54 protein-coding genes and 3 tRNA genes (1 of these 57 only partly in view) are annotated in these 56,817 nt (G+C 65.4%); 39 read left to right on the forward strand and 18 right to left on the reverse strand.

All coding sequences use genetic code 11. The features are described 5' to 3' along the window. Positions 1-163: 163 nt before the first annotated feature. Positions 164-691: a VOC family protein gene (locus ACYVF5_RS00005; protein WP_460942022.1), complete on the reverse strand. Its 528-nt coding sequence runs from the start codon at positions 689-691 to the stop codon at positions 164-166. 49 nt (positions 692-740) lie between these two features. On the opposite strand from ACYVF5_RS00005, the gene ACYVF5_RS00010 reads away from it, so the two are divergent. The 3 genes from ACYVF5_RS00010 to ACYVF5_RS00020 all read left to right on the forward strand — a co-directional run bounded on the left by ACYVF5_RS00010 (position 741) and on the right by ACYVF5_RS00020 (position 4,406). Next, entirely contained in the window at positions 741-1,637 is an 897-nt protein-coding gene (locus tag ACYVF5_RS00010; RefSeq protein ID WP_460942024.1) for an AraC family transcriptional regulator, read from the forward strand. Between the two features lie 39 nt (positions 1,638-1,676). Continuing rightward, positions 1,677-1,880, forward strand: a complete 204-nt coding sequence (locus ACYVF5_RS00015; protein ID WP_460942026.1) for a hypothetical protein — start codon at positions 1,677-1,679, stop codon at positions 1,878-1,880. A gap of 483 nt (positions 1,881-2,363) precedes the next feature. Further along, complete coding sequence (locus ACYVF5_RS00020) at positions 2,364-4,406, forward strand: HNH endonuclease signature motif containing protein (RefSeq protein ID WP_460942028.1); 2,043 nt, start codon at positions 2,364-2,366, stop codon at positions 4,404-4,406. 326 nt (positions 4,407-4,732) lie between these two features. Here ACYVF5_RS00020 and ACYVF5_RS00025 read toward each other — a convergent pair whose 3' ends face one another. The 6 genes from ACYVF5_RS00025 to ACYVF5_RS00050 form a co-directional block, all read right to left on the reverse strand. Beyond that, a complete protein-coding gene (locus tag ACYVF5_RS00025) occupies positions 4,733-5,272 on the reverse strand; it encodes an RNA polymerase sigma factor (RefSeq protein ID WP_460942030.1) in 540 nt (179 codons plus the stop codon). Between the two features lie 8 nt (positions 5,273-5,280). Then, positions 5,281-5,847, reverse strand: coding sequence for a hypothetical protein (locus ACYVF5_RS00030; RefSeq protein ID WP_460942032.1), 567 nt, complete (start codon positions 5,845-5,847; stop codon positions 5,281-5,283). Between the two features lie 120 nt (positions 5,848-5,967). Continuing rightward, positions 5,968-7,074, reverse strand: a complete 1,107-nt coding sequence (locus tag ACYVF5_RS00035; protein ID WP_460942034.1) for an Rv2578c family radical SAM protein — start codon at positions 7,072-7,074, stop codon at positions 5,968-5,970. Positions 7,075-7,277: 203 nt separating this feature from the next. Then, entirely contained in the window at positions 7,278-8,111 is an 834-nt protein-coding gene (locus tag ACYVF5_RS00040; RefSeq protein ID WP_460942036.1) for an energy-coupling factor transporter transmembrane component T family protein, read from the reverse strand. Then, positions 8,108-9,871: an ABC transporter ATP-binding protein gene (locus tag ACYVF5_RS00045; RefSeq protein WP_460942038.1), complete on the reverse strand. Its 1,764-nt coding sequence runs from the start codon at positions 9,869-9,871 to the stop codon at positions 8,108-8,110. Before ACYVF5_RS00045 ends, ACYVF5_RS00040 begins: the two co-directional genes overlap by 4 nt. A gap of 13 nt (positions 9,872-9,884) precedes the next feature. Next, positions 9,885-10,487, reverse strand: a complete 603-nt coding sequence (locus ACYVF5_RS00050) for an ECF transporter S component (protein WP_460942040.1) — start codon at positions 10,485-10,487, stop codon at positions 9,885-9,887. Positions 10,488-10,625: 138 nt separating this feature from the next. On the opposite strand from ACYVF5_RS00050, the gene ACYVF5_RS00055 reads away from it, so the two are divergent. From ACYVF5_RS00055 to ACYVF5_RS00085, 7 genes are all read left to right on the forward strand, one after another. Then, entirely contained in the window at positions 10,626-11,312 is a 687-nt protein-coding gene (locus ACYVF5_RS00055) for a hypothetical protein (protein WP_460942042.1), read from the forward strand. Positions 11,313-11,421: 109 nt separating this feature from the next. After that, the gene (locus tag ACYVF5_RS00060; RefSeq protein ID WP_460942044.1) at positions 11,422-12,171 is read left to right on the forward strand and encodes a YcnI family copper-binding membrane protein; all 750 of its coding nucleotides are present in this window, start codon (positions 11,422-11,424) and stop codon (positions 12,169-12,171) included. Positions 12,172-12,173: 2 nt separating this feature from the next. Then, positions 12,174-12,917: a copper resistance CopC family protein gene (locus ACYVF5_RS00065; protein WP_460942046.1), complete on the forward strand. Its 744-nt coding sequence runs from the start codon at positions 12,174-12,176 to the stop codon at positions 12,915-12,917. A 145-nt stretch (positions 12,918-13,062) separates the two neighbouring features. Then, positions 13,063-13,389, forward strand: a complete 327-nt coding sequence (locus tag ACYVF5_RS00070) for a hypothetical protein (RefSeq protein ID WP_460942048.1) — start codon at positions 13,063-13,065, stop codon at positions 13,387-13,389. Between the two features lie 11 nt (positions 13,390-13,400). Continuing rightward, complete coding sequence (gene recQ / locus ACYVF5_RS00075; RefSeq protein WP_460942134.1) at positions 13,401-15,296, forward strand: DNA helicase RecQ; 1,896 nt, start codon at positions 13,401-13,403, stop codon at positions 15,294-15,296. A gap of 146 nt (positions 15,297-15,442) precedes the next feature. Next, positions 15,443-17,632, forward strand: a complete 2,190-nt coding sequence (locus tag ACYVF5_RS00080; protein ID WP_460942050.1) for an acyl-CoA dehydrogenase family protein — start codon at positions 15,443-15,445, stop codon at positions 17,630-17,632. Between the two features lie 269 nt (positions 17,633-17,901). Beyond that, positions 17,902-18,357 carry a hypothetical protein gene (locus ACYVF5_RS00085; RefSeq protein ID WP_460942052.1) on the forward strand — a complete coding sequence of 152 codons (456 nt, stop codon included), beginning with the start codon at positions 17,902-17,904 and terminating at the stop codon, positions 18,355-18,357. 40 nt (positions 18,358-18,397) lie between these two features. On the opposite strand, the gene ACYVF5_RS00090 is transcribed toward ACYVF5_RS00085, so the two are convergent. Further along, on the reverse strand, positions 18,398-18,928 hold the full coding sequence (locus ACYVF5_RS00090) for a hypothetical protein (protein WP_460942054.1): 531 nt from the start codon (positions 18,926-18,928) through the stop codon (positions 18,398-18,400). Positions 18,929-19,031: 103 nt separating this feature from the next. Between ACYVF5_RS00090 and ACYVF5_RS00095 the strand changes: the two genes are divergently transcribed. Genes ACYVF5_RS00095 through ACYVF5_RS00110 form a run of 4 tightly spaced genes read left to right on the forward strand, consistent with a single transcriptional unit; the run spans position 19,032 to position 22,709 of the window. Further along, positions 19,032-19,970 (forward strand): ABC transporter ATP-binding protein, encoded by a 939-nt coding sequence (locus ACYVF5_RS00095; protein WP_460942056.1) that lies wholly within the window; start codon positions 19,032-19,034, stop codon positions 19,968-19,970. After that, the gene (locus tag ACYVF5_RS00100; RefSeq protein WP_460942058.1) at positions 19,967-20,800 is read left to right on the forward strand and encodes an ABC transporter permease subunit; all 834 of its coding nucleotides are present in this window, start codon (positions 19,967-19,969) and stop codon (positions 20,798-20,800) included. Before ACYVF5_RS00095 ends, ACYVF5_RS00100 begins: the two co-directional genes overlap by 4 nt. 2 nt (positions 20,801-20,802) lie before the next feature. Continuing rightward, positions 20,803-22,056: a sensor histidine kinase gene (locus ACYVF5_RS00105; protein WP_460942060.1), complete on the forward strand. Its 1,254-nt coding sequence runs from the start codon at positions 20,803-20,805 to the stop codon at positions 22,054-22,056. A gap of 14 nt (positions 22,057-22,070) precedes the next feature. Beyond that, positions 22,071-22,709, forward strand: coding sequence for a response regulator (locus ACYVF5_RS00110; protein WP_460942136.1), 639 nt, complete (start codon positions 22,071-22,073; stop codon positions 22,707-22,709). A 34-nt stretch (positions 22,710-22,743) separates the two neighbouring features. On the opposite strand, the gene ACYVF5_RS00115 is transcribed toward ACYVF5_RS00110, so the two are convergent. Continuing rightward, positions 22,744-23,382: a TetR/AcrR family transcriptional regulator gene (locus tag ACYVF5_RS00115; RefSeq protein WP_460942062.1), complete on the reverse strand. Its 639-nt coding sequence runs from the start codon at positions 23,380-23,382 to the stop codon at positions 22,744-22,746. Between the two features lie 166 nt (positions 23,383-23,548). Here ACYVF5_RS00115 and ACYVF5_RS00120 point away from each other — a divergent pair, with 166 nt between their 5' ends. Beyond that, positions 23,549-24,682: an AI-2E family transporter gene (locus ACYVF5_RS00120; protein ID WP_460942064.1), complete on the forward strand. Its 1,134-nt coding sequence runs from the start codon at positions 23,549-23,551 to the stop codon at positions 24,680-24,682. Positions 24,683-24,738: 56 nt separating this feature from the next. On the opposite strand, the gene ACYVF5_RS00125 is transcribed toward ACYVF5_RS00120, so the two are convergent. The 3 genes from ACYVF5_RS00125 to ACYVF5_RS00135 form a co-directional block, all read right to left on the reverse strand. After that, a complete protein-coding gene (locus ACYVF5_RS00125) occupies positions 24,739-25,335 on the reverse strand; it encodes a hypothetical protein (RefSeq protein WP_460942066.1) in 597 nt (198 codons plus the stop codon). Positions 25,336-25,437: 102 nt separating this feature from the next. Continuing rightward, entirely contained in the window at positions 25,438-26,139 is a 702-nt protein-coding gene (locus ACYVF5_RS00130; protein WP_460942068.1) for an AAA family ATPase, read from the reverse strand. 42 nt (positions 26,140-26,181) lie between these two features. Further along, positions 26,182-27,540 carry an aminomethyl transferase family protein gene (locus tag ACYVF5_RS00135; RefSeq protein ID WP_460942070.1) on the reverse strand — a complete coding sequence of 453 codons (1,359 nt, stop codon included), beginning with the start codon at positions 27,538-27,540 and terminating at the stop codon, positions 26,182-26,184. A gap of 131 nt (positions 27,541-27,671) precedes the next feature. Between ACYVF5_RS00135 and ACYVF5_RS00140 the strand changes: the two genes are divergently transcribed. Beyond that, positions 27,672-28,532, forward strand: a complete 861-nt coding sequence (locus ACYVF5_RS00140; protein WP_460942072.1) for an IclR family transcriptional regulator — start codon at positions 27,672-27,674, stop codon at positions 28,530-28,532. A 128-nt stretch (positions 28,533-28,660) separates the two neighbouring features. Then, positions 28,661-29,068 carry a four-helix bundle copper-binding protein gene (locus ACYVF5_RS00145; protein WP_460942074.1) on the forward strand — a complete coding sequence of 136 codons (408 nt, stop codon included), beginning with the start codon at positions 28,661-28,663 and terminating at the stop codon, positions 29,066-29,068. A 375-nt stretch (positions 29,069-29,443) separates the two neighbouring features. On the opposite strand, the gene ACYVF5_RS00150 is transcribed toward ACYVF5_RS00145, so the two are convergent. The 4 genes from ACYVF5_RS00150 to ppa form a co-directional block, all read right to left on the reverse strand. Continuing rightward, a tRNA-Phe gene (locus ACYVF5_RS00150) sits at positions 29,444-29,516 on the reverse strand. A 58-nt stretch (positions 29,517-29,574) separates the two neighbouring features. Then, positions 29,575-29,651, reverse strand: a tRNA-Asp gene (locus ACYVF5_RS00155). Positions 29,652-29,683: 32 nt separating this feature from the next. Continuing rightward, positions 29,684-29,756, reverse strand: a tRNA-Glu gene (locus ACYVF5_RS00160). A gap of 225 nt (positions 29,757-29,981) precedes the next feature. Beyond that, complete coding sequence (gene ppa, locus ACYVF5_RS00165) at positions 29,982-30,479, reverse strand: inorganic diphosphatase (protein WP_460942076.1); 498 nt, start codon at positions 30,477-30,479, stop codon at positions 29,982-29,984. A 49-nt stretch (positions 30,480-30,528) separates the two neighbouring features. Between ppa and tilS the strand changes: the two genes are divergently transcribed. From tilS to ACYVF5_RS00255, 18 genes are all read left to right on the forward strand, one after another. Further along, positions 30,529-31,551 (forward strand): tRNA lysidine(34) synthetase TilS, encoded by a 1,023-nt coding sequence (gene tilS, locus ACYVF5_RS00170; RefSeq protein ID WP_460942078.1) that lies wholly within the window; start codon positions 30,529-30,531, stop codon positions 31,549-31,551. Positions 31,552-31,635: 84 nt separating this feature from the next. Beyond that, the gene (gene hpt / locus ACYVF5_RS00175) at positions 31,636-32,187 is read left to right on the forward strand and encodes a hypoxanthine phosphoribosyltransferase (RefSeq protein WP_460942080.1); all 552 of its coding nucleotides are present in this window, start codon (positions 31,636-31,638) and stop codon (positions 32,185-32,187) included. A 273-nt stretch (positions 32,188-32,460) separates the two neighbouring features. Then, positions 32,461-34,464: an ATP-dependent zinc metalloprotease FtsH gene (ftsH, locus tag ACYVF5_RS00180; RefSeq protein ID WP_460942082.1), complete on the forward strand. Its 2,004-nt coding sequence runs from the start codon at positions 32,461-32,463 to the stop codon at positions 34,462-34,464. Positions 34,465-34,469: 5 nt separating this feature from the next. Beyond that, complete coding sequence (folE, locus tag ACYVF5_RS00185; protein WP_460942084.1) at positions 34,470-35,045, forward strand: GTP cyclohydrolase I FolE; 576 nt, start codon at positions 34,470-34,472, stop codon at positions 35,043-35,045. Next, entirely contained in the window at positions 35,038-35,889 is an 852-nt protein-coding gene (folP, locus tag ACYVF5_RS00190) for a dihydropteroate synthase (RefSeq protein WP_460942086.1), read from the forward strand. Before folE ends, folP begins: the two co-directional genes overlap by 8 nt. 145 nt (positions 35,890-36,034) lie before the next feature. After that, positions 36,035-36,658 carry a biotin transporter BioY gene (locus ACYVF5_RS00195; protein WP_460942088.1) on the forward strand — a complete coding sequence of 208 codons (624 nt, stop codon included), beginning with the start codon at positions 36,035-36,037 and terminating at the stop codon, positions 36,656-36,658. Between the two features lie 67 nt (positions 36,659-36,725). Further along, positions 36,726-37,121 (forward strand): dihydroneopterin aldolase, encoded by a 396-nt coding sequence (gene folB / locus ACYVF5_RS00200; protein ID WP_460942090.1) that lies wholly within the window; start codon positions 36,726-36,728, stop codon positions 37,119-37,121. Then, complete coding sequence (folK, locus tag ACYVF5_RS00205; RefSeq protein ID WP_460942092.1) at positions 37,118-37,669, forward strand: 2-amino-4-hydroxy-6-hydroxymethyldihydropteridine diphosphokinase; 552 nt, start codon at positions 37,118-37,120, stop codon at positions 37,667-37,669. The genes folB and folK overlap by 4 nt, the downstream gene beginning before the upstream one ends. Then, positions 37,666-38,145 (forward strand): DUF3180 domain-containing protein, encoded by a 480-nt coding sequence (locus tag ACYVF5_RS00210; protein WP_460942094.1) that lies wholly within the window; start codon positions 37,666-37,668, stop codon positions 38,143-38,145. The genes folK and ACYVF5_RS00210 overlap by 4 nt, the downstream gene beginning before the upstream one ends. Continuing rightward, a complete protein-coding gene (locus ACYVF5_RS00215) occupies positions 38,099-38,665 on the forward strand; it encodes a PH domain-containing protein (RefSeq protein WP_460942096.1) in 567 nt (188 codons plus the stop codon). Before ACYVF5_RS00210 ends, ACYVF5_RS00215 begins: the two co-directional genes overlap by 47 nt. Then, the gene (locus ACYVF5_RS00220; protein WP_460942098.1) at positions 38,662-40,467 is read left to right on the forward strand and encodes a PH domain-containing protein; all 1,806 of its coding nucleotides are present in this window, start codon (positions 38,662-38,664) and stop codon (positions 40,465-40,467) included. The genes ACYVF5_RS00215 and ACYVF5_RS00220 overlap by 4 nt, the downstream gene beginning before the upstream one ends. Further along, a complete protein-coding gene (locus ACYVF5_RS00225) occupies positions 40,464-41,198 on the forward strand; it encodes a Rossmann-like and DUF2520 domain-containing protein (protein ID WP_460942100.1) in 735 nt (244 codons plus the stop codon). The genes ACYVF5_RS00220 and ACYVF5_RS00225 overlap by 4 nt, the downstream gene beginning before the upstream one ends. Before the next feature lie 96 nt (positions 41,199-41,294). Beyond that, entirely contained in the window at positions 41,295-42,851 is a 1,557-nt protein-coding gene (gene lysS / locus ACYVF5_RS00230) for a lysine--tRNA ligase (RefSeq protein ID WP_460942102.1), read from the forward strand. Between the two features lie 18 nt (positions 42,852-42,869). Continuing rightward, positions 42,870-43,013 (forward strand): hypothetical protein, encoded by a 144-nt coding sequence (locus ACYVF5_RS00235; RefSeq protein WP_460942104.1) that lies wholly within the window; start codon positions 42,870-42,872, stop codon positions 43,011-43,013. Positions 43,014-43,069: 56 nt separating this feature from the next. After that, positions 43,070-43,264: a hypothetical protein gene (locus ACYVF5_RS00240; RefSeq protein WP_460942106.1), complete on the forward strand. Its 195-nt coding sequence runs from the start codon at positions 43,070-43,072 to the stop codon at positions 43,262-43,264. Positions 43,265-43,366: 102 nt separating this feature from the next. Continuing rightward, positions 43,367-44,827: a cardiolipin synthase gene (gene cls, locus ACYVF5_RS00245; protein WP_460942108.1), complete on the forward strand. Its 1,461-nt coding sequence runs from the start codon at positions 43,367-43,369 to the stop codon at positions 44,825-44,827. A gap of 251 nt (positions 44,828-45,078) precedes the next feature. Further along, on the forward strand, positions 45,079-45,552 hold the full coding sequence (locus ACYVF5_RS00250) for an SRPBCC family protein (RefSeq protein ID WP_460942110.1): 474 nt from the start codon (positions 45,079-45,081) through the stop codon (positions 45,550-45,552). Between the two features lie 312 nt (positions 45,553-45,864). Then, the gene (locus ACYVF5_RS00255; RefSeq protein ID WP_460942112.1) at positions 45,865-48,393 is read left to right on the forward strand and encodes an ATP-dependent Clp protease ATP-binding subunit; all 2,529 of its coding nucleotides are present in this window, start codon (positions 45,865-45,867) and stop codon (positions 48,391-48,393) included. 83 nt (positions 48,394-48,476) lie between these two features. On the opposite strand, the gene ACYVF5_RS00260 is transcribed toward ACYVF5_RS00255, so the two are convergent. Continuing rightward, positions 48,477-49,403 carry a Ppx/GppA family phosphatase gene (locus tag ACYVF5_RS00260; protein WP_460942114.1) on the reverse strand — a complete coding sequence of 309 codons (927 nt, stop codon included), beginning with the start codon at positions 49,401-49,403 and terminating at the stop codon, positions 48,477-48,479. A 141-nt stretch (positions 49,404-49,544) separates the two neighbouring features. Here ACYVF5_RS00260 and ACYVF5_RS00265 point away from each other — a divergent pair, with 141 nt between their 5' ends. The 4 genes from ACYVF5_RS00265 to ACYVF5_RS00280 all read left to right on the forward strand — a co-directional run bounded on the left by ACYVF5_RS00265 (position 49,545) and on the right by ACYVF5_RS00280 (position 56,116). Next, on the forward strand, positions 49,545-50,051 hold the full coding sequence (locus ACYVF5_RS00265; protein WP_460942116.1) for an amino-acid N-acetyltransferase: 507 nt from the start codon (positions 49,545-49,547) through the stop codon (positions 50,049-50,051). 354 nt (positions 50,052-50,405) lie between these two features. Then, complete coding sequence (locus ACYVF5_RS00270) at positions 50,406-54,923, forward strand: ExeM/NucH family extracellular endonuclease (protein WP_460942118.1); 4,518 nt, start codon at positions 50,406-50,408, stop codon at positions 54,921-54,923. 88 nt (positions 54,924-55,011) lie between these two features. Further along, positions 55,012-55,674 carry a hypothetical protein gene (locus ACYVF5_RS00275; protein ID WP_460942120.1) on the forward strand — a complete coding sequence of 221 codons (663 nt, stop codon included), beginning with the start codon at positions 55,012-55,014 and terminating at the stop codon, positions 55,672-55,674. 52 nt (positions 55,675-55,726) lie between these two features. Beyond that, positions 55,727-56,116, forward strand: coding sequence for an SseB family protein (locus ACYVF5_RS00280; protein WP_460942122.1), 390 nt, complete (start codon positions 55,727-55,729; stop codon positions 56,114-56,116). A gap of 22 nt (positions 56,117-56,138) precedes the next feature. Here the strand turns inward: ACYVF5_RS00280 and radA are convergent, their stop codons facing one another. Then, positions 56,139-56,817: the 3' portion of a DNA repair protein RadA gene (gene radA / locus ACYVF5_RS00285; protein ID WP_460942124.1), read on the reverse strand. Its footprint extends 680 nt past the window's final position; only the last 679 of its 1,359 coding nucleotides appear in the window; its start codon lies off the right edge, out of view — the gene reads right to left on this strand; its stop codon occupies positions 56,139-56,141.

Raw genomic sequence — 56,817 nt, forward strand, 5'->3', positions numbered from 1 at the left:
CTCCGCGACGGCACCCTCTATCAAGCTCCGATCCCGATCGCCGCTTGACGAGAACCATAGGGACACCCCCCCCCAGGAGGCCCGTTCCGGCACTGGCCCTTTTACGCAGGTCAGGGGCATCCGGTTATGCAGGTCAGGGGCATCCGGCCCTCGGCACCGTTGGTCAGCCGTGCGTCGCAGCCCATTCGGCGACGCGTCGCGCGCTCTCGTCGGGCGAGATGTCTTCGACGCGCGTCATGATCGACCAGCGCACTCCGAACGGATCGATGATCGAGCTGAAACGGTCGCCGGTGACGAACGTCGACGCGGGCTCACGGATCGTTGCCCCGTTCGCCTCAGCTGCCCGTGTCACCTCGTCGATGTTCGGAACATACAGGGCGAGCGAATAGGTCACACCCTGCCGGGGGTTCGGCGCCGCCAGTCCATAGGACTCGATCGGGTCGCTGATGGTCATCATCCCGCTGCCGAAGTCGAGAACGGCGTGTGCGATCGCGTCACCGAATCGTGTCACGTCGAGAATCCGCGCCCCGAGCACGCGGCTGTAGAAGTCAAGCGCATCCGCTGCCCGGCTGACGACGATGTGGGGAGTGATCGATGTGCTGCCGTGCGGCATTCCGCGGGTCGTGTGTTCTCCGGTGGCCGGTTCTGTGAGCTCGGTCGTGCTGTCGTCTGTGGTGGTTTCTGCATCCATGCCTTCACACTATGGATGGCGGGTCGGCGGCGTCTTGTACTTTTGCGACATGGCTAACGAAGAGCCGCGGTCACGCGGTCACCTGAATCCCGGATCGCCAGGAGTGCGGTTCGATCGGTTCGACCTCGGCCCCGGGTTGTCAGACCTCGTCCGCCATGTCTGGGTCGTCAGGTGGTCGATCGAGGCCGGAGCCCGCACGCAGCGCGTGCTGAGCTATCCGGCCGTCAACGTGGTCTTCGAGGCTGGGCACGCCGGTCTGTACGGGCCGGATCCTCGTGTTGACCTACGGGCGCTCGAGGGGGAGTCGTGGGCCGTCGGCGTTCTCTTCCGCCCGGCAGCGGGGCGTCTTCTGACGTCGACGGAGCCTGCGCGGCTCGTCGGGCGCCGAGAGCAGTGCGCAGATGCTCCTGTGGCGGATGTCGAGCGTGCGATGGGGGAACCGTCAGATTCTGCTCGCGGCCTTCTGGTCGGCATCCTTCATTCGTGGCTGTCGCCTGTCGCGGCGCGGATGGACGATCAGGGTCTTCTGCTGAACGAGATCTGTCGTCTTGCAGAAGAAGAACGGGGAATCACCAGGGCGGCCGAGCTCGCCGAACGTGTCGGTGTGAGTCTGAGGACGCTCGAGAGGCTCGTCAAAGAGGGCATCGGTGTGACACCGAAATGGTTGATCGAGTGCCGGCGGTTGCAGGATGCCGCACGCACGCTGTTCACGGAGCCGCGTGCGGATCTCAGTGCACTCGCCGCTGAACTCGGGTACACGGATTACGCGCACTTCTCGCGGCGTTACAAGCGGGTGCTCGATGAGACCCCGGATGAGACTCGGCGTGAGGGGCGTGAGGGGCGTGAGGGGCGTGAGGGGCGTGGGGGGCGTGAGGGGCGTGAGGCCGCTGCCACTGCCGCGCGTGGGCCAGGTGCGCGCACCGGCGCCGGTGGGAATGCCGTGTGAAACCGGAGGGGTCGGTTTACGTGGGACTACGCTGTTTTTATGAGCACTCGTTCAACACCTGAGGGTCCACCAGCCCGGGTGTGGGTCGCGGCTGTCGCATACACCGTTGCGATCCTGAGCTTGGGAGTCTGGGTGAGTGCCGCGACAGGGCAATGGTTCGCGCTCGTACTGGCGGTCGGCCTCTCTGCGCCGATCGACGTGTTGCTGGTCCGACGTCATCAGCGTCGTATCGCGAGCCGATAACGCACTCGAGGGTCGCAGTCCTCTCCGAGCGTTCGATCGGCCGTCGACGACTGCGGGCGCTGCCGATCCGAAAGAGCCGAGCGCGTTGTGAGTGAGAACCGCGCACGACGCTGGCAGGCGCGCACGACGCTGGCAAAGTCGAGGCAGCCGATCATGCAGCGGTGACGGATCTCTGCACCGAGCGCGAGACCGTGGTCGCCCACAGTACTAGAACATATCTTCGAATGTGTGGTAGGATCGAGCATGGAAAATGATCCGGACGACCACGGCGAAGGCGGCGAGCCGCGCTCTGCCGCTGGTGGTGCGTCTGGTGGTGCTGAGGCTGCCGACGCGAGGTCTGCCGGTGGTGTTCCGGGCGCTGCAGGGTCTACTCGTTCGGTGTCTACTCGTTCGGTGTCTTCTTCCGGTGAGTCTGCTGCTGCTGCTGGTGGGGATGCTGCCGATGCTGGGGTTCCTGGTGGGTTCGAGGTTCAGGGAGCTGCGGTGCCGTGTGAATCTGCGTCGTCTGGATCCGCGTCGTCTGGATCCGCGGTTGGCGGCTCGCGTGCTGATGAGGTGTCTGCGGCGATCGATGCGGTGGCTGAGGCGCATCGCGCTGTTGCCCGGGCGGAGTCTGAGCGTGCTGTCGCGATCGATCGGGCGAGGCGGCTGGCGGAGTCGACGAGGCATCAGGTGGTTGCTGACTCGCATCTGCTGTCGGGTTCGCGGGTGGATGAGCTGGCGTATCGGTCGTTCGTCGCGGAGTTGTCCGCGAGTATTCGGGTGCCGGAGTCGTCGACGCGGGTTCTGATCGAGGAGTCGCGGACGCTGGGCGAGGTGTTGCCCGGCACGGCTGCGGCGTTGGCGGCGGGTGAGATCTCGTATCGGCATGCGAAGCTGATCGTGGATCAGTCCTGGTCGCTGCCCGAGGATGCTGTGGGAGTGTTCGAGGAGCAGTTGCTCCCGGCGGCGCGGGTGATGACCGCGGCCCGGCTGTCGAAGAAGGCGCGGGCGCTGCGTGAGCGGGTGCATCCGGAATCGATCATGGCGCGGCGGGTGAAGGCGGAGCGGGATCGTGGTGTTGACTTGATGCCGGAGCCGGACGGGATGGCGTGGATCGGGTTGCGGCATTCCGCCGATGTGGTGACGGCGTTGTACGACTCGACGATGAGTGTGGCGCGTTCCCTGGCCGGGGCCGATGAGGTGCGGACTGTGCAGCAGATTGCGGCTGATGTGCTCGCCGATGCGATGGTGGCCGGGTTCGTGCTCGGCGGGGCCGACGGCCCCCTCGCCGTAACGGGTGACATCGCAGAAGACACGGCATCGCAGGCGATCGCATCGCAGGCCAGAACCTCGCCGACTGCGAGGGCGGGCGCCGCCCAGGCTCCGGCACGAGGGCAAGGCACGGAAGCCGTGTGCGGCCGGTTCGCCGCCCGCACACGGCTCACGAACTGCATGACCGATCGCACCAGAACGCAGGCTCAGGCGAGTGCGCAGGCTCGGGCGAGTGCGCAGGCTCGGGCGAGTGCGCAGGCTCGGGCGAGTGCGCAGGTTCAGGCGGGCTCGCTGTTATGGATGACCGGTCTCGCGCCGTTGTGGACTCGTCCAGCAACAGCAACAGCCTCGGTGCATGAGGTCTCAGCCCGAGCGTTTCTCACACGGAAGAGATCCCGCCGGCGGGCGAGTGATCTGTTCGCCGATGACGTGCCGGTGAGGGCCGACAGCCGGCGCGAGTTCTCGATCGTTTTCAACGGGTCCCACCACCGCGTGCCCGGCACCCCTCGACGCACGACCCCTCCACCCACTCGGTCACGACCGCCCGTATCGCGCCCTCCCGCGCCAGCGTCGTCACCGGTGTCGTCGATGGTGTCGTCGATGGTGTCGGCGTCGCGGTCCCCATCTTCGCGCGGGTCTGCATCGCCGCCCGGTGCACGCGCAGGTGCACCGGGTGAGGGGTTGTCGCGGTTCCGTCCGGTGCTCGGCGTGGGCGATCGCCGGTTGTCGATTCGTCCGACGGTGCTGGTCACCGTGCCGGCACTGACGCTGCTCGATCACGACGAGAGCCCGGCGACACTCGACGGTTACGGGCCGATCGATCCCGGGACCGCGAAACAGCTCGCGGCGAACGCTCCCTCATTCACGAGACTGCTCACCCACCCCGAGACCGGGGCGGTGCTCTCGGTCGGGCGCGATTCCTACACGGTGCCGGCCGGTCTGAAACGCGCGCTCCGGGTGCGCGACCGAACCTGCCGGTTCCCGGGGTGCAACCGCGGGGCCGAAGGCTGCGATCTCGATCACACAGAAGCCTGGCAGTACGGCGGCGAGACGGCGCTGAACAACCTCGCGCACCTCTGCCGCAAACATCACACGCTGAAACATCAGACCGGATGGGCCGTCGTCCAGCACTCGAACGGCACGATGACCTGGACCTCGCCCCACGGCGCGACCCACACGACACATCCAGAAGAAACAGTGACCTTAGCGGGCTGCCAACGGCCCCGCCGAGAACCCGTCGCGAGCGAAACGGCCGACACCCCGCCCTTCTGAACGGACAGCTCTGAACGGAGAGCTCTGAACTGAACGGACAGTGCTGAACTGAACGGACAGTGCTGAACTGAACGGGACAGCTCTGAACGGGGACAGCTCTGAACGGGGACGGTGCGGGAGTGGGACGGACAGTGCTGAACGGGACAGTTCTGAGCGGACAGTCGGGAACTCCCCTTCGGGACGGATACGTGTCAAGAGCCTGTGCAAACAGACGTGGGCAGCGGCCGCGGGAACAGCATCCGTGCGCGCATGTGAGCCAGCGCCGGACGCCGCAACGAGGACAACGAGACCGAGAGTCACTGAAGCGACGACAAGCAGCAAGTCGTTCATAAGACATCACCGCTTTCCGCAAGCTGGTCTCGCAGAACAGCCCGCGCACGCGAGAGCCGGCTGCGGATGGTCGCAGACGGCTTTCCGAGAATCGTCGCGACTTCTTCCTGCGTGAATCCCTCCCAGTAGACGAGCTCGATGATCTCCCTATCGAGCGGTGAGAGACAGCTGACAAGCTCGCGCACATGCTCGACGAGGTCGGGATCGAACTCGTCTGACGGATGGACACTGCTCGCAGCCAGATCGGCACCCATCGACATGCGGACCCGTTCCGAAAGCGCGGAGCGTCGACGTCGGCCACGCCGGTACTGGGAAAGGATCTTGCGAGCGATGCCGAACAGCCATGCCCTCCGCAGATCCGGCGCAACCGCGTCCCGTTGTTTTGACTTCCAGGCGGCCAGGAACGTCTCGCTCACCAGATCGGCGGCATCCTCCGGCGGCGACACGCGCCGCACGAAGAAGCCGAGGAGCCCGGGGGCTTCCTGACGGAATGCCTCGGCCAGATCGCCGGACGCCAGGGCGGTGTTGTCTCGCACCTGCACGCTCAATGCAGCTGTCCCGTGCAGTCGGAAGTGCCCGCTATCTCGTCGCCGAACACAGCGAGACCCTCAGGGACGTCAGTCTGCCGTGCCATGGCGTCGAAGAACGACACGGAGTCGACGATCTCAGCGGACCATTCGCCCTCGTCGCTCTCGCCTGGAATGAACGGGTTCGCGACGGCATCTTCGTATATGCGCTGGCCGACTCCGCTCCAGTCCTGTGATGTCAGCCATTCGCGAAGCTCCGGGTTCTCTCCGCCGACCACAGAACCCACTCGCAGCGCATACGTGCAGGTGACCTCCACGCCGGTGTCGGTGACGTACTCGATGGGGATCCGCACGTCGGGATCGAAGTATGGGGCGAACACGGCCGCTCCCGCGGTCATCGCGCCCGCAGCGACCACGGCCACCGGGATGAGCCAAAAGCTCCGACGACGCCGCTTTGCTCGGCTGCGTACGGCTTCCGCGCGGGACGCATTGACGAGCGACTCCAATGCGGCTCTCGTGGCAATCGAGGGCTCGTACGACTTCGTGCTGCCGCGCAGCAGCTCATCCACACTCGGCTTGCTCATGACACTCCCATTCCACCAGTGACGGGAGCTCTTCCCCCGTCACCGATGTAATGGCCGGATCAATCGAAAGTGATGCATCGGGCTACCGACCCGTGTTCGCAACCTCCTGGGGAAGTACACCTAGAACAACATCGGCTGCTCCGTCGCCGGCAGCATGCGGGCACCCGACGGTTGTGAACCGTCAGCCGAATCGGCGAACGACACCCTCTCGCCCTCGGTGTTCCTCAGCATCCCGAGTGCCTTGGATCGAACACCGCCGGTTGCCGGATCCTCTCGCCCGCGCTCGAGACCGTGTGCACGAATCAACGGTTTGATGCGCGCTGCGAGCCACTGGCGATACTCCTTGGGTGCGTGCGCCTTCGAGCCGTAGAGGGCAGCATATTTCGGAACGAGCTCCGGATGCTGTCGCTGCAGCCAGTGCATGAACCACGGCTTCACTCCCGGCTTCAAATGGAGAGCCGTGTAGAGAACACGTGTTCCGCCAGCTTCTGCAACCCGCCGCAGTGCCTCGTCCAGATGCGCTCGGCTGTCGGTCAGATACGGCAGGATCGGCATAAGAAAAACCGAGCACTCGAGCCCGGCCTCACGCGCAGCCTTCACCGTCGCCAGGCGCGCGGCCGCCGACGGCGTCCCCGGCTCGATCGACTTCTGCAACTCGTCGTCATAGATCGCTATCGACATCGCCAGATCCACCGGAACCGACTCAGACACCTCGGCAAGCAACCGCAGATCTCGCCGCAGCAGCGTTCCCTTGGTGAGAATCGACAGGGGAGTGCCTGAGTCCCCCAGGGCTCGAACGATGCCGGGCATCAGCTGATACCTGCCTTCGGCCCGTTGGTAGGGATCCGTGTTCGTGCCCAGCGCGACGGGGAACCTGCCCCACGACGCTTTCGACACCTCGCGCCTCAGAACATCGGCCACATTGATCTTCACAACCACCTGATTGTCGAAGTCATCACCGGCGTTGAAGTCCAGATACGTGTGAGTCGGGCGCGCAAAACAATACGCACACGCGTGGGAGCACCCGCGATACGGATTGATCGTCCAGCCGAACGGCATCTCGGACCGGGTCGGGACGCGGTTGAGCGCGGACTTCGCCATCACCTCGTGAAAGGTGACGCCATCGAACTCCGGTGTCTTCACCGTGCGCACGAGATTGCTGAGTGCGGCGAGCCCGGGCAGCGCGGCCGACGACTCTTCATTAACAAGCTGACCCGTCCATCGCATGAACTCAGTAGAACATATCTTCGACATGTATGCGAGCAATTCTGAGGAGTTCTCGAAATTCGGCGTCGCCGTCTCTTGAGTCCTCGTGTGATCTGCGTACTGTTAACAGCACGTAGAGATGCACGGTAAAGGCCCCCAGAACCCGGTCGATCTGCGAGTGAGGCCGAGTTCTGGGGGCTATCCACGGGTGTGGCGCGATCAGGTCATCGCAGAAGCATCCCGGTCGTGACGCACAGACACAGCCCGACGATCCAGAAGGCGATGACGAACACCCCGTCACGCACCCGCCACGGCACGAGATGCCGTTCCGTGCGAGTCTCGTGCGCACCGAACGCTCGCGAATCCATCGCCAGGGCCACCCTCTCCGCATGTCTGATCGCCCCGGCGAGCAACGGCACCAGATAACCGATGCCGCGTCGCACACTCGCGACCGGACCGCGGCCCCCAGCGACACCCCGCACACGGTGTGCCGCCCGAATCACCCCGAGCTCATATCGAAACCTGGGAACGAATCGATAGGCGGCGAGAGCCGTGTATCCCACCCGATACGGCACACGCAGCTGCTGCACCATGGAACGCACCAGATCAGGGCCCGTTGTGGTGAGGCCCGCGATCAGCGCCAATCCGAGCAGGGCACCGAACCGCGCAGCGGTCGCCACACCGATGAGCCAGTCGCCGAGCGAATATCGAAAGTCTCCGAGTTGCACCAGGGTGACCTGGTCCTCAGTCGTGCCGGCATCCGCCCATACACCGAAACTCACCGAGAGCAGAAAGAGGATGCCGGGGATCACCAGATACAGCGTCAGGGCACGTCGCGCGGTCAGTCGCGCCCCGACGCTCACCAGCAGAATGGCGAGAGCCAGAAAACCGAGCGGCGTCACGACATCGCGCACGAAGATGAGGTACACCATAAATGGAACCGGCGCGGCGAGCTTCGCCAGCGGGTTGAGCCGATAGAGAAAGTAGCGCGCACCCGCGTCGTAGCGATGGTTGTAAGGGTCACGCGCAGGCGAGACGGGGGTCGTGACCGTGCTCATCCCTGCCACCCGGGAAGATCTCGCAGACGCGAGATCCTCTGCCACGACGGATGTCTCGTGAGGCCGCGCATGGCCCTCGCCAGCGGCGGCAGGCGGAGTCCGGCTCCCTCGATGAGCTCATCGTCGGCCATGATGTCTGCGGTGGCGCCCACCGCCCTCAACACGCCGTCGGCGAGGACGGCCACGTGGGTCGCATATTCGGTCACGAGCTGCATGTCGTGCGTGACGGTGATGACTGTGGTTCCCTGCTGATGCAGCTGAGACAACAGCCCGAGCAGCTCGTCGGCCCGTTCCCGATCCTGGCCGAAGGTCGGTTCGTCGAGTGCGAGCACGGGGGCACCGGCGATGAGCGCGGTCCCCACAGAAAGCCGCCGCTTCTGGCCGCCCGACAGCAGAAACGGATGCACGTCGCGCAGATGCTCAAGACCGAAGCGCGCGAGCATCTCGTCCACACGATCGTCGGCGCTTCTCCCGCCGTCCCCTCCGTGTCGATCGGCAACGCCCGTCGCGTGATGTCGCAGCCCGTGGGCGAGTTCATCCGCTACGGTGTGTGCGACGAACTGGTGCTCCGGGTTCTGGAAGACGAACCCGATGTGCCCCGCGAGTGCTCGCACGTCGCTCGTCGCCGGATCCAGCTCACCGACGCTCACTCGCCCCTTCGGTGGCGCCACGACTCCGGCGATGGCCTGCAGCAGCGTCGTCTTGCCCGCGCCGTTGGCGCCGATGATCGCGAGAAAGTCACCCGGTTCGACAGACAGCGTGACATCTCGCAGCACTGTTGTTCTGCCCCGTGTGACCGAGAGGCGCCGCACTGTCACGGCACCGGCCGGCATGGGCACCGGCAGGCGGTGGACGCGCGGGTCTCGGTGTGCTGCAGGCGGCTCGACCGCGGGCAGAGATCGGATGCCGTTGAGCTCTGTCGTGAGCTCGGCAGGCGTCAGGGGGCGTTCGGCGAGGGTGAGTCCGCCGCGTTCCAGCGTGAGCGCGGCGATGGTCGCAACAGGCAGCCAGACGCCCAACTCACTCACCTCGACGGCGCGTCTGGCCAGAATCTCGCGTGGCGTTCCGCTGAGTGCGACCCGCCCTTCCCTGTCGAGAACGACGACGCGATCGACGATGTCCATGGCGGCGTCGAGGTTGTGCTCGATGAGCAGGATGGACCTGCTGCCTTCTGCGACGACGTCGGCGAGCGTCCGATACACCTCGGTCGTGCCCACCGGGTCCAGGTTCGCCGTGGGCTCGTCGAGAACGAGAAGGTCAGACCCCATGGCGAGAGCACACGCGATGGCGAGGCGTTGCCGGCCGCCGCCGGAGAGAACATCCGGATTGTCCGCACGTCGTTCCCAGAGCCCTACGGCACGGAGCGCCGATTCGGCCCGTTCGAGCACAACAGGCAGGGGCAGGAGCAGGTTCTCGGGTCCGAAGCAGACCTCGTCGAACAGGGTTCCGGTGACGATCTGGGAGTCCGGGTCCTGAAAGACCATCGCGACGTGCTCGCTGAGCTGCGGCACAGAGGCATCCGTCGTCACGATGCCGGCCGTCTGGATCGTGCCATCGACCTCCGCTGCCAACGCGTGCGGGATCAGCCCGTTGGTCGCCAGGGCAAGAGTCGATTTTCCGCAACCTGACGGGCCGAGCAGCAGCACCACCTCGCCGGCTCCGACGTCGAACGACACCCCGCCGGGGGTGAAATCGGCGCGCTCGTCGTGGCGGATGCGCACGTCGAGCATCCGCAACGGCGGTGGCGGCGCGTTCGTCACGCTGAGTCTGAGGTCATGCGGTGACCGACATCAACGCGGACTCGTTGCGAGCACTCGTGCGGCGTGTGTCGATCTCGTGCTGCAGACCCCTGGCCACACCTGTTTTATCGAGGTTGTGTGCGACGACCCGACCGAGCCAGGTGAAGAGCAGGGGGCTCAGAGCGAAGAGGCCGAAATAGACGGCAGCGAACCACCCCGTGTGCTTCTCGAATCCCATCGCATACATCACACCGCCGCCGAAGAGGGCGCCGGCGATCACCGCGGTCAGATAGAACACCCATGGTTTCCAGTACCGGTAACGCCCGATCAGGAACGGGACCTCTTGAAGGACGCCGACCCCCACTCCTGTTGCGAGATAGACGAAGAAGAGAGGGGGAGTGAACGTGCCAGAGACGAGGCCGGCGACAAAACCGCTCAGCACGGCGACTCCCCCGCGCCGAAGCAACGACTGGGCGATCACACCGGGCAGAAAATACACACCGACGAGCACGCCGTAGACCACGGGGAGCGTCGATGCGATGAGGATGTCGATGTAGCTGCTCCCGATGAAAACGAGTCCCCCGGCCACACCGATCGCCGCGCAGGTGAGCAGAAGGCGAGTGCTGGTGTTTCGCATTTCGGTGGCTTTCGGGTCTGTCTCGGTGAGCGCCGGATCGCACTCAGTTTAGTTTAGGCTGTCCTTAGCGGGCAATGGACGTGGGGAAGAGAGCTCCAGCGGTTCGACTATCGTAGGTTTCGTCGAGAGGTTGCCGGTATGCGCACGAGAACGACGCGGGTCATCCGCGGTCTGTTCGCTGCGTCGATCGCAACCTTCTTCGCTGCCTTCTCCCACGGGGTGGCCGGCGCTGAAGCGCCCGGCTTCTTCTCGCTCTCTGTGGCGTTCACCGCTTCTGTCTTCATCTGCACAGCACTCGCCGGGCGCACCGCGTCGACCTGGCGCCTGGCCATCGCGGTGGGCTTGAGTCAGGTTGCGTACCACACCCTGTTCTCCTTCGTGCCGGCCTCAGGCGCGCTCCAGGTGTCGGATGCCGGTGCGCTCGCCGGCGAGGGCGCCCACGTGCACTCTCAGACGATGATTCACCTCGATGCGGTCGTCACGCAGCATGCCCACTCCTCCGACGCCCTGATGTGGGTGAGCCATATCGCCGCCGCGTGCGTCACCCTCGGCGCGTTGCGCTACGGAGAGCACGTTGCGCTCGGACTGTTCCAGAGTCTTCGGCTTGCCGTGCTCGCCCTGTTCGGGGCGATCGTCGCCGTCGCCCCGCAACAACTGATCGTGCCGCTGATGCACGATCGCCGTGGCGTGCAGGCATTCCCCGCCGTTCTGCTGTCGACGATGAGACGCAGGGGCCCTCCGGCAGGCCGGTGCCGGGTGCGCGGGTTTGCAGTCCTGCCGCTCCCTCGTGTTTCCGCCCTCCATGCGAGAGGCATTCTGGCGTAGCGCCGTGCGCGCGTCGCCCTGCCGCACGCGCATCGGGTGGTGACTCTCTCATCGCCAATCCGGTCAGAGCAGTTCACGCTGCCGGCCACCAGCAGGAAAGCCAGTTTTGATGACCACCACAACGACCAAAACCACCAGAAAAACGGCGAGGCTGGGCCTCGTCTCCGCCGGCGCGGCACTCGGCACAGCCGCGCTTGTGCTCGCCACCCCGCTCGCCGCGAGCGCCCATGTCGGCGTCACACCGTCGTCAACCGCAGCGGGCTCGAGCACAGTGCTCACCTTCAGCATCCCGCACGGGTGTGATGGAGCATCCACCACACAGCTCACGTTCGAGATTCCCGACCGGATTTCCTCCGTCACCCCCACGGTGAATCCGAACTGGACCATCGAGAAGGTGTCGGAAGGCGACAGGGTGTCTTCAGTCGTCTACACAGCTGTCACCCCTCTCGACGACGGATACCGTGACGCGGTCGAGCTCTCGCTTCATCTGCCTGAAGACGCTGAGGGCGAGACCATCGCCTTCCCGGTGACCCAGACCTGTGAGGTGGGCGAGATCGCGTGGACCGAGATCGCCGGAGCCGGAGAAGACCCGCACGACCTCGAGTCGCCCGCGCCCGCGATCACCGTGACGGCGGCAGAAGACGATGCGCACTCGCATCACACAGCGCCCGCGGACGACGGCGCAGCCGCCACAGATGATGCCGCCGCAGCGACAGTGGTTGACGCAAGCGACCCGCTCGCCAGGGGTCTCGGCGCCGCCGGTGTTGTGCTGGGCGCCGCCGCGGTTGTGCTGCTCAGTGTCCTTCTGCTCCGTCGCGGGTCATCCGGCCGCACCTCTCGCCCGAACACAGAGGACTGACCATGCGAATGCACCGGCGCCCCACCCGGGGCAGTGCCGTCGGCGCCGCCCTCGGCCTTGTGCTCGGCGTGATGGGCGTGCTCGTCGCTGCCGGGCCCGCGCAGGCACACAACTACGTGGTGTCGACGAACCCAGAGGCGGGAACGGTGGTGACCGAACAGCCGGGCGCCGTCGGCATCACCACAAACGATGCGCTGCTCGAGGCGGGTGGTGACGGCAACACCATTCAGATCAGCGGCCCGGGAGGTGCGTACTACGGCGACGGCTGCACGCTCGTCGACGGGCCGACCGCGAGTATGCAGGCCGTGCTCGGCGAGCCCGGGCAGTACACCGTCGTCTGGCAGGTCGTCTCGACCGACGGGCATCCGGTGTCGGGCCAGTTCGACTTCAGCTGGCAGCCCGCCGAGGGGCAGGATCTCGCAGAGCCGAGCGCCGAGCCTCCCGTGTGCGGGGGGCAATCGGCACCGGGAACGGCACCCGATGCGACCGGACAGCCAGACGAAGCGAGCTCGGCGCCACCCGAGGGGGCGCAGACCGCGCGGCCGACCGAGCCGGCTGGGGCAGGACAGGACAACGACGCCGCGACGGCCGTCGGTGTCGTTGTGGGGATCGGTTCCGCTCTCGCCGTGCTCGCGATCGCCGCGGTGATCGTGGTGCTGGTCTCGCGCCGCCGGTCGAAGCGCTCACCGGGCGAATCCGCCGGGAGCGCCGACGACGATCATCGTTCGGGCCCTTCCCCGGAGTAACCGGCCGGGCGTGAGCCTGGCCGCTACGTCCACAGCGAGAGCCGGCGGCATCCGTTCCGCACAGAAGAGCGGATGCCGCCGGCCGCGTCGGACGCCTTGACTAGTGTTGACGGCGTGCCGACGTCACAATAGAGAGGTGATCGCGTTGACCGAACCGCAGACCTGGACCGTGATCGGGGTGCTCGCCGCGACGCTCGTCGGATTCCTGAGCGTGGTCGTCGTCCTCTTCACGCGCACGATGGCCGCTGAGTTCACGACGATCCGTGCCGAATTCGGAACGATCCGTGCCGAGTTCCGGCAGGAGATGGGTGGCCTGCGTGCAGAGATGGGCAGCATGCGCACCGAGATGAATCTCAGGTTCGAGTCCGTCGACACGAGGTTCGACGCGGTCGAGAAGAAAGTGGGCGACCTCGATCGCGACGTGCACATCCTGACCCGGCGAGCGCTCGGGTTCGACAACACGGACACGTGACGGAGTTGTCGATCAGCTCCGCCCCGGTGAGCGGCACGGGCGAAGTGACCGAAGACGCGCTCTCCGTCCTGCACCGGGTCTTCGGCTACGACTCGTTCCGCGGCGAGCAGCAGCAGATCGTCGATCATCTGATCGCCGGCGGCGACGCCGTCGTGCTGATGCCCACAGGTGCGGGCAAGAGCCTCTGCTACCAGATTCCGTCACTCGTGCGAGAGGGCACGGGTGTTGTGGTGTCGCCGCTCATCGCACTGATGCAAGACCAGGTCGACGCCCTCACCGCCGTCGGTGCGCGTGCTGCGTTCCTCAACTCGACGCAGGACCAGGCCGAACGCAGCCGGGTGGAACGCGCATATCTCAACGGTGAACTCGACCTTCTCTACGTTGCCCCCGAGCGACTCGTCCACGAGCAGACGAAGCGGTTTCTCGCCGGCGGCCGGATCGCGCTCTTCGCCATCGACGAGGCCCACTGCGTCTCGCAGTGGGGCCACGACTTCCGGCCGGACTACCTCTCGCTGGGCGACCTGGCCGAGCGCTGGCCAGATGTGCCGCGCATCGCGCTGACCGCAACGGCCACCCGCGCCACGCACGGTGAGATCACCGAACGGCTTCGTATGCACAGTGCGCGGCATTTCGTGGCGAGCTTCGACCGGCCGAACATCCAGTACCGCATCGTGGCCAAGAACGAGGTGCGCAAACAGCTCGTCGAGTTCATCCGCACAGAATTCACCGGCACAGAGTTCACGGGCACGGAGTTCACGGGCACAGAGGGCACGCACCGGGCGGGAATCGTCTACGGGCTCAGCCGCAACACGGTGGAGAAGACCGCAGAATACCTGCGCGCCCGCGGCATCAACGCGCTGCCGTACCATGCGGGGCTGGATGCCGCGACCAGGCAGCAGACGCAGGCTCGCTTTCTGCGTGAAGAGGGTGTTGTGATCGTCGCGACCATCGCCTTCGGCATGGGCATCGACAAGCCAGACGTGCGCTTCGTCGCGCACATCGACCTGCCGAAGAGCGTTGAGGGGTATTACCAGGAGACCGGTCGTGCCGGTCGTGACGGTGAGCCCTCCGTCGCCTGGCTCGCATACGGACTGCAAGACGTTGTGCAGCAGCGCCGTATGATCGACCAGTCGCCTGGGGATCTCGCTCACAGGCGCCGGCTGTCCGCGCATCTCGATGCCATGCTCGCCCTCTGCGAGACCGTCGACTGCCGCCGTGTGAACCTTCTGCGCTACTTCGGTCAGGACGCTGAGCCCTGCGGCAACTGCGACACCTGCCTGGCGCCGCCCGAGGTGTGGGACGGCACCATTCCGGCCCAGAAACTGCTGTCGACAGTGGTGAGGCTGAAGCGCGAACGCAACCAGGAGTTCGGGGCAGCCCACCTCATCGACATCCTGCGCGGAAACGAGACCGACCGCGTGAAGCAGTGGAGGCACAATGAACTCGCGACGTGGCGCATCGGCGCTGACCTGAGCGAGCAGCAGTGGCGCGGCGTGGTGCGCCAGCTGCTCGCACAGCAGCTTCTCGCGCCGCGCGGCGAATACGGCACACTCGGGCTCACCGAGACGAGTGGCGAGGTGCTCTCCGGTGCACGTCGGGTCTCGATGAGACGGGAGCCGGAGCGGGTGGCCCGCGTGCGCGCCGCCGGCCGCGGCGCGGCATCCGTCGACCTTGCAGCGGCCGATGCCCCCCTCTTCGAAGCACTGCGAAAGTGGCGGGCAGCAGAGGCCAAAGAGCAGGGTGTGCCCGCATACATCGTGTTCGGTGACGCGACGTTGCGGGCGGTTGCGACGGCGCGTCCATCGCGTGTGGACGAGCTCGACGGCATCAGTGGCATCGGTGAGAAGAAGCGCCAGGCATACGGCGAGGCGCTCGTCGGCGTCGTCGCGGAATTCGTTGACGGCTGAGTCCGGCGGCGTGTGAGCGTTTTGTGCGTTCTCACAATCGAGCGGTTAATGCCCCGCGTCTGTTTGTAGGCCGTTCACGGGCCGCTTTCAACGGCGCTATCGTGCTCATAGCGTGGGAGGACCAGACCACAGGATGAGGATCGACGATGGTTGACACTGCCAAGAGCAATGCCGCACGGGGTAAGACACCGGGCAACTCAGCACGGACCACAACAGCAGAGACGACGACGGGGCAGAGCACAGTCCAGAGTAAGGATGCGGACGCCGTGGCGGTCGCGAACGTGCGCGAGAAGGTCGACACGGGGCCGATCGAGGTGCGTCCGACGGTCGGTGTCGATGTGGCCGCGCTCGGTGAGCAGCTGCTCGGCACCTGGGCAGACCTCCGCCGCTCCTCGCGAGCGCTTGCAGCCCGTGAGGAGATGCAGCGTATCGAAGGGCAGGGCATGGACGAGCACCGCGAGCGTGTGCTCGGGCAGCTGAAGCTGCTGGTCGACGACGGCCAGGTGCACCGGGCGTTCCCGAAGCGGCTCGGCGGAGCCGAAGACGCGGGCGGAAACATCGCCGGCTTCGAAGAGCTCGTGACCGCCGACCCGTCGCTGCAGATCAAATCGGGTGTGCAATGGGGCCTGTTCGGAGCGGCTGTTCTGCACCTCGGCACCGAAAAACACCATGACCGGTGGCTCCCTGGAATCATGAGCCTCGACATCCCCGGTGCGTTCGCGATGACGGAGACCGGGCACGGGTCAGACGTCGCGGCGATCGGAACGACGGCCACCTATGATCCCGGGACCCGGGAGTTCGTGATCAACACGCCCTTCAGGGGAGCGTGGAAGGACTACCTCGGCAACGCTGCGAAGCACGGTGTTGCGGCAGTGCTGTTCGCGCAGCTCATCACCCGCGGTGTCAACCATGGTGTGCACGCCTTCTATATCGAGATCCGCGATGCCGACGGCGCCTTCTTGCCGGGCATCGGCGGAGAGGACGATGGTCTGAAGGGCGGGCTCAACGGCATCGACAACGGCCGCCTGCACTTCACCGACGTTCGCATTCCACGTGACAATCTGCTGAACCGCTACGGCGACGTCGCCGAAGACGGCACCTACACCTCGCCGATCTCGAGCCCTGGCCGCCGCTTCTTCACGATGCTCGGAACCCTCGTGCAGGGGCGCGTCTCCCTCGACGGAGCCGCCACCGCGGCATCCGCCGTCGGCCTCGCCATCGCCGTGACCTATGGCAACCAGCGCCGCCAGTTCACGGCGGGTTCAGACACAGACGAAGAGGTACTGCTCGACTACCAGCGGCACCAGCGTCGCCTTCTGCCCCGACTCGCACAGACCTATGCGCAGACGTTCGCGCACGACGAGCTGCTCGTGAAGTTCGACGAGGTGTTCAGCGGAACCAACGACACCGACGAGAACCGGCAGGATCTCGAGACCCTCGCCGCTGCTCTGAAGCCGCTCTCGACCTGGCATGCCCTCGACACCCTGCAGGAGTGCAGGGAGGCCACCGGTGGTGCGGGGTTCCTCACCGAGAACCGGCTGACGAGCCTGCGGGCAGATCTCGATGTCTATGTGACGTTCGAGGGTGACAACAACGTTCTGCTCCAGCTGGTCGCGAAGCGGTTGCTCACGGACTACTCGAAGAAGTTCACGGGCGCAGATGCAGGTGCTCTCGCACGGTATGTCGTCGAGCAGGCCGCGGGCAAGGCGTACCACGGCACAGGGCTCCGGAGCCTGGGACAGACGTTAAAGGATCTCGGTTCGACAGCGCGATCCGTCGGTCAGCTGCGTGAGACGGCTGTGCAGCGTGAGCTGCTCACCGATCGTGTCGAATCGATGATCGCGGATGTCGCCCAGCAGCTTCGCCCGGCATCCAGACTCGGCAAGAAAGAGGCGGCCGAGCTCTTCAACTCGAAGCAGAATGAACTCATCGAAGCTGCGCGCGCGCACGGCGAGCTTCTGCAGTGGGAGGCCTTCACCGAGGCTGTGGAGAACTGCGCACACGACGGCACGACGCAGGTGCTCACCTGGTTGAGAGACCTCTTCGGACTCAGCCTGCTCGAACGCCATCTGGCCTGGTATCTTATGAACGGTCGGCTCTCCGCGCAGCGGGCGCAATCGGTCGGCGCCTACATCGATCGCCTGGTGGCGCGGCTTCGGCCGCACGCGCAAGACCTGGTGGACGCCTTCGGCTATGAGCAGGCGCACCTGCGGGCGGCCGTGGCGAGCGGTGCGGAGCTCGAGCGTCAGAACGAGGCTCGTGAGTACTATCGGGCGCTGCGAGCGTCTGGTGATGCTCCTCTCGACGAGAAGTCGCTCTCCGTGAAGAAGAAGTGACCTCCTTCGCCTGTCGACTCTAGCGGCGGTCGAGCTTGTCGAGACCCCACCCGGTGGTCGTGCTTGTCGAGACCCTCGAGCGTCGAACCCACTGACGATGAGGGAGGTTTCGACACGGTCGCTCGTTCCTCGCGGCCTGCTCAACCACCGGTGTGGTGGCTCAGCGGTGGTCGAGCCTGTCGAGACCATCGGCGATACTGGGAGAATGATGGTGATCGGCTCGGTTCGGTTCGCGTTCCTCGTTCTTCGTCGGCAGGGGAAGCACCCTGATGTCTGACGCGCTGTCGCTCGGATCACCACTCTGGCTCGGCATCGTCGCGGTCATGCTCATCGTGATGATCGGTCTGTTCGTTGTGCGGTCCCGAAGCCTCTTCGGCGAGAGCGGTCGACGGCGGTTCGACACCACGGAGATTCCCGCAGATGTCGCCGGAGCTCGGGAATACATCGTGAGAGACGACCGCACGGGGGCGAGCCTGCAGTTCTCGACCCTCGAGGGGCACGGCCGCGTTCTGCGGCTCGATGTTCCGCGGCGCCACGAACAGAAAGACGTTGAACTCGAGCTCTTCGCCGTCGCCCTGCGGGTGACCGTCGAGCGCGAGGGGGGCGCATGTCGGATCTGGACCTGGCCGGCGGTCGGTCCAGCCCTCGCGACCCGGATCGGCGCCTTCGCCCGGTCGAGGCCGGACCTCGAACTCTACGACCATCTCGGTGTGCTCTACAGCTAGTTGCGCTCACGGGGGCTCGCAGGCCCGTGCGCGCATACGCTCAGAGCAGGAACAGCGCCACAAAACCGAGGATCAGCGAGAGCACCCCGACACCGATCAGAATCAGCGTCAGCAGCCTGAACACCCGAACGCCGTGCCCTGTTCGTTCCAGACGCATCCGCTCGGGATGCTTCGAGTTGTAAAAGACACGAAAGCTCTCGCTCCGGCCGAGCATACGTCGCTCCTCGGGCGTGAGCGTCCGTTCGTGGAGAGACCCATCGTCGACGATCCATCGTGCGATACGGCCGTCTTCCACCCGGACGGCATCCGTTTCGTGCCACGTTCCAGAGGTGACCCGCGCGATCAGCCAGCAGAAGAGAAAAACCGCGCCGAGCGAGAAACCGAACCAGCTGAACAGTTCAGCAGCTGTGCCGATCGCATGCCAGGGACTCACGACCTCATTCATCCGGGTCTCGCTCTCGGGCGGATCGATGTGCTGACACACGACAAAGCTACTGGACAACGCCTCGCTCGCGCCGTGCAGCACGACCGAGTCGTGGTGGATGCGCGCCCTGGTGGGCGAAACATCCATCCGATGCGCACAGAAGCCGAATGGTACCGGGGGATGACCCGGGCGCACGAAGTATGCACCGGAGGAGGACGCCGGCGCTCGAAGAGCTTCGTAGTGTCGAGCCATGATCGAAGCACAGGCCCTCACCAAGCAGTACGGCGCGAAGACCGCCGTCAACAACATCTCGTTCACCGTCAGGCCAGGACTCGTCACCGGATTCCTCGGACCGAACGGCGCAGGCAAATCCACGACCATGCGGATGATCGTCGGACTCGACAGCCCCACCACCGGATCGGTGACCGTCAACGGCACTCAGTACCGACGGTTTCGGTCGCCGCTCACCGAGGTCGGTGTGCTGCTCGACGCCAAGGCCGTGCACACCGGCCGCACCGCATACAACCACCTGCTCGCGCTCGCGGCGACCCACGGCATCCCCAAGCGTCGCGTCACCGAGGTCATCGAGCTCACCGGACTCCAATCGGTCGCACGCAAGAGGGTCGGCGGATTCTCGCTCGGCATGGGGCAGCGCCTCGGCATAGCCGCCGCGCTTCTGGGCGACCCTCAAACGCTCGTTCTCGACGAACCCGTGAACGGGCTCGACCCCGAGGGTGTGAAGTGGGTGCGCTCACTGGTGCGTTCAGTCGCGGCTGAAGGTCGTACAGTGCTGCTGTCGAGCCACCTTATGAGCGAGATGGCACTCACGGCAGACCACATCATCGTGCTGGGCAAGGGGCGTGTGATAGCGGATGCCTCGGTGGATGACATCGTTGCACAGTCCACCCAAGAGATGGTCAGGGTGCGAAGCCCTCGTGCAGCCGAGCTGTTGTCGTCACTCGAGCATCCGAGCATCACGGTGACCCAGATCGACGCGCAACACCTCGAGGTCACCGGAATTCCAGCATCCGCGGTCGGCGAGATCGCCGCACGCACGGGAGTCGCGCTGCACGAACTCACCTCCGTCAAGGCGTCGCTCGAAGACGCGTACATGAACCTCACTCAGAACCACGTGGAGTACCGCACCGGCGGAACACACGAATCGCTCGAAATGGAGACATCCCGATGACCGCCACCCTCGTTTCCGGGACCCGAGCCCGTGGGGAGAGCTCGCCCGTCGCACACCTCTCGTTCGCCGGGGTGCTGAACTCCGAATGGATCAAGCTGCGCACCCTGCGCTCCACCATGTGGTCATTCGCACTCATCGTTCTTGTCGCCCTCGCGTTGGGGATCACGATGGCAGCCACCTTCGGTGATCCGCTGAGCGCTCAGGCGCCAGAAGACGTTCGCGTTTCGATCACCGTGACGATAGTGATCGCGAGCACAGTCCTCGCCCAGCTCATCGCCGCAGTCCTCGGCGCGCTCACGATCTCCGGTGAGTACTCCACGGGGATGATCCGTTCGACGTTGGCCGCCGTTCCGACCCGCCTGCCCGCGCTCTTCGCCAAGGCGATAGTGCTCGGCGCGACGACGTTCGTCGTCGGGATCATCGGGACCACGCTGACATTCTTCGCCACGTTGGGGTTGAGGGCAGACAAGGGCATGGACGTCGCTTTGACGAACCCCGATGTCTACATGCCGATGCTCGGCGCTGCCGCCTACATCGCCCTGGTGGCTGTTTTCGCCCTCGGACTCGGAGCCCTCATCCGTTCATCGGCAGGTGCGATCGCCGCCGCCATCGGCCTGATTCTGGTACTCCCGCTCGTGCTGGGTCTCATCCCGGCCGATTGGGCGTCCGACACGGCTCCCTACCTGCTGCTGAACGCGGGGAACGAGTTGATCGGCCTATCATCGAGTGACGAGCCGAGAGGCACGTGGGAGCTCATGGGGATCATCATCGCGTGGCCCGTCGCCACCATGTTCGCCGGAACCATAGCTCTTGCACGGAGGGACGCCTGAGGATGACCGACGACAGCTCCCCGGCGACTGCACGGCCTGCGCAGCAGGATGTCGCCGGGGAGCTTCGTCTGCCGAAGGCGCCGGGGGTGATCCGCTCATTCTTCGCACGGCATCCGCGATTCACAGACATCCTCGTTCTGCTGATCTATGCGGTTCCCCAGGGGATCAGCGTTCTGTATGAGATCTTCAACCGGCATGACATCGTCGGGGCGCTGAGCGCTCTGATCGCGGGTCTCGGTGTGGGGGCGCTGTTGTTGCTGCGCCGCAGGTGGCCTGTGGTTCTGGCCGTCGTGTCGATCACCGCCGCCGTGGTCTTCGTCGGCCGGGACAACGACTCGAGCGTGGTCGCCGTATGCATCGCCGTGTATACGAGCGCTGTCTACGTCAGTGTGCGGGCCGCGTGGATCTCGTTCGGAATCGGTTCGGTCGCGTACACCCTCGCGGCGATCGTGATGGACCCCGTCTCGGGGATCTCCTGGTACAGCATCGCACTGCCGGTCATCATGTTCCTGTTGATAGCAGCCCTCATCGGCATCAACGTCGGAAACCGAAAGCGCTACATCGCCGCGCTCGTCGACCGTGCTGCCCAGCTTGTGCGCGAACGCGACCAGCAGGCGCAGCTCGCCGCGGCATCCGAACGGTCTCGGATCGCCAGAGAGATGCACGACATCGTGGCGCACAGTCTCTCGGTGATGGTGCGTCTCGCAGACGGCGCCGAGGCGGTCGCCGCGTCGGATCCCGAGACCGCCCTCGGCGCTATGCGGAACATCGGTGCCACAGGGCGAAAGTCGCTTGCCGAGATGCGGCGTCTTCTCGGTGTGCTGCGCGATGAAGAGGGCGCGCTCGCCGCGACTGCGCCGCAGCCCACGCTCGACGAACTCGGCGACCTGGTGCAGAGCTACCGCTTCGCCGGACTCCCTGTGCGAGTGCAGACGAGTGGAATCGCGCCGACGGCTGAAGGCGTGCAGGTCGCGGTGTACCGCGCCGTGCAAGAGACGCTCACGAACGCACTGCGTTACGCCAGAGCGCCGAGCGACGTGCTCGTGAGCCTGGACTACAGCGGTCGGGGTGTTGTTCTCACCGTCACCGATGACGGTGCAGGCGGCCAGGCGACAGAGTCCGTCGGCTCGGGCCGCGGACTCATCGGAATGGCCGAGCGTGCGGCGCTGTATGGCGGTACGGTCGAGAGCGGACGGCGACCCGGGGGCGGATGGCGCGTGCGGATGACCATGCCAGAAGCAGGAGAAGACGAGTGAAGACGATTCGAGTGATGCTCGTCGACGACCAGGACCTGCTGCGCGCCGGGCTCGCGATGGTGCTGCAGGCGCAGCCAGACATCTCGGTGATCGGAGAAGCCGCAGACGGCGGCACAGCCGTCGAACGGGCGAGGGAACTCGAACCGGATGTCATTCTGATGGACGTGCGGATGCCGTCGATGGACGGCATCGAGGCGACGCGCAAGATCGTGGCGGAGAAACCCGCTTCGAAGATCATCATCCTCACCACCTTCGATCTGGACGAGTATGCGTTCGGCGGTCTGAACGCCGGAGCGAGCGGGTTCCTGCTGAAGGACGCACCGCCCGCTGAACTGCTCGGCGCGGTGAGGGCGGTGGCGAGCGGAGAGGCGAGTGTGTCGCCGAGGATCACACGCAGAATGCTCGAGCTCTTCGGGGGCAGGCTGCCAGACCGATCGCCCGCGCTGGCATCCGGACGACTCGAGGTGCTGACAGAACGCGAACGCGGGGTGCTCGTCGCCATCGGTGAAGGGCTGTCGAACACCGAGATCGCCGCGCGGCTCTACCTCAGCGAATCGACGGTGAAAACGCACGTGGGGCGAATCCTGCACAAGCTCGCGCTGCGCGATCGTGTGCAGGCGGTCATCCTCGCCCACAAAGAAGGACTCGTCTGACGATCGAGCCTGCGACCGTGCCTCTGGATCGCGGTCAGATACCGCGATCCACCATGTCGAGCAGGCGCGTGGTCGCGCTCTCGATCATGTCGGGCGTCAGGCCCCGCAGCGGCCCGTCGATGACCAGCATTCCGAGGCCGTGCACACTCGACCAGGCCTCGAACTCTGCGCCCCGGCGCCGGTCGGCGGGGAGCACACCGGCGGCCGTCAGCGCATCGAGTGCGGCACCGAGCACCTGAAACGGCGTTCGGCCTCTTTCGCCCGCTTTGTCTGGTGAACCCGCTTCGCTCAGGTCATGGGGGATCGTGAATGCCGCACGGAACAGCCCGGGCTCCTCGCAGGCGAATGCGATGTACGCCTCTCCGACCGCACGCAGCTGCCGCCGAGCATCGGTGGCGGGATCGCCGCTGTCGGGGAGGGCGGCAATCGCCTCCTCCATACGATCGGCGACTCGTCCTTGGCAGGCGGCCGAGACGGCCTCGAGCAACGCGTGCCTGTCGGTGAAGTGCCGATAGGCGGCATTGGGAGAGACGCCGACGCGTCGTGTCGCCTCACGGAGCACAACGGCGTCAGGTCCGCCTTCTCGTGCAAGCTCGACCCCCGCCTCGAGAAGAGCCTCGCGCAGGTCCCCGTGGTGGTAACTGGCCCGGCCCTCTGGCCTCGTCGTAGTCACATCGGCACTCTCCCTCGTGTACGGCACGATTCGATCATGCCAGTGTTGACGGCGTAGACATAGTGGGCGCAGCGGGGGAAACGGGCGCAGGGCAGCTCGTTGTCGTGGGAGAGGAAGCAGGATGCCCGCCGGGTGCTTTTCCGACGGCGATTCATAGACTGAAGGCATGTGGCTTTCATCCAGACGACGACAGGCCGACCCGGCGGAACATCCGGAGCCGGGGCGGCCAAGCCCCTGGAGTGACCTGCTCGGACGCGCAGGCATCCGCAGCGCACAGGTGATCCTTGTCCTGGTGCTCGCCATCGGCGTCGTCTACGCGATGGTGCAGCTGAAGCTGGTCGTGATCCCCGTGCTCATCGCGCTGATCGTCGCGTCGGCCATGAGCCCGCTGGTCAACTCCATGCAACGACACAACGTGCCGCGTATGCTCGGCACGTGGACGGCGCTGCTGGGGGCGATAGTCGTGTTCGGCGGGGTCATCACCGCCATCGTCTTCGCCGTTCGCGCGGAGTGGGACGAGCTCGTCGACGGCGCCGTCGACGGTGTGAACGCCCTGCAGGATTGGCTGCTCAGCCTGTCGCTGCCGATCGACGAGGAGCAGTTTCGAGCCGCGAGGGATGCGATCGTCGACTTCGCCACGAGCAGCCAGTTCGGCTCGGGCGCACTCGCCGGTGTGTCCGCCCTCACCGAGGTGCTCACCGGGCTGGCGCTCGTTGTTGTGATCCTGTTCTTCTTTCTGAAAGACGGCGACCGCATCTGGGCGTTCCTCATCACCCGGCTTCACGGTGAGAACAAGGCGAAGGCCATTCGTTCGGGACACCGGGTGATCGAGGTGCTCGGCGGTTATGTGAGGGGAACATCGATAGTGGCAGCTGTCGATGCCATCGTGATCGGCGTCGCTCTCGCCATCATGCAGGTTCCACTTGCCCTGCCCCTCGCCGTGATCGTCTTCATCGGAGGGTTCATCCCGATCGTGGGCGCAACCGTCGCCGGCATACTGGCTGCGCTCGTCGCGCTCGTCGCGAGCGGTCCGTTCGCGGCCCTGATCGTTGTGATCGTTGTGATCGCCGTCAACCAGCTCGAGGGAAACCTGCTTCAACCGATCGTGATGGGCAGGTCGCTCAAGCTGCACGCCCTGGTGATCCTGCTTGCTCTGGCCGTCGGCACGATACTCGGAGGAATCATCGGTGCGATCGTCGCCGTCCCGATCGCGGCGTCCACCTGGGCCGTGCTCAAGATCTGGTTCGGGTCAGACGAGTCAGCCGCGCTCACGAACGAGGCGGCAGGCCACCGGGCGTGACGGCGGCTCTGATATGTCAGAATCCGATAGTCGGCTCTGATACCCAGAACTGATCGTCAGAAGTCGAAACCGCCCATGTCGAAGCCGCCGGCATCACCGCTCGCCTCTGACCCCGTCTCTGCCCCCGTCTCTGCCGAGCCGGAATCCTGTGTAGCGGCATCGTCGGACGTCGCGTCACCCTCCGCGCCGAGGGGCGGAAGAAACGAACTGACCAGCGCAGACCCGATCACATAACCGGCCACGGTGCCGAGCAGCGAACCGCCGACCATGCTCCCGAAGCTCGGCCCGTTCTGACGGCCGTCCTGCCCGGCCGGCGCCATTGACCGCTCAAGGGTGCCCGGCTGGCGCAGCTCCGATCGCGTCGCCGACTGTGCAAGCGACGCGGCATCGTTCCCCCTCGGCTGCTCGCCGTTCGGCGCATTCCGGGTGAGCTGCTGGAACAGAAGGTCGCGTTGCCGCTCGGTTAATCTGCCGAAGGCCTCTCGGTGCACCTCTTCGATGGTCTCCGGTGGCGCCGTGCGCAAGAGATAGTTGTAGCGTTCGACGGCGATCTCGTCGTCTGTCCGTGGTCGGGGTCGCTGCTGTCCGACCTGATTCCGGTTGCCGGGTGAGTCCTGTTCGTCGCGGCCGAGAAGGCGGTCGAGAAATCCCATGTGCTGCTCCTTGTTCGGGACTCCAGCCTAGGTCGCGAGTGTTCGGCTGCTCGGTGAATTTCCCGTGGATGCGCCGTGAACCGACGTGTGTGGTTTCGTAGATCACAGATGGCGCAGATACCGCTCAGGGGCCTGCATGAACCGCTGCCAGTGCTGCACCAGGGCGAGGTCACCCCATGACGTTTCGCGGATGCCGTCTTCGTCCAGTTCCAGGATCTGCGCGCCGGGCATGGCCGTGAGCAGAGGCGAATGGGTGGCGCAGATCACCTGCCCTCCGGCCTCGACGACGTCTGTGAAGGTTCCGATCAGCCGAAGGCACGCGGTGAACGACAGGGCGGCCTCTGGCTCGTCGAGCAGATAGAGGCCCTTCTGCACGAACCAGTCATCGAAGGCCTGCAGAAAGCTCTCACCGTGACTCACGGCGACGTAGTCGTCGCCGTACTGAAGCCGGTCGAAGACGTCGAGGGCCGTCTCTGAGCGTAGAAAGAACCCCTTCGCCTTGGTGCGAACCATCCCGGATCCCGCTGAACCCCTGTCGAGCGTGAGCGTTTCTCCGAGAGCCGATCTCTCGAGTTCAGAGGAGTATCTGCGGCCGCTGTGGCCGCCGCGCACGTCGACGCCCCAGGCCTCGGCGACCCCCTCGACGATCGTGGACTTGCCGCTCCCGTTCTCGCCGACGAGGAACGTGACCGGGTGAGTGAGCGACACCCCGTCGCCGATCAGCGCCGCGACGGCCGGAACCGTCCACGGCCAGACCCGAGGCTTCGTCAGCGACGCAGGAACACGCATCCGCTCGACGATCATCGTCCAAGTCTGTCATGGGCGGAAACGGTGACCATGACCGGGTCAGTCGTTGGTGCGATACTCCGTGCGTGCGTAGTCGTGATAGGGCGCGGGGGCGACGGTTGCCCGAATGCGCACCTGGCGGTGGTGCTCCACCTGGGGTTTCCTCGAGATCGGATTCTCGCCCCAGACCACCTCGACCACTGTGCCGTCGGCGATGCCGACATCGACAGAGGCGAGTGACATGTAGAGCTGGTCGAACGCCACGTAGCCGACATCCGTCGAGATTCCCACGGTGCTGCCGTCGTGCAGCACGTCGTCCATCTGATAGAAGCCGTACCTGGACTTGGGAAAGTCGATGAACTTCGCCGGTGTTCCCGGTGTGATCTGCGACTTGACCGCGTCGGCCACATCGTCGGCGTTCCACAGCAGCGTGACCTTGCGTCGACGCTGATTCTCGGCGTGCCGTTCGAGTGCTTCTCGCCCGTGAAAGTCGTGGTCGAACTTCACTGAGCGGCCGAGCCCGAGGTCGAAAGGCGTGACGTAGTAGTCGTGGATGTCTGTCGAATAGAGCGAACCGCCGATCGCGCCGGCTCTGGCCGCGGGCAGCCACTCGCGGTACTCCGCGAAGTCCTCATCGAAGATCGCGGGGAACGGCGTCGGCACCCAGCCGGATTCGAGCGGGGTGCTCGAGTACGCCTTGGCTCCTACGCGCCTGATGTCCCATTCGGCTCCAGCCTCGAGAATGGCGTCACGGACGATCTCGTTGTCTTTCCACGGCCCGAAGAACTCGAAACCGGGCTGCCCCGCCATTCCGTGCCTCAGACCGTGAACAGCCCTGCCGCCGATCTCGAAGTCCCCGATGTGAAAGAACTTCACCTCTGGGGGTGGCCCGCCGAACAGCTTCTCCATGACCTCGTTCGCAGAGGGGCCCTGCAGCTCATAGCGATAGAACGTGGGTGGCTCACTGCGCATGTTCGAGTTCGCCTCGAGACGATGACGCACGTCTCGTCCGTCAGCCTCTGCCCTCTCTGCGTTGAAGCGCACCCAGTCGATGAGAATGTGGTGTCCGACGAGCACCAGGCCGTCGTCGCCCAGGTGAAACAGGATGCCGTCGCCGATCAGGTAGCCGTCTTTGTTCACCGAGATCAGCTGCTTGGCGATTCCGCCCCTGAACGTGGCGAACGTGTTCGGCGAGATCGGTTCGAGCATCGAGATGACATCGTCGCCCTCGAGAAAGAGCTGTGTCATGTGGTGGGACTGATCCATCAGCGCCACGGTGGTGCTCCACGCGCGCTGTTCGTCGCGCCAGTTCGTGAACTCGGCGGCGACGGGGAACGTGAAGGCCGGCCAATCCTGGTTCCGGAGCAGCTCGACCGGGTTCCCGACCCGCTTGATGGCTTGGGCAAGACTTTCTGTCACGGTGGGTTCCTCACTCTGTACATCGTCGATGATGTGCCTCCGCGGAGCGGAATCCGGCAAGTCTACGAGTCCAGCCGTCAGCTGTCGTGCCGTTTTCGTATGAAGCGAATAAACTGCTTTCGGAGGCAGGCGTGGCTCGCAAATCGATGGGCGTCTCGGCGGTGAGCCGGATGCTGGCCGTGCTGGATTCGTTCGGTGTGGACGCACCGTTCCTCACCCTCAGCGAGATCGCAGGACGAGCGGGTCTTCCGCTGTCGTCGACCCACGGAATCGTGTCGGAGCTGGTCGACCAGGGGCTGCTCGAACGGGTGGCGAATCGGCGTTACCGTGTGGGCACGCGGCTGTGGGAGATCGGCAGTCGCACTCCAGGCGTGCTCGGGCTCCGCGAGTTCGCGCTGCCCCACCTGCAGAGTGTGCAGTCGGTGGTGAGGCAGCACACACAGCTGGTCGTCCGTTCTGAGCTGGATGTCCTTGTGATCGAGCGGCTCTCCGATCGTGATGCCGTGGTGAACGCCTCTGTCATCGGCGGACGGATCCCGTTGCAGCACTCGTCGGGAGGTCTCGTGCTTCTCGCGGATGCGGACGAAGCGCTGATCGAGGGTGTTCTGGAACGAGGCCTGAACCCTGCCACGGATGCCGGCATCCGCAGCGAGAAAGAACTGCGCGAGACTCTCGCTCGTGTGCGGCGCTACGGCTTCGCGGCCGCAGACGGGTTCATCTTCGTCGAGTCCCGTGGCATCGCCGTGCCCGTGCGCGGCGCCCATGGCGTTGTCGTCGGCGCGCTCGGTGTGGTGGTCGCCAACGACGGGAGTCCGCCGTTCCCCCATGTCACGCTCCTGCGACGTGCTGCGGCGAGGATCTCCGAAGCGCTTATGCGAAGCACTCTTCCCGCCGGTGACCCGCGTGCCCGGCCGGGGGGAGCGTATCGCCGTATGGTCAACTCGTCTGAACGGTCCATGGAGTATCTCGGCACCCACGAACCCGAACCCTGACGGTGGTCCGCATGCTACAGCCCACCCTGCTTCTCGCGGAAGGGGGCTGACCTGCAGAGACGCGCGTGTCAGCATCTGTGACGAAGGCCCCGCGACAGACGGGGCGCATCGAGCGTGAGGAGGACACCATGAGCGTCGCACGAGAAATGCTGGACACCCATCCGACGGACCTCGGAGAGATCGACCGTGACCTGCTGGTGGCCTGCATCGATGCATGTTTCGAATGCACCCAGGCGTGCACGGCGTGTGCGGATGCCTGCCTGAACGAACGGAATGTGCAGGACTTGACGATGTGCATTCGCGCGAACCAGGACTGCGCCGACGTGTGCATAGCAGCGGGGACCGTGCTGTCGAGGTATGGCGGCTACGGGGCCGACACCACCAGGGGCATCCTGGAGGCCTGCCGCAGGGCGTGTGAGTCGTGTGCGGACGAGTGCGGGCAGCACACGAAGATGCATGAGCACTGCCGCGTGTGCGCAGACGCGTGCCGGCGGTGCGCTGACGCCTGCGCGGCGCTGCTCGGCTCGCTGGCCTGAGCGGCGGAGAAGGACTTTCGGCAGCTGGAGTTGGGATCGGATTTCGCGTCGCCCTCGGCCGGCTATTCCGCTGTCAGGGGTGGGTCGAGTCATCCGTCCGGGCTCGAGTGACACGATGTCGCCGGGCAAGACGGCGCGTCACACAGCAACGCGCGTCGCCCGTCGTGATCAGATGAATCCGGGCGAGTGCGGGGCCGATGGGCGTGGTGGACTCAGCGTCGACGAAGGCTCTGGCACGGATCAGGATGGGCGGGACGAGGATGACACGCCCGAACCCATCCACACGTTTTGGCCGATAGCCCGCCTATAACCCACATGTGGCGGACCGCGAGACATAAAGAAACCCCGCGATGTAGAAGCTACGCGGGGTTTCAGTGGCTCCGACCGGCATCGATCCGGTGACCTTTCGATTTTCAGTCGAACGCTCTACCAACTGAGCTACAGAGCCAGACGACTCACGTCGCCAGTAGGTGAAAAACCCTTCCTTTCGGAAGGGCTTCTCGACCTGGCGACCCTGACGGGACTTGAACCCGCGACCTCCGCCGTGACAGGGCGGCACGCTAACCAACTGCGCTACAGGGCCATGCTTATTCAGTTATGAGCCTAGTGTATCCGTGACCCCAACGGGATTCGAACCCGTGCTACCGCCGTGAAAGGGCGGCGTCCTAGGCCGCTAAACGATGGGGCCGCAGCCGGTGATGAAATCTCGTGATTTCAACGTGGCTAACGACGCATAAGCATACGTGCACACGCGCCCATTTCGCAAAACGAGGTGGCGTGGCGCCTTCGGCCATAGACATCCGTCACTCTTTCGCCCCGCAAACGCATGTGACCTTTCCGGACGGGAGTGCGCGTCGGAACGGGCACACACGACCGGAAAGGTCACATAGAGAGAGCCGAGTGCGGCGTGGGATCAGTGCGAGGAGCCCTCTTCGGCGAGCTTCGTGAAGCCGGCCTGCACGATCTGCTCGGCCTCTGCAGCGTCGCCCCAGCCCTCGATCTTGACCCACTTGTTGGGCTCGAGGTCCTTGTAGCGGGTGAAGAAGTGCTCGATCTCGGCGCGGGTGTGCTCCGGAACATCGTTGATGTCTTGGATGTGCTGCCAGCGCGGGTCTTTGTGCTGCACACACACGATCTTCGCGTCGCTGCCGGCCTCGTCGCTCATGTTGAGCACACCGACGGGGCGCACCTTGATCCCGACGCCAGGAAACACCGGGTACTCGAGCAGCACGAGGGCGTCGACGGGGTCTCCGTCGAGGCCGAGGGTGTTCTCGAAGTAGCCGTAGTCGACGGGGTAGACGAACTGCGTGAAGAGCACACGGTCGAGATAGACCCGCCCGGTTTCGTGGTCGACCTCGTACTTGTTGCGGCTGCCCTTGGGGATTTCTACGACGACGTCGTAATCGGCCATGAGTTGTCTCCTCGGTTGATGGGGTGGAAATCTGCAATAACGTTACTTGATGCCCCTAGACGAATCAGGTGAACACCGCCCGCCGCTCGACCCCGCCGTTGCCGAGGTGAGGCGTGCCCTGCGACTCGGCCTGTCGGCGCATGCAGAACAGAAGGATGCCGCGGCGCCGCCGGTCGTGCTCGTCGCCCTGAGCGGGGGACCGGATTCGCTCGCTCTTGCCGCCGCTACGGCGTTCGAGGCGAGCAAGCTCGGTATTCGTGCCGGTGCCGTCATCGTCGATCACGGGCTGCAGAAGGGTTCCGCCGAGGTCGCCGAGCACGCCGCGGCACAGGCCAGAAGGCTCGGGCTGGATCCGGTCATCGCGACGAGTGTCGCGGTCGGGCAGGCGGGCGGACCTGAGGCGGCGGCCCGCGATGCCCGATACGCAGCCCTCGCTTCGGCCGCGGCTGACGCCGGGGCATCCGCCGTTCTCCTGGGGCACACCCTCGACGACCAGGCCGAGACCGTGCTGCTCGGCCTCGCCAGAGGGTCGGGCGCTGCCAGCCTGCAGGGCATGCCGCCGGCCGCCGGGCTGTATCTGAGACCGCTGCTCGGCGTGCGCAGGGAAATCACCCATGCGGCGTGTGCCGCCGAAGGGCTCGTGCCCTGGACCGACCCGCACAACACGGACACCGCGTTCACCCGGGTCCGAGTGCGTGAGAGCGTGCTCCCCGTGCTCGAGAGCGAACTCGGGCCGGGCGTCGCAGAATCGCTCGCGCGAACGGCAGAGCAACTGCGCGAAGACGCAGAGGCCTTCGACGAGATGATCGACGAGTTCATCGAAGAGATCTGTGAACCGGCAGAGGCCGGAATCGCCGTGTCGGTGGAGGCGCTCAGGGCGAACCCGCCCGCCATTCGCAACCGGATCATCCGCCTCGTCGCACGGAGCGAGTTCGGCCAGTCGCTGTCCCGCACCAACACCCTCGCCGTCGCCTCGCTCGTCACCGACTGGCGAGGGCAGGGTCCGATCGACGTGCCCGGCATCGTCGTCACACGAGAGGGCCCGCTGCTCGTGTTCGCGGCGCGCGCCTGACAGGAACCTCTGTGTGCCGAGCCTCTTCGGCGGCGAGCACGAGCGCGTTGGCGTGTGGTGCGCTCGGCACTTTAGACTCGACGCATGCACTCAAGCGACATCGCGAGCGACCTCAGCGCAGTCCTGGTCACCGAGGAGCAGATCGCAGGCAAGCTGTCCGAGCTGGCGGCACGGATCGACGCGGACTATGAGGGCAAAGAGCTTCTCCTCGTTGGTGTGCTCAAGGGCGCCGTTATGGTCATGGCAGACCTGTCGCGTGCGCTGACCACACACGTGCAGACGGACTGGATGGCCGTCAGCTCATACGGCGCCGGAACGAAGTCGAGCGGCGTCGTGCAGATTCGCAAAGACCTCGACACCGACCTCACCGGCCGTCACGTGCTCATCGTCGAAGACGTCATCGACTCCGGTCTGACCCTGTCGTGGCTCATCGAGAACTTCGCCTCGAGAGGTGTGGCGTCGCTCGAGGTGTGTGCCTTGCTGCGCAAACCGGATGCCGCCAAGGTCGAGATCGCGTGCAAATACGTCGGCTTCGACATTCCCAACGAATTCGTGGTGGGCTACGGCCTCGACTACGCCGAGAAGTACCGCAACCTGCGCGACGTCGCCGTGCTCGCACCGCACGTCTACCAGTAGGTGCGGGGCGCCGGCGCAATCGAGGGTGATCTGAAAGCGCCCAGCCCGGTTGTGCCGCGGGCGAGCGCGGCCGGTCTGGTTTCGATTGAGCATGCCACGCGTGCCACGCCCGCTCCCGCTCCACCTCCTCCTGGTCGAACGCCTGGCGCGTTCGGCTCTCGGAGAACATAAAGGCGGCGCCCAGCCCGCGCAAGATACCCTTATGGGCACGAGACTCAAGAACTCTCGCCGTCCCCGCCTTCAGAAAGGGTGTTGAGCACCGCTCACCGCACTATGAACTTCAAGCGCATCTTCAAGGGCCCGCTGCCATACATCCTGATCGCCATCATCGTGTTCTGGGTGGGATCGAGCCTGCTCAACTTCAACGGATACCGCGAGATCACCACCGAGCAGGGTCTTGAGCTGTTGAACGACGGCAAAGTCTCCGAGGTGATTCTCACCGAGGGCGACAACCGCGCCGACATGACTCTCGCCAAGGCGGACGAAGACCTCGGCGGCACGCAGGTGCAGTTCTACTACCTCAACGCGCGAGCCGACGACGTGGTCGCCGCCGTCGACGACGCCGACCTCGCAGACGGCTTCAACGACAAGGTTCCCCAGACCAACTGGTGGATGTCGATGCTCGGCCTTCTGCTTCCCCTGCTCTTGATCGGCGTGTTCTTCTGGATCATGCTGTCGAGCATGCAGGGCGGCGGCAGCAAAGTCATGCAGTTCGGCAAGTCCAAGGCGAAGATGGTCTCGAAAGAGTCGCCCAAGGTGACCTTCGACGACGTCGCAGGGGCCGATGAAGCCATCGAAGAACTCGGCGAGATCAAGGACTTCCTGAAAGACCCGGCGAAGTTCCAGGCCGTCGGAGCGCGTATTCCGAAGGGTGTGCTGCTCTATGGCCCTCCCGGAACCGGAAAGACGCTGCTCGCACGAGCCGTCGCGGGCGAAGCCAGTGTTCCGTTCTATTCGATCTCGGGCTCCGACTTCGTCGAGATGTTCGTCGGCGTCGGTGCGAGCCGGGTGCGCGACCTGTTCACGCAGGCGAAAGAGAACTCTCCCGCCATCATCTTCGTCGACGAGATCGACGCCGTCGGACGCCACCGCGGCGCGGGCATGGGCGGCGGCCACGACGAACGCGAGCAGACGCTCAACCAGCTGCTCGTCGAGATGGACGGCTTCGACCCGAAGACGAACGTCATCCTCATCGCGGCGACGAACCGCCCGGACATCCTCGACCCCGCACTGCTCCGTCCTGGACGGTTCGATCGTCAGATCGGCGTCGACGCCCCAGACATGGTCGGACGCCGCCAGATTCTCGAGGTGCACGGAAAAGGCAAACCGCTCGCCGAATCCGTTGACCTCGACGTCGTCGCGCGCAAAACCCCCGGGTTCACCGGCGCAGACCTCGCGAACGTGCTCAACGAGGCAGCGCTCCTCACCGCACGCTCGAACGCCCAGCTCATCGACAACCGCGCCCTCGACGAGGCGATCGACCGTGTGATGGCCGGCCCGCAGCGTCGCACCCGCGTGATGAAAGACAAAGAGAAGCTCATCACCGCCTACCACGAGGGCGGGCACGCACTCGCTGCCGCAGCGATGCGCAACACCGACCCCGTGACCAAGGTCACCATCCTGCCGCGCGGTCGCGCCCTCGGGTACACCATGGTCATCCCGCTCGAGGACAAGTACTCGGTGACCCGCAACGAGCTGCTCGACCAACTCGCCTACGCCATGGGCGGCCGCGTCGCCGAGGAGCTCGTCTTCCACGATCCGACCACCGGTGCGTCCAACGACATCGAGAAGGCCACGGGCATCGCACGCAAGATGGTGACGGAGTACGGCATGACGACAGAGGTCGGTGCTGTGAAGCTCGGTCAGTCAAGCGGCGAGGTGTTCCTCGGCAAAGACATGGGCCACCAGCGCGACTATTCGGAGCGCGTCGCCGAACGTGTCGACGTGCAGGTGCGTGAGCTCATCGAGCAGGCTCACGACGAAGCGTGGCAGGTCATCAGCGAGAACCGCGACATCCTCGACCGGCTCGCACACGAGCTGCTCGAGAAGGAGACCCTCGACCACAACCAGCTGGCCGAGATCTTCGCAGACATCAAGAAGCTGCCGGAGCGCCCGCAGTGGCTCTCGAGCTCGAAGCGGCCGGTGAGCGATCGACCTCCGGTTGATGTTCCCGTCTCGAAGGCGCCTATCGACAGCGACCTGACAGACGGCGGAGCGGAGAGCGACACGAAGGCGGCGAGGTCTCCACAGATCAATCCACGCCCGGCAACGGCCTGACGCCCATGGGTGTCGACAGGGCACGCATCGAAGCTGCCGTCGCCGAGCTCATCGAAGCCATCGGAGAAGACCCGGAGCGCGAGGGGCTCGCGCTGACTCCGTCACGCGTGGCCGAATCCTACGCGGAGTTCTTCTCCGGACTCGGCGTCGACCCGCTCGAGCACCTCACCGAGTCCGTCCCGCTCGAGGGAGACGGACCAGGTGAACTCGTGATCCTGCGCGACATCGCCTTCCGCTCGGTGTGCGAGCACCACCTGCTTCCGTTCAAGGGACGTGCGCACGTCGCATACCTCCCGAGCGATCGAGTGGTGGGGCTCGGACGGCTCGCGCGCGTTGTTGAGACGCTGGCATCGAGGCCGCAGCTTCAGGAGCGTCTCGGCGACGAGATCGCAGAGGCGATCGAGTCGGGGCTCGGCGCCAGCGGTGTGCTGATCGTGCTCGACGCCGCACACGGATGCGTGTGGTCGAGGGGAACCCGCCAGCAGGCGTCTTCGACGGTGACGGTCGCCGCCAGGGGCGATCTCACCGAGCCGGTGAGGCGGGCCGAGGTCATCGCTCTGATCGGTGCGCCCCGTGACTGATCGCGCGGGCCACGACCGGTCGGCGGGCACCGCCCGGATGCTTGTGTTCGGCGTGGTCAATGTCACAACCGATTCGTTCAGCGACGGCGGCCGCTATCTCGATCACGCGGCGGCTGTCGCGCACGCCCGCAGGCTTGTGGCCGATGGTGCGGACGTCATCGACGTCGGCGGGGAGTCGACGCGTCCGGGCGCCGATCGCATCGGTGCGGACGAGGAACAGCGCCGCGTGCTGCCGGTGATCCGCGAACTCGCGAGCCACGGCATCCGCGTGTCTGTTGACACCATGAACGCGGCGACAGCCCTCGCTGCGTTCCACGCGGGGGCTGAGATCGTTAATGACGTCGCGGCTGCCCTCGCCGATGACGCCATGGCCGGTGTCGCCGCCGAGGTCACGAACGCCGGAGGCCTGTACCTCGCGAGCCACTGGCGCGGGCATTCCGCGACGATGAACCAGCTCGCGCACTACGACAACGCCGTGACCGATGTCAGGGATGAGCTGGCCGCGCGGGTCGACATGCTCGTGCGCGCCGGTGTCAGGCCGGAGCGGCTTGTGCTCGATCCCGGTCTCGGCTTCGCCAAGGACGCCGAGCACAACTGGTCTGTCCTGCGCCAGATCGACGAACTGCAGGCGCTCGGGCACCCGGTGCTCATCGGCGCAAGCCGCAAGCGTTTTCTCGGTCCGCTTCTGCCGGACGGGGCGTCGATGGCCGATCGCGACCTGCCGACAGCCGTTCTGAGTGCACTGCTCGCCGACAGGGGGGTCTGGGGAGTACGGGTGCACAATGTCGTCGCCACACGGGTCGCCCTCGCCGTCGCCGAGCAGGTCGGGCGCAGCGCTCGCTGACGTGCGATCGGGAGCGTTTTGTCTGGTATCTCCAGAGTTTTCGGAGAAGCGCTGCACATCATCCACAGCCGACACGGGAGCCGATTCGCGCTAGCCTGTTGAGGTCGCGGCGACATCGCGGCATGAATCTCGACCAGGAGTGTGCATGACGACTGCAACGATCTCTCGCCCGAAGCTGACCCTCGCCGACCACGTGGTGCCGCGCACCTGGGTCAACAACATCGTGCTGATCCTCGCCGGTGTCGCGGTCGTGAGCGGCCTCGCCCTCGTCGAGATCCCGATGTGGCCGGTTCCGATATCGGGCCAGACCCTCGGCGTGATGATCGTCGGCGCCACCCTCGGAGCGTGGCGCGGAGCCGTGTCGATGACGAGCTATATGCTGCTCGGCCTCGCCGGGCTCCCGATCTTCTCGGGGGGAACGGGCACGCTCGCCGCCCTGGCAAAGCCGTCGTTCGGGTTCATCATCGGCTTCATCGCCGCCGCTGCGCTCATCGGGTGGCTGGCCGAGCGCAACTGGGACAAGCGCCCGACTCTCTCGCTCCTCGGGTTCCTCGCCGCAAGCGTTGTGCCGTTCCTCTTCGGCGTGCCGTACATGGGCATGATCCTCGGCAGCCTGGGCCTGCCGAACGACTTCGGCACGCTGATCGCCCTCGGTGTGCTGCCGTTCATCGTCGGAGGCATCGTCAAGTGGCTCGTCGCCGCATCCGTGCTGCCGCTCGCGTGGCGTGGCGTTCGCGCCTTCGAACGGCGCGGCGCAGAGAAGGACTAGCGTCTGGTTGCACAGGCGTTCGCATCGGCCGGAGGCAGTTGCCAGGGCTCACCCGTAAGGTGGAGTCGTGACATACAGGGACTCGATCAGCATCACCGGGTTGCGCGTGCGCGCACACCACGGTGTGTACCCGTTCGAGCGTGAGGCCGGTCAGGACTTCGTCATCGACCTCTCTGTCGACCTCGACCTGTCGGGTGCGGCGTCAGAAGACGACCTCGCGAAGACGATCCACTACGGTGAGCTCGCCGAGCGGGTCGCCGCGGCCGTCGCGACAGACCCGGTCGACCTGATCGAGACGGTCGCAGAGCGTGTCGCGGCGATCGCACTCGGCTACGACGCGGCGTCCCGTGTGCGCGTCACCGTGCACAAGCCCGACGCTCCGATTCCGTTGCCGTTCGATGACGTCGCCGTCTCGATCGAACGGCGCCGAGAGGCCGGTACCGGCACAGGAGGACCCGGATGAGCCCGTTGCCGAAACCCAACATCCATCCTCCGGTGCGGCCGCTCAGAGGCGAGCCGGTGCGTGCCGTGCTCGCGTTCGGAAGCAACCTGGGCGACCGGGAAACGGCCATCCGAGGCGCCGTGGACGAGCTTGACGCGCACAACGGCATACGGCTGGTCGCGCTGTCGGCGCTGATGGAATCCGTTGCCGTCACCGCTCACGGCGAAGACGCCGATGCGCCCGCGTACCTCAACGCGGTGGCCGTCGTCCGCACCACACTGACTCCGCACGAACTCCTCGACACGATCAACGGGATCGAGGACTCGCACGGACGGGTGCGCGCCGAGCGTTGGGGAGACCGTACCCTTGACATCGACATCATCGCCTATGGCCAGAGCGTTATCTCCGACGATCGGCTCACCGTGCCGCACCCTCGTGCGGCAGAGCGCACGTTCGTGCTCGAACCGTGGCTCGAGATCGACCCAGAAGCGGTGCTGCCCGAAGCGGGTCGAGTCGACGAGCTCCTGCAGATGCTGAGGCGCGACAGCCGCGACGGGACGGGCCCATGAACCGCACACGAGCGACGCCCCTGATCGGCATCGCCGTGCTCGCAGGCGTGGTGGGGTTCCTTCTCGAGTACTGGGCGACGTCGACGGGGCTCGCCCTGATCGTTCCGCCGCTCACCCTGCCGCTGACCCTGATCGTGGTGTCAGCGCTCCTCCTCGGTTTTGCGATCCCCATCCGACGTGCTGTCACGGGCGCGGCGACGCATCGCATCGATCCGTTCAGGGCCACGAGGGTGGTCGTTCTCGCGAAGGCCTGCAGCCTGGTCGGGGCACTGCTCACCGGTCTCTCGGCTGGAGCGCTCATCTTCTTTCTGACGAGGTCCGTCCTGCCGGATGTAGGCTCGATGTGGCTCGCGACAGCCTCGTGTCTTGGCGCTGTGGTGCTCGGCGTGGCCGGGCTTGTCGCCGAGCATCTGTGCACACTGCCGAAAGATGAAGACCCAGACAATGACGACACCTCCCACTCCGACGACGCCTGACGCGCAACCCCTGCAACCGGCAGAGAACGGCGCGACCAGCGCGGCGTCTCACCCCGGCGAGAGCGGGTGGAGGCGCGTCTCACCCAAATACGTCATCGTCGACCTGCTCGGGGGAGCGGTGTTCATGGTCGTCGTCGCCGCTGCCGCTCTCGCACTGCAGCTGTTCGCCGGAATCACCTGGCAGTGGTGGCCGGCGGGCGCGCTGCTCGTCATCTCGGCCATCACGGCGGTGCTCACCCCCCGTCGGGTGCGAGCGATCGGCTACCAGTTGCGTGCAGACGACCTGCTCTTCCGCCGCGGGATCATGTGGACGCGTATGGTCGCTGTCCCCTATGGGCGTATGCAGCTCATCGACATCAACCGGGGCCCGCTCGCGCGTGCGTTCAAGCTGGCCGAGCTCAAGTTCGTCACGGCCTCCGCCGCGACGGCTGTTGTGATCCCCGGTCTCCCCGAAGAAGAAGTCGAGCAGCTGCGCGATCACCTCGTCGCCGTTGCCGAGAGCCGTCGGACCGGGCTGTGAGCTCAGGCGATCCCCGAGAGCACCCGAACGTGCAGCCGCAGGCAACCACCGGGCAGTCGGCTTCCCGCAACCTCGCCGACGGCGAATGGCACCGCCTGCACCCCGCGACGCCTCTCTTGAGAGGCGGCCTCGTATTCGTGGCGATCGCCGGATTCGTGATCGCGAACCTGCGCGAACGCATCGTGGAACTGTTTCTGCCGGGGGATCTCGACTGGGAGAACGGTTCATACGATCCACTCACCTACATCGTCGAAAACGGCATCCTCGGGCTCGCGCTGCTGATCCTGCTCGGCGTGCTGCTCGTTGTCATCGGAGCGTTCTTCCTGTCGTGGCGGATGCACACGTTCCGCATCACGGGCGAAGCCGTCGAGGTGCGGAGCGGCATCCTCTTCCGCACACATCGCCAGGCGAAACTCGACCGCGTGCAGGGTGTCACCATTGCTCGCCCGTTTCTGTCGCGACTCGTCGGAGCAGCGAAGATGGAGGTCGGCGTCGCAGGCCAGGACTCGAGCGTGAAACTCGAGTACCTGTTCAGCAGGGACGCTGACCGTCTGCGCGTCGACGTGCTCACGCTTGCATCCGGCGTTCGACTGGCCGACGCCGGGATCGCGCCCGCACCGACCGTCGGTCCAGACGGTGTCACGCTTCCGCCCGAAGCGCAGCGGGCGACGTCAGGCGACCAGAGCGTCAGCACGCTCATCAACGAACGCGTGCACGACTTTCTCTCGCCTGAACTCGATCCGTCGGCGGCGCCGCCCGAGTCCGTTGTGCGCATACCCCCTGGCCGGCTCATCGTCTCGACGCTCGTCGGAATGCCCAGCGTGTTCGTTCTCGCCATGACAGCGGGTCTGATCGTGTCGCTCGTCAACGGCCTGGTCTGGTCGCTGTTCTGGTTCGTTCCCGGCATCATCGGCATAGGCAGCTACTACGTGTCGACGGTGACCAAATCGCTCAGGTACAGCATCGCCGGCACATCCTCCGGGGTTCGCGTCGGGTTCGGGCTTCTCTCGACGAGCAACGACACGATCCCACCGGGCCGGGTGCACGCCGTGCGGATCTCGCAACCGATTCTCTGGCGCTTCTTCGGCTGGTGGCAGATCAAGATCAACAAGGCGGGACTCAGCGCGGAAGCTGTCGCCGGGGGCAAGGGAAACACCACCGTGCTGCCGGTGGGAACCGTCGACGACGTCGCACGTGTGCTCGACCTGCTGCTCGAGGGTGTGCGCTCCGACGACCTGCTCACCGAACTCGAGCAGGTTCTTCTCACACCGCAATCGTCGGGTTTCACCCTCGCGCCGAGGCGCGCCGCGTGGGTCGACCCGATCGCGTGGAAGCGCACGGGCTTCACACTCCGCGGGGGATTGCTGCTGTTCAGACGCGGTGTTCTCTGGCGCCGGCTCGACCTGGTGCCCCTCGCGCGGATGCAGAGCATCGCCGTCTCGCGAGGTCCGGTGCAGCGGATGCTCGGGCTTTCGTCTGCGCACGCACACACGGTGGTCGGCCCCGTCACCGTCAGGCTCGACTCGCTGGATTCGGCGGTCGCAGCCGATCTGTTCTCACGCGTGGCGCACCTGGTCGTCAACGCCATGGCAGAGGATCACAGCCACAGGTGGGCCGAGGAACGTCCCGGAACCGAGCCAGAACCACAACCCGAACTCGAGCCAGAACCCGGAACCGAGCCAGAACCACAACACGAGCCCGAACCCGAACTCGAACTCGAGCCCGAACTCGCGCCAGAACTCGAAGCTGAGGCGGAGCCTCTGAGGAATCCGGGAACATCCTCGCCGGAAGCCGGACGATGATCCAGAGAGCAGGCCGGCTGGGGATCGGGATCATCGGCGCGGGTCGTGTCGGACCGGTGCTCGGTGCGGCACTCGCCGGGGCGGGGCACGCCATCACGGGAATCAGCGCCATCTCGCAGCAGAGCCGCGACCGGGCGGAAGCCATGCTCCCGGGGGTGCCCGTGCTCGAGATTCCCGACCTGGTCGAGCGCAGCGAGCTCGTGATGCTCGCCATCCCGGCCGGCGAACTGCCCGCCCTCGTCGACGGGCTCGCGGCGACCGGCACCTGGCAGCCCGGCCAGCTCGTGATGCACACGGCGCCCGGGCACGGGGCAGGCATCCTCGCCCCGGCGGTGTCGCGGGGCGCGATCCCCCTCGCGATCCACCCGGCCATGGTGTTCACCGGCGCGAGCATCGACATCGCGCGCCTGGCCGAGACCTGGTTCGCCGTCACCGCTCCGGCTCCCGTGCTGCCGATCGCGCAGGCCCTTGTGGTCGAAATGGGCGGTGAGCCCGTCGTCGTCGATGAGGCAGACCGTGCCAGATACGCCGAGGCGATTGCGACGGCGAGCGAGTTCTCGCGCTCCATCGTGCAGCAGGCAACGGGGATCCTCACAGGTATCGGCATCGAGAACCCCGGAGCGTTCCTCTCATCGCTTGTGCGATCGTCGGTCGACAACGCCCTGACGGATGCGACACCGCCGGGCGGGCTGCGCGGGCTGGACGACATCGGGCTGGACGACATCGGATGAGAGGGCTCCGCCCCGTGTCTGTGCACAACGAGGGCGACGTCGCATCGTGCGCACAGCCACGTAAACTGGCTTGAAGCCCACCAGGAGACACACCACATGACGCCACGCACCCCAGACGCCGCCACCGGCGCGCCTTCAGAGCAGGCCGCTGCTCAGACCGCAGACGAGATCTTCGCAGACGAGGCGTCTGAGCAGAAGGCCGTGCGGCTGGCCAAGCGTGAGCGGCTGATGGCAGAGGCCGCGGACGCTGCGGGCGGCGCGTATCCCGTCACGGTTCCGGTGACCACCACCATTTCCGCCGTGCGCGAGAAATACGCGGATCTCGTCGCAGACGACGTGACCGGCGACATCGTCGGGGTCGCCGGTCGTGTCGTCTTCGCGCGCAACACCGGCAAACTCTGCTTTGCCAGCCTGCAGGCGGGCGACGGCACACGTTTGCAGGCGATGGTGTCGCTCGCCGAGGTGGGCGAGGAGTCCCTGGCGCGATGGAAGGAACTCGTCGACCTGGGCGATCACGTCTTCGTTCGCGGCGAAGTGATCTCGAGCCGCCGGGGTGAGCTGTCGATCATGGTGACGGACTGGCAGATCGCCTCGAAGGCGATCCTGCCGCTGCCGAACCTGCACAACGAGCTGAGCGAAGAGACACGGGTGCGCAGTCGCTACCTCGACCTCATCGCGCGAGAGCAGGCGCGCACAACTGTGCTTCAGCGCGCGCAGACCGTGTCGAGCCTGCGACGAACCTTCAGCGAACTCGGTTTCATCGAGATCGAGACCCCGATGCTCCAGGTCATGCACGGCGGAGCATCCGCCCGACCGTTCGTCACCCATTCGAACGCCTTCGACACCGACCTGTACCTGCGCATCGCCCCCGAGCTGTATCTCAAGCGTGCTGTCGTCGGCGGAATCGACAGGGTGTACGAGATCAACCGCAACTTTCGCAACGAGGGCGCGGATTCCACCCACAGCCCGGAGTTCGCGATGCTCGAGGCGTACGAGGGCTATGGCGACTACAACTCGATCGCCGACCTCACACAGCGCCTGATCCAGGACGCAGCCCTCGCCGTGTCTGGTTCGCACCTGGTGACCTGGGCTGACGGAACCGAATACGACCTCGGCGGTGAATGGCGCCGGATCAGCATGTTCGCGAGCCTGTCAGAGGCCGTCGGGCGTGAGATCACACCGCAGACCCCGCTCGACGAGCTGCGGCAGCTCGCCGAACGCGCCGGTCTCGAGGTGCCGCACCCGCTGCACGGAAAGTATGTCGAAGAACTGTGGGAGCACTTCGTGAAAGACGGGCTCGACCGCCCGACGTTCGTGATGGACTTTCCGCTCGACACCTCTCCGCTCGTGCGCGGCCATCGCTCAGAGCCCGGTGTCGTCGAGAAGTGGGATCTCTACGTTCGCGGATTCGAACTCGCGACGGGGTACTCCGAGCTCGTCGATCCCGTTGTGCAGCGTGAACGCTTCATCGAGCAGGCGAAGCTCGCCGCGAGCGGTGACAGCGAGGCCATGCGCCTCGACGAGGAGTTCCTGCGTGCTCTCGAACACGGTATGCCGCCTTCGGGAGGGATGGGCATGGGCATCGACCGGCTTATGATGGCCCTCACCGGGTTGGGCATCCGCGAAACGATCCTCTTTCCGTTGGTGAAGTGATGGGCCGTTGGTGAAGTGATGGGCGATTTTCTGCCGAACGGCGGCTCGGAGCCACACGATCCGAAGAAGCCGAGCAGGGCGCGCGTCGTGCTCTGGGTCGTGGGGGCGGGTGCCGGTCTTTATCTGATCGGCAGCGGCCTGGTCGGCATCCTCTCGCCGTAGCCCGGCTCTGATCGGCCCCGGTGCGCGCGCCGGCATACGGGTAGGATGGGGCCGTTATGGACAATTTCTGGATCAACGCGCTCTGGTCGGTCACTCCGACGGTGCTCATCGGCGGAATCTTCTGGCTCGTTATGCGTGCGATCCTTCGTGCCGACCGGAACGAGCGCGCTGCGTACGCGGATCTCGAGGCGACTGAACGTGCCAGGCTCGGGCTCCCGCCCGCACCCAGAGAGAGCCACTCGGCATCCTGAGCGGAATCTCGCCTGCGGTTCGCACGCGTGGCTGCGTCGGCGGCTCTTGACCACTCGCTAGGCTGAGCGATACCTGCCCGCGCCCCGAGTGAAGGCTGAGCCATGTTCGACGACCCCGCTGATTGGGTGCTCTGGGGTCTTATCGCAATCGATCTCACCATCCGCGTCATCGCGATCATCGTTGTGCCACGCAACAGAAAACCGACGGCCGGTATGGCCTGGCTGCTCACGATCTTCTTCGTCCCATACGTCGGTGTGCTGTTCTTTCTTCTGATCGGAAACCCGAAACTGCCGCGCAAGCGGCGCAAGGTCCAGGAAGAGATCAACGAGTTCGTCCGTCTGGTGAGCGATCGGATGCCTGCCCAGACACTGCAGCCGGGCGCCCCGGCGTGGTTCACCTCGCTGGTGCGGCTGAATTCCAACCTCGGTGCGCTTCCGCTGCTCGGCGGCAACGTAGCCTCTCTCATCCCGGGCTATCAGGACTCGCTCGACGAGATGACCGCGGCGGTCGACAAGGCAGAGGAGTACGTTCACGTCGAGTTCTACATCCTCGTTCTCGATGACACCACGAAACCGTTCTTCGACGCACTGGAGCGCGCGGTGAAGCGCGGTGTTGTTGTGCGCGTTCTGATGGACCATTGGGCCTGCATGCGCAAGCCGAACTACCGGCGGACCAAAAGGCGCCTCTCAGGCATGGGAGCCGAGTGGCACCTGATGCTGCCTCTGCTCCCGCTCCAGGGCAAGTTCCAGCGCCCCGATCTGCGCAACCACCGCAAGCTGCTCATCGCCGACGGCCGGGTCGGTTTTATGGGCTCGCTCAACGTCACGGATCGCAGTTACAACCTCAAAGCCAACATCAGGCGCGGGCTCAAATGGAAAGAGCTCATCACGAAGCTTGAAGGACCCGTCGTCGGTGCGCTCGACGCGATCTTCATCAGCGACTGGTACAGCGAGACCGGAGAGCTGATCTCGCGCGAGGTCGACGTCACCGATCACGATCCGGAGAACGGCGCGCTCGACTGCCAGGTGGTCCCGAGCGGGCCGGGATTCGAAGCCGAGAACAACCTTCGCCTCTTTCTCGGACTGCTCTATTCGGCCCAGAGACGCGTGGTGATCACCAGCCCGTACTTCGTGCCGGACGAATCGCTTCTCTATGCGGTGACGGCCGCCGTGCAGCGGGGCGTGCCCGTCGATCTCTTCGTCTCTGAGATCGGCGACCAGGCGCTGGTGTATCACGCACAACGGTCCTATTACGAGGAGCTCCTGCGCGGTGGAGTGCGCATCTACCTCTACCCCGCGCCATACATCCTTCACGCAAAGCACTTCACGATCGACGACGACGTCGCCGTGATCGGCTCGAGCAACATGGACATGCGCTCCTTCGGCCTCAACCTGGAGGTGTCGCTGCTCGTTCGCGGTTCCTCATTCGTCGACGACATGCGCCGGGTCGAGGACGACTACCGTGCGATCAGCCGGGAGCTCACCCTCGACGAGTGGCTGAAACAGCCGCTCAGGTCGACCGTTCTCGACAACCTCGCCCGGCTCACATCCGCACTTCAGTGATCCGCGGGCTCATGGCCGTGCTTCAAGCGCGGGATGGCTACGCCTCGCTGTGAAGTGCACCGACCGCGTGGTCATCGTTCCTGTCCGCACCGTTTCGGCTCGCCCTCGCCCGGGCTAGATCGAAACGGCCGGGTGCCGCAGGGGCTAGCTGGCAATCGTGTGCGAGGCGGCTGCTTCCTCTTGAGGGGTACGGACCGCTGAGTAGGTTCATGAGAGCAGGCATAGATCAAAACGAAGTGAGGTGACGTGCCATGACAACCATTCAGAGTTCCATCGACGTCGACGTTCCGATTTCGGTCGCGTACAACCAGTGGACGCAGTTCGAGTCGTTTCCGCAGTTCATGGACGACGTCGAGTCGATCACGCAGATCGATGACACCCATGTGCACTGGAAGGTCAGGATGGCAGCGGTGGAGCGTGAGTTCGACGCTGAGATCACCGAGCAGATCCCAGACGAACGAGTCGCTTGGCGGAGCATCGACGGCCCGAAGCACGGGGGAGTCGTCACGTTTCACCGTTTGGATGACGACCACACACGTGTGCAGCTCCAGCTCGACTGGGAGCCGGAAGGGCTCGTCGAGAAGGCGGGTGCCGTGCTGCAGCTCGACGACATGATGGTCAATCGCGACCTGAAGAACTTCAAAGAGATCATCGAGGCCGCCGGCTTCGAGAGCGGCGGATGGCGCGGTGAGGTGAACCGCCCGCCGGATGCCACCGGTCGCTGACCTCCGGTGATCGTTCGCAGCGGCACCGCATGAGGCAATAGTCACGAGGCTAGGACGAATCCGAGGATTCCGTCCTAGCCTCGTGACTTTTTGTCGTCCTTCTCTCGGCGGGCGTTGAGGATGCCTGGGGTGGGGGAATGGAGGTGGTTGCGGGCACGCGTTGCGTTGTTGAGATTGCCTGGGTCAGGGCTGCCGCCTTTCGTGCGGCTTCGCGTCACGCCCCCAGCGAACACGCGACGATCTGCGCCGAGCGCTGGTTACTCTGGTTTGTATCGGTGCACCATCCGATGCGGTGTACCCAGGGAGTGAACAATGTTTGAGAGATTCACGGATCGAGCCCGTCGCGTCGTCGTCTTGGCCCAAGAAGAAGCCAAGATGCTCAACCACAATTACATCGGCACAGAGCACATCCTGCTCGGCCTCATCCACGAGGGTGAGGGCGTGGCGGCGAAGGCGCTGGAGTCGCTCGGCATCTCGCTCGATGCGGTGCGTGAACAGGTGCAGGACATCATCGGCCAGGGGCAGCAGCAGCCGACCGGACACATTCCGTTCACCCCTCGCGCGAAGAAGGTCCTTGAGCTGAGCCTGCGCGAAGCTCTGCAGCTCGGCCACAACTACATCGGCACAGAGCACATCCTGCTCGGCCTCATCCGCGAGGGCGAAGGCGTAGCCGCTCAGGTTCTCGTCAAGCTCGGCGCGGATCTCAATCGTGTGCGCCAGCAGGTCATCCAGCTGCTCAGCGGCTACCAGGGCAAAGAGACCGCTGCCGTCGGCGGAGCATCGAACGAGCCGCAGCCCCAGGGCGGATCACAGATCCTCGACCAGTTCGGTCGCAACCTCACACAGGCCGCCAGAGACAACAAGCTCGACCCGGTGATCGGCCGTGAGAAAGAGATCGAGCGCGTGATGCAGATCCTCTCGCGCCGTTCGAAGAACAACCCGGTTCTCATCGGCGAACCCGGCGTCGGAAAGACCGCTGTCGTCGAAGGGCTCGCGCAGGCCATCGTCAAGGGCGATGTGCCGGAGACGTTGAAAGACAAGCAGCTCTACTCGCTGGACCTCGGCTCGCTCATCGCCGGAAGCCGCTACCGCGGTGACTTCGAGGAGCGCCTGAAGAAGGTCACCAAAGAAATCCGCACCCGCGGTGACATCATCGTGTTCATCGACGAGATCCACACCCTCGTCGGTGCCGGTGCGGCAGAGGGCGCCATCGATGCCGCGAGCATCCTGAAGCCCCTGCTGGCACGTGGCGAACTGCAGACGATCGGCGCCACGACCCTCGATGAGTACCGCAAGCACTTCGAGAAGGACGCAGCGCTCGAGCGCCGGTTCCAGCCCATCCAGGTGAACGAGCCGTCGCTGCCGCACACGATCAACATCCTCAAAGGACTGCGCGACCGCTACGAGGCGCACCACAAGGTGTCCATCACCGACGGTGCGCTCGTCGCGGCGGCGAACCTGGCCGACCGCTATGTGGCCGACCGCTTCTTGCCGGACAAGGCGATCGACCTGATCGACGAGGCCGGCGCTCGGCTGCGTCTGTCGATTCTGTCGAGCCCGCCTGAACTGCGTGAGTTCGACGAGAAGATCTCGAAGGTGCGGGGTGCGAAAGAGACCGCCATCGAAGATCAGGACTTCGAGAAGGCAGCCTCGCTTCGTGATGAGGAGAAGAACCTGCTCGGCGAGCGGCTGCGCCTCGAGAAGCAGTGGAGGAGCGGAGACGTCAAGACCACTGCCACTGTCGACGAAGGCCTGATCGCCGAGGTTCTCGCACAGGCGACAGGCATCCCGGTGTTCAAGCTGACAGAGGAGGAGTCCTCGAGGCTCGTCTTTATGGAGAAGGCCCTGCACGAGCGTGTCATCGGCCAGGACGAAGCCATCTCGGCTCTCGCCCGCACCATCCGTCGCACCCGCGCCGGGCTGAAGGACCCGAAGCGCCCCTCGGGCTCGTTCATCTTCGCCGGCCCGACCGGTGTCGGAAAGACCGAGCTGGCCAAGGCGCTCGCCGAGTTCCTGTTCGACGACGAAGACGCGATGATCTCGCTCGACATGAGTGAGTACGGCGAGAAGCACACGGTCTCGCGGCTGTTCGGCGCTCCTCCCGGATTCGTCGGCTTCGAAGAGGGCGGGCAACTGACAGAGAAGGTGCGCCGCAAGCCGTTCAGCGTTGTGCTGTTCGACGAGATCGAGAAGGCGCACCCCGACATCTTCAACTCGCTGCTGCAGGTGCTCGAAGAGGGTCGTCTGACCGATGGCCAGGGTCGTGAGATCGACTTCAAGAACACCGTCATCATCATGACCACGAACCTCGGTTCGAAGGGCATCGCCGGTGGCCCCGTCGGCTTCCAGGTCGAGGGCGACACCCACACGAACTACGAGACGATGAAGGCCAAGGTCAACGAAGAGCTCAAGAAGCACTTCAAGCCCGAGTTCCTGAACCGTGTCGATGACACGATCGTGTTCCCTCAGCTGTCGAAGCCCGAGCTGCTGCAGATCGTCGATCTCTTTGTCAAGCGACTGGCAGACCGGATGCTCGACCGCGACATGACCATCGAGCTCACGACCACGGCGAAGGAGCGGCTGATCGAGGTCGGGCACGACCCGGCGCTCGGCGCTCGTCCGCTGCGTCGTGCGATGCAGAACGAGGTCGAAGACCGGCTCAGCGAGAAGATCCTGCACGGAGAGCTGAACGCGGGAGACCACGTGCACGTGGACTTCGCCGACAACCAGTTCACCTTCGAGACCACCGTCCGCAGCGAGACGGTGGGCGCGGGCATCAACGCGGGCCGCTCACTCGGCACGGGGTCGGCCACACCCGACCTCGCGATCACGAGCGAGTAACAGCGCTCGCCGATCGAGCCGTCGAGATCGCCCCGGCCAGACGGCCGGGGCGATCTCGCGTCTGCGGAGCACACACTTCCGCCTCAGCCGAGATGATCGAGGTAGCGCAGAATGACTCCCTCGCGCATCGCCCACGGCGAGACGTCCAGTTCCTTGACCTCGAACATCCTCATGGCCTCAGACAGCACGATGCCGCCGGCGACGATCTGAAACGTGCGATCGACGGTGATCCCGGGCAGTTCCGGACGAGCAGCTGCGGGGATCCGCGCCAGCCGTGGCACCCAGTCGTCGAGCTGACTTCGGCGGAGCAGGGAGCGTTCGTGCTCACCGATCCCTTGTGCGACAGAGCCGCCCAGTTTCGCCAGAGAGCGAATGGTCTTCGACGAACCGACAACGTGCGAGGGCGGCTCGCACTCCGCGAAGTCGCGCCTGGCCTCTTCGAGAATGGCGCGGGCGTGTTCTCGCAGGCGGTTCTGTTGCTCCTCGGTCGGCGGGTCATCGTGCAGAAACCCGATCGTGGAGCGACCGGCGCCGAGGGGGAGCGAGAGCCCGACGTCCGGGTACTCGTCGTGCCCGAGTGAGATCTCGAGGGACCCGCCGCCGATGTCGAAGAGCAGGATGTTGCCAGCCGACCAGCCATACCAGCGCCTGACCGCGAGAAAGGTGAGTCTCGCCTCGTCTTCTCCCGACAACACCTGGAGTGCCACACCGGTTTCACGCTCGACGATCTGCAACACCTGCTCGCCGTTCGCCGCTTCACGGATGGCAGATGTCGCCATCGGCAGAAGCTCGTCGAGATTGCTGCGGCGTGCGATCTCAGCGGCCGCACCAACGGCATCCACGATCGCTGCGATGCCCTCGTCGTTGATGCCGCCCTCTGGCGTGAGGTATCGCATAAGCCGCAGCACAGCTTTGTCCGACGACGTCGGAACGGGCCTCGCACCGGGGTGCGCGTCGACGACGAGCAGGTGGACTGTGTTGGATCCGACGTCGAGAACTCCGAGGCGCATAGCTGAACGATAGCGTGCGGGCTGGGGGATGGCGGGGCGACGCGGCATCTGAGGTGGGTTGGCGCGCGCGGCTCGTGCGCGACAGGGGTGCATGCGGGAGGGGAGCATGCGGGAGGGGGAGCACTCAGTAGGCTCGTACGTATGACGGGGTTCACGGTGCGACGAGCACGCACAAGCGATGTGGTCGCGATCCAACGGCTGATCGAACCGCTTGTGCAGCGTCGCATCCTGCTCGGCAAGGAACGCGTGGTCTTCTACGAGGCGGTGCAGGAGTTCCGCGTCGCCGAAGCCGACGACGGCACGCTGATCGGCTGCGGGGCGCTCCACGTGATCTGGGAGGACATCGGCGAGGTCCGCACCCTCGCCGTGGCGGACAGCTGGCTCGGCCGTGGTGTCGGACGCAGCCTGCTCGAGAGGCTCGAAGCCGATGCCCGTGAGCTCGGCCTCTCGAGGCTGTTCTGCCTCACGTTCGAGGTCGACTTCTTCACCCGCAACGGGTTCGCCGAGATCGGTGAGGGTGTGGTCGCGCCAGACGTGTATGCAGAGCTCGTGCGTTCACCAGACGAAGGTGTCGCAGAGTTCCTCGACCTCGCACGGGTCAAGCCGAACACCCTCGGCAACACCCGCATGCTCAAGAATCTCGACTGAGCAGATTCGCCTCGTCCGCACGAGAGCCGCGCACGTGCCGCTTTTGTGCTTTTGTGCGCACAACCGCACGAAGCATACTCGTTTGTTGACCCTCTTGTGGGGGGACAGCGCTCGCTCGCGAGCGTGAAACCCGTTGTTCATAAAACAGCGCGCGCGTTGTTAACCTCTCGTCCCTAGCGTTGACGCAGACCGAGGCGTCCTCTGGGCCGCCGTTGAGCCACAGCGGCACAACCCCTCACAGCCACTCAGAGCCCCGCCCGGTCAACACGATCAAAATTGAGACATCGGAGATCAATGTCGTCGTCACTGCGTCCCAGGCGAATCACAGCAGCAGCAGTACTTCTCGGATTGGCCATGGCGCCGCTCTCGGCGATGCCGGCCATGGCGAGTCCCGATGGCACAGGGGTGGTGATCAACGAGGCATATCTCTCGGGAGGCAGCTCAGGCGCAGCCTTCACGAACAAGTTCGTTGAGCTCTACAACCCGGGTCCCGATCCCATCGATCTCAGCGGGATGTCTGTTCAATACCGAGCGGCCACCAGCAGCGGGGCCTCGACCACTGTCGTCACTCTCTCAGGCGAGATCGCGTCTGGTGGCTATTACCTCGTGCAGGGCTCGAGCAATGGCGGCGACGGAGCCGTGCTTCCGACACCCGACGCCGCCGGAAACCTGAACCTGAGTGGCACAAAGGGCACCGTCGCTCTCGTTGAAGCCACGAGCGCGGTCACGCTGCCCGTCGGGTCAGCCACGGGCGACAGCACAGTGGTAGACCTTCTCGGTTACGGCGCGTCGAACACGTTCGAGGGAAGTGCCGCTGTCGGTCCGACTGGCACCACAGACGTGAAGTCGCTCAACCGCACCGACTTCGCCGACACAGACGACAATGCGGCTGACTTCACTCTCTCAGCAACGATCACACCACAGAGCTCTGGCCAAGAGCCAGGCGGTGAGCCGGGTGAGCCGACCGAGGCCAGCATCGCGGAGGTCCAGGGCACCACAGGCACGAGCCCCTTCGCGGGTAAGGATGTCATCACCTCCGGAATCGTGACCGCCACGTACCCCGAGGGCGGATTCCGCGGGTACTACATCCAGACACCGGGAACGGGCGGGGCGCTCGACCCGGCACGCACGGCATCCGACGCCGTCTTCGTCTTCTCGGACAGCACTGTCGGCAGCGTCGCTGTGGGCGACTACGTGCAGGTCACCGGCACCGTCGTCGAGTTCAACGGCTTGACCGAGCTGAGCGTGGGCACGGCGGAGAGCCTCGTGCAGCTCGACACGTCGACGGTCACCGCACCGGAGCCGGTCATCGCGGCCTTCCCCGAGACGGATGCCGAGCGCGAGGCACTCGAGGGAATGCTCATCGCACCGCAGGGCGACTACACGATCACCGACACGTACGACACCAACAAATATGCCCAGATCGCGCTCGCCGCGTCTGACATGCCCCTTGTCACTCCGACCGCTCTCGGCGACCCCGGCAGCGCTGAGTACGCGGCCGCCCAGGCCAGGACCGAATCGGAGCTGGTCGTGCTCGACGACGGAGCGAGCATCGACTTCCTTCCAGCCGGCGGGGGCGACAATCAGGACATCCCGATCCCGTACATCTCGAACGAGGAGCCGATCCGCGTCGGCGCGTCCGCGACGTTCACGAAGCCTGTTGTCCTCGACTACCGCAACGACACCTGGAAGTTCCAGCCGACGTCCCAGCTGACGACCGAGAACGCGGCGACGGTTCAACCGGCGACCTTCGAGAACGACCGGCCCGCAGCGCCAGACATCGACGGCGGTGACGTGCGCCTCGCCACGTTCAACGTGCTGAACTACTTCGCGACCACCGGTGATCAGCTCACAGGCTGCAACTACTACACGGATCGCGACGGCAACCCGATCGCGGTGTCGGGCGGCTGTGAGGCACGCGGAGCGGCGAACGCCGAGAACCTCCAGCGCCAGCAAGACAAGATCGTCACGGCGATCAACCTGCTCGACGCCAACGTCGTCTCACTCGAAGAGATCGAGAACTCGGCGGCGTTCGGCACAGATCGTGACCTCGCGCTCTCGACACTCGTCGACGCGCTGAACGATGACCTCGGCACAGACGAATGGGCATACGTTCCCTCGCCGGCGACCCTCCCGGCCGATGAGGATGTCATCCGCACCGCCTTCATCTACAAGCCGGAGTCGATCGAGACGGTCGGCACCAGCAGCATCCTCGACACCGCCAACTTCGGCAACGCACGCCAGCCGAACGCGCAGGCCTTCAAACCGGCGGGCGGCAGCGACGACGACACGTTCGTTGTGATCGCCAACCACCTCAAGTCGAAGGGCTCCGGCGACGGCGCCACGGGCGACAACGTCGACACGGGTGACGGTGCTGGCGCCTGGAACGGCGACCGCACACGACAGGCGACAGACCTCGTGGCGTTCGCCGACCAGATGAAGACGGAACACAACACCGACAGGGTCTTTCTCGTCGGTGACTTCAACTCCTACGCGGCCGAGGACCCGATCGACGTGATCGTGGGCGCCGGCTACATCGACGAGGGTGCGAAGAGCGGCAAGCACAGCTACAGCTACGGCGGCTCTGTGGGCTCGCTCGACTACATCTTCGCCTCGCCAGAGGCCGACGCGATGGTCGCAGACAGTGACATCTGGAACATCAACTCGGGAGAGTCCGTCGCGTTGGAATACTCGCGCTACAACTACAACGCGACGAACTTCTATGTGGCAGACCAGTATCGCTCGAGTGACCACGATCCCGTGATCGTCGGGCTCGACCTCGATGGTGCCGCAGAGCCGGTCACGAAGGAGCTGAACCTGCTCAACATCAACGACTTCCACGGTCGTATCGATGAGAACACCGTGAAATTCGCCGGAACCGTCGAGCAGCTCAAGGCGGACTACCCGGGCAGCTCGGCATTCCTGTCCGCGGGTGACAACATCGGCGCTTCGCTCTTCGCGTCGTCGAGCCAGGACGACATACCGACTCTCGATGTGCTGAACGCGCTCTCTCTCGAGGCATCCGCGGTCGGAAACCACGAGTTCGACAAGGGGTACGAAGACCTCGCCGGCCGTGTCACGGATGCCGCGGACTTTTCGTATCTCGCGGCGAACGTCTACATCGACGGTGAGACGATCTTCGACGAGTACACGTTGATCGACATCGACGGTGTGACGGTCGGCATCATCGGAGCAGTCACCGAGGAGACACCGTCACTCGTCTCACCCGGCGGCATCGAGGGCCTCGAATTCGGCGACCCGGTCGAGGCGGTGAACCGCGTGGCCGATGAGCTGAGCGACGGTGACCCGTCGAACGGCGAAGCCGATGTTCTCGTCGCCGAATACCACGCGGGCGCCGGGGCGGGAACGCCAGACGGAGCGAGCCTGGACGAAGAGATCGCCGCGGGGGGAGCGTTCGCCGACATCGTGACGAAGACGAGTGCCGTCGTCGACGCGATCTTCACCGGGCACACCCACAAGCAGTACGCGTGGGATGCCGCCATCCCGGGTGAAGACGGCACACGGCCCGTGCTGCAGACCGGCAGCTACGGCGAGTTCATCGGCCAGATCGTGTTGGAGTACAACACCGAGACCGGTGAGGTCACCACTGCGGTGAACCGCAACGTGCCGCGGCTGACCGAGGACGAGGTCGACGACGCCGAGCTCGTCAACGAGTACCCCGCGGTCGCCGAGGTGAAGACGATCGTCGATGCTGCTCTCGCCCAGGCCAAAGAGATCGGCGGAGTGGTGATCGGTAACGCGACCGCAGACATCACAACCGCCTACGCAGGTGGAAAACGCGACGACCGTTCGTCGGAGTCGACACTGGGCAACTTCGTCGCCGACGCCCTGGTCAGCTCTCTGTCGTCACCCGAGCGGGGCGGCGCCGAGATCGGCGTGGTGAACCCGGGAGGACTGCGGGACGAGCTCTTCGCGGGTGACATCACCTACGCCGAAGCGAATGCCGTGCTCCCGTTTGTGAACAACCTCTGGACGACCACCCTCACCGGTGCGCAGTTCAAAACGGTTCTCGAGCAGCAGTGGCAGCGCAAGGCGGACGGCACAGTGCCCGATAAGCCCTACCTGCAGCTCGGTCTGTCGAACAACGTGAGCTACACCTACGATCCCACGCGGGACGAGGGCGACCGCATCACGAGCATCACTGTGAACGGCGAACCGATCGACCCGGCGCGCGGTTATCGCGTCGGATCGTTCAACTTCTTGCTTCTGGGAGGGGACAACTTCCGCGAGTTCGCGAACGGAACGGACACCAGGGACTCCGGGCTCGTCGACCGCGACGCATGGGTGGACTACATCGAGACGAACAGCCCGATCTCGCCGAGCTACGAGCGACGTTCGGTGCAGGTGACCGGGCTCCCTGAAGGTCCCGTCTCAGAAGGCGACGAGATTTCCCTGCAGTTCGCGAAGCTCGACCTCACCTCGCTCGGAGTTCCGGCGAACACCGAGCTGACGGCATCCCTCGACGGCCAGCAGATCGCGACAGCGCCGGTGACCGGCGGTGAGGCGACGCTCAGCTTCACGGTGCCAGAAGAAGGTGCAGACCCAACCGCTTTCGCCACCGCTCTGGCAAGCGGATCGTCGATGCTCACCGTGGTGGCATCGCCGACCGGCACAACGGTCAGCGTTCCCCTCGAGGTGACGCCGGCACAGGTGCCATCGCCGGAGGAGCCCGGCGACAACGGTTCGGCGGTAGACGGCGCTGGCACGGGTTCGGCGGCGGGTGGAGCAGGCTCGCTCCCCGAGACAGGTGCCGAGATGGCCCCACAGGTCTTTCTCGCTCTGATGCTCATCGTCGCCGGTGCGGCGTCTGCCCTGGTCGCGAGGCGAGGACGCGTCGTGCGTCGATCCTGACAACTCACCGTCGCTCGCGGGGGTCTGCAGTGCGCAGACCCCCGCGAGTCGTCGTTTGCCCAGACGTCACCGGCGATACCCTGTACCCATGTCGAGCACGAGCCGACCGGCCGGCACCCTGCCGAAGAGCGTCTACCGGCGACGCAGGCTGTGGGTGCTGCTCGGGCTTCTGGCTGTCATCGCCATCATCGTGCTGATCGTCTGGCGCCCGGGATCGTCGTCGGGGAGCGACGGCGCCGCGACGCCCCGGGCATCCACGTCGCCGACAGCGACAGACGCGCCGCCGGCAGACGGTGCAGTCACAGACGAATCCGGTGAATCACCCGACGCTCCAGCCGAGGGTGTGGCGGAATGCAGCTCGGAGTCGCTGGTCGTCGAGGCGAAGACAGACAAGAACACCTACGCCGCCGGTGAGAATCCGCAACTGTCGCTGACGATCACCAACACCGCAGATGCGCCGTGCAGCGTCAATGTCGGAACCTCACAGCAGGTCTTCACCATCACCTCTGGCGACGAGACCTACTGGGTGTCGACGGACTGCCAGACCGCGCCGGCCGACGCCGTGGTCGAACTCGCCGCCGGCCAGTCGGTGTCATCTGCGACGCCTATCGTCTGGGATCGCACCCGGTCGTCAACAGACACGTGCGACGGAGAACGACCAGCTGTGCCCGCGGGCGGTGCGTCTTACCACCTGACAACAGCCCTCGGCGGCATCGAGAGTGATGCGACGGCACAGTTCCTGCTCTACTGACACCCACCGCGGCGGGCGATCGTGTTGTCTTGGGCTGCGAGAGAATAGACGAATGGCCAAGAAACCTCAGCCCGAGTTCCGTTCAGCGGCTCTTGCACACGCTCTCGAGAAGCAGGACATGGCTGCCGTCGCCTTCGCGCTCCGAAACGACCGTATGGTGGTCCCGCTCTCCGCACCTGGTGCCAGGGACAAACCGACGGACACCGGTGAGGTGTGGATGTACCGGCAGCCGGAGTCTGGGCGACTCGCGCTGCTCCTGTTCTCTGATGCCGCGCACAAGCCAGAGGCGCTGCCGCCGTTCGTCGCGCTTCACAACGGCATCTGGTTGCACACCTTCCTGCGCACACACGGCGCCGATATCGAGACCGTGTTCTTCGACATCGCCGGCCCGCACCCCATGCAGGCGAGTCCGGACGAGATCCTGCGGGTGCTCGACCTCTGACCGAGCGCTGGCGAAGCCGGTGTCAGAACGCGGCGTCGAGTTCACGATCTCGCGCGGACCCAGACGCGCTCTTCACGATCCGCAGGGCCTCGCGGATGCTTCCGCTCTCGGCATCAACTATCGTCCGGTAGCCGAGACGGCCGGCTTCTGAACGTCGCTGTTGTGACGCGGAGACCGGTCTGATCTCGCCGACGAGCGAGATCTCGCCGAAAGCCGTCAGGGTGTGCGGAACGGCGACGTCGTATGCGGCAGAGGCGATGGCGATCGCGATCGCCAGGTCGGCCGCCGGCTCGCCCAGCCGCACGCCGCCGACCGTCGAGACATAAACATCCTTGTCGCTGAGCTTCAGGCCCGCGCGGCGATCGAGCACGGCGAGCAGCATCGCCACGCGCGAGGAGTCCACGCCGTTCGTCACGCGACGCGGATTCGGCGCAGACGACTCGTTGACGAGTGCCTGCACTTCGACAGGAAGAGCACGTTTGCCCTCCATCGCGATCGTCACGCATGTGCCCGGCACGGAGGACCCCCGGCTGAGAAAGAGTTTGCTCGGATCGGGGACCTCGGCGATGCCGTCACCGGTCATCTCGAAGCATCCGACCTCGTCTGTCGGGCCGAAGCGGTTCTTCAGCGCGCGCACGAATCGCAGCGACGTGTGTCTGTCTCCCTCGAACTGGCAGACCACGTCCACGAGGTGTTCGAGG

The sequence above is a fragment of the Okibacterium endophyticum genome, assembly GCF_054780075.1.

What these genes read in the sequence shown, in the direction of transcription:
- ACYVF5_RS00005 (WP_460942022.1), bottom strand. Translation starts at nt 691, where the DNA reads ATGGATGCAGAAACCACCACAGACGACAGCACGACCGAGCTCACAGAA.
- ACYVF5_RS00010 (WP_460942024.1), top strand. Translation starts at nt 741, where the DNA reads ATGGCTAACGAAGAGCCGCGGTCACGCGGTCACCTGAATCCCGGATCG.
- ACYVF5_RS00015 (WP_460942026.1), top strand. Translation starts at nt 1,677, where the DNA reads ATGAGCACTCGTTCAACACCTGAGGGTCCACCAGCCCGGGTGTGGGTC.
- ACYVF5_RS00030 (WP_460942032.1), bottom strand. Translation starts at nt 5,847, where the DNA reads ATGAGCAAGCCGAGTGTGGATGAGCTGCTGCGCGGCAGCACGAAGTCG.
- ACYVF5_RS00035 (WP_460942034.1), bottom strand. Translation starts at nt 7,074, where the DNA reads ATGCGATGGACGGGTCAGCTTGTTAATGAAGAGTCGTCGGCCGCGCTG.
- ACYVF5_RS00040 (WP_460942036.1), bottom strand. Translation starts at nt 8,111, where the DNA reads ATGAGCACGGTCACGACCCCCGTCTCGCCTGCGCGTGACCCTTACAAC.
- ACYVF5_RS00050 (WP_460942040.1), bottom strand. Translation starts at nt 10,487, where the DNA reads ATGCGAAACACCAGCACTCGCCTTCTGCTCACCTGCGCGGCGATCGGT.
- ACYVF5_RS00055 (WP_460942042.1), top strand. Translation starts at nt 10,626, where the DNA reads ATGCGCACGAGAACGACGCGGGTCATCCGCGGTCTGTTCGCTGCGTCG.
- ACYVF5_RS00060 (WP_460942044.1), top strand. Translation starts at nt 11,422, where the DNA reads ATGACCACCACAACGACCAAAACCACCAGAAAAACGGCGAGGCTGGGC.
- ACYVF5_RS00065 (WP_460942046.1), top strand. Translation starts at nt 12,174, where the DNA reads ATGCGAATGCACCGGCGCCCCACCCGGGGCAGTGCCGTCGGCGCCGCC.
- ACYVF5_RS00080 (WP_460942050.1), top strand. Translation starts at nt 15,443, where the DNA reads ATGGTTGACACTGCCAAGAGCAATGCCGCACGGGGTAAGACACCGGGC.
- ACYVF5_RS00085 (WP_460942052.1), top strand. Translation starts at nt 17,902, where the DNA reads ATGTCTGACGCGCTGTCGCTCGGATCACCACTCTGGCTCGGCATCGTC.
- ACYVF5_RS00090 (WP_460942054.1), bottom strand. Translation starts at nt 18,928, where the DNA reads ATGGATGTTTCGCCCACCAGGGCGCGCATCCACCACGACTCGGTCGTG.
- ACYVF5_RS00095 (WP_460942056.1), top strand. Translation starts at nt 19,032, where the DNA reads ATGATCGAAGCACAGGCCCTCACCAAGCAGTACGGCGCGAAGACCGCC.
- ACYVF5_RS00100 (WP_460942058.1), top strand. Translation starts at nt 19,967, where the DNA reads ATGACCGCCACCCTCGTTTCCGGGACCCGAGCCCGTGGGGAGAGCTCG.
- ACYVF5_RS00105 (WP_460942060.1), top strand. Translation starts at nt 20,803, where the DNA reads ATGACCGACGACAGCTCCCCGGCGACTGCACGGCCTGCGCAGCAGGAT.
- ACYVF5_RS00110 (WP_460942136.1), top strand. Translation starts at nt 22,071, where the DNA reads ATGCTCGTCGACGACCAGGACCTGCTGCGCGCCGGGCTCGCGATGGTG.
- ACYVF5_RS00120 (WP_460942064.1), top strand. Translation starts at nt 23,549, where the DNA reads ATGTGGCTTTCATCCAGACGACGACAGGCCGACCCGGCGGAACATCCG.
- ACYVF5_RS00125 (WP_460942066.1), bottom strand. Translation starts at nt 25,335, where the DNA reads ATGGGATTTCTCGACCGCCTTCTCGGCCGCGACGAACAGGACTCACCC.
- ACYVF5_RS00130 (WP_460942068.1), bottom strand. Translation starts at nt 26,139, where the DNA reads ATGATCGTCGAGCGGATGCGTGTTCCTGCGTCGCTGACGAAGCCTCGG.
- ACYVF5_RS00145 (WP_460942074.1), top strand. Translation starts at nt 28,661, where the DNA reads ATGAGCGTCGCACGAGAAATGCTGGACACCCATCCGACGGACCTCGGA.
- ppa (WP_460942076.1), bottom strand. Translation starts at nt 30,479, where the DNA reads ATGGCCGATTACGACGTCGTCGTAGAAATCCCCAAGGGCAGCCGCAAC.
- tilS (WP_460942078.1), top strand. Translation starts at nt 30,529, where the DNA reads ATGCCCCTAGACGAATCAGGTGAACACCGCCCGCCGCTCGACCCCGCC.
- hpt (WP_460942080.1), top strand. Translation starts at nt 31,636, where the DNA reads ATGCACTCAAGCGACATCGCGAGCGACCTCAGCGCAGTCCTGGTCACC.
- ftsH (WP_460942082.1), top strand. Translation starts at nt 32,461, where the DNA reads ATGAACTTCAAGCGCATCTTCAAGGGCCCGCTGCCATACATCCTGATC.
- folE (WP_460942084.1), top strand. Translation starts at nt 34,470, where the DNA reads ATGGGTGTCGACAGGGCACGCATCGAAGCTGCCGTCGCCGAGCTCATC.
- ACYVF5_RS00195 (WP_460942088.1), top strand. Translation starts at nt 36,035, where the DNA reads ATGACGACTGCAACGATCTCTCGCCCGAAGCTGACCCTCGCCGACCAC.
- folK (WP_460942092.1), top strand. Translation starts at nt 37,118, where the DNA reads ATGAGCCCGTTGCCGAAACCCAACATCCATCCTCCGGTGCGGCCGCTC.
- ACYVF5_RS00210 (WP_460942094.1), top strand. Translation starts at nt 37,666, where the DNA reads ATGAACCGCACACGAGCGACGCCCCTGATCGGCATCGCCGTGCTCGCA.
- ACYVF5_RS00215 (WP_460942096.1), top strand. Translation starts at nt 38,099, where the DNA reads ATGAAGACCCAGACAATGACGACACCTCCCACTCCGACGACGCCTGAC.
- ACYVF5_RS00225 (WP_460942100.1), top strand. Translation starts at nt 40,464, where the DNA reads ATGATCCAGAGAGCAGGCCGGCTGGGGATCGGGATCATCGGCGCGGGT.
- lysS (WP_460942102.1), top strand. Translation starts at nt 41,295, where the DNA reads ATGACGCCACGCACCCCAGACGCCGCCACCGGCGCGCCTTCAGAGCAG.
- ACYVF5_RS00235 (WP_460942104.1), top strand. Translation starts at nt 42,870, where the DNA reads ATGGGCGATTTTCTGCCGAACGGCGGCTCGGAGCCACACGATCCGAAG.
- ACYVF5_RS00240 (WP_460942106.1), top strand. Translation starts at nt 43,070, where the DNA reads ATGGACAATTTCTGGATCAACGCGCTCTGGTCGGTCACTCCGACGGTG.
- cls (WP_460942108.1), top strand. Translation starts at nt 43,367, where the DNA reads ATGTTCGACGACCCCGCTGATTGGGTGCTCTGGGGTCTTATCGCAATC.
- ACYVF5_RS00250 (WP_460942110.1), top strand. Translation starts at nt 45,079, where the DNA reads ATGACAACCATTCAGAGTTCCATCGACGTCGACGTTCCGATTTCGGTC.
- ACYVF5_RS00255 (WP_460942112.1), top strand. Translation starts at nt 45,865, where the DNA reads ATGTTTGAGAGATTCACGGATCGAGCCCGTCGCGTCGTCGTCTTGGCC.
- ACYVF5_RS00260 (WP_460942114.1), bottom strand. Translation starts at nt 49,403, where the DNA reads ATGCGCCTCGGAGTTCTCGACGTCGGATCCAACACAGTCCACCTGCTC.
- ACYVF5_RS00265 (WP_460942116.1), top strand. Translation starts at nt 49,545, where the DNA reads ATGACGGGGTTCACGGTGCGACGAGCACGCACAAGCGATGTGGTCGCG.
- ACYVF5_RS00270 (WP_460942118.1), top strand. Translation starts at nt 50,406, where the DNA reads ATGGCGCCGCTCTCGGCGATGCCGGCCATGGCGAGTCCCGATGGCACA.
- ACYVF5_RS00275 (WP_460942120.1), top strand. Translation starts at nt 55,012, where the DNA reads ATGTCGAGCACGAGCCGACCGGCCGGCACCCTGCCGAAGAGCGTCTAC.
- ACYVF5_RS00280 (WP_460942122.1), top strand. Translation starts at nt 55,727, where the DNA reads ATGGCCAAGAAACCTCAGCCCGAGTTCCGTTCAGCGGCTCTTGCACAC.